The organism is Pseudomonas sp. SB113 (assembly GCF_040754745.1).
GTDB classification, from domain to species: domain Bacteria; phylum Pseudomonadota; class Gammaproteobacteria; order Pseudomonadales; family Pseudomonadaceae; genus Aquipseudomonas; species Aquipseudomonas grimontii.
Map to the genome: position 1 here is coordinate 1 of NZ_JBFMHW010000037.1, position 51,737 is coordinate 51,737.

General features: G+C 60.6%; 47 protein-coding genes and 1 pseudogene. 29 read left to right on the top strand and 19 right to left on the bottom strand.

All coding sequences use genetic code 11. The features are described 5' to 3' along the window. Positions 1-436: 436 nt before the first annotated feature. The gene (locus AB1462_RS29250) at positions 437-1,342 is read left to right on the top strand and encodes a hypothetical protein (protein ID WP_259193877.1); all 906 of its coding nucleotides are present in this window, start codon (positions 437-439) and stop codon (positions 1,340-1,342) included. 224 nt (positions 1,343-1,566) lie between these two features. On the opposite strand, the gene AB1462_RS29255 is transcribed toward AB1462_RS29250, so the two are convergent. Further along, positions 1,567-2,475 carry a MurR/RpiR family transcriptional regulator gene (locus AB1462_RS29255; protein WP_017136418.1) on the bottom strand — a complete coding sequence of 303 codons (909 nt, stop codon included), beginning with the start codon at positions 2,473-2,475 and terminating at the stop codon, positions 1,567-1,569. A gap of 283 nt (positions 2,476-2,758) precedes the next feature. Here AB1462_RS29255 and iolC point away from each other — a divergent pair, with 283 nt between their 5' ends. The 13 genes from iolC (at position 2,759) to AB1462_RS29320 (ending at position 17,968) form a co-directional block, all read left to right on the top strand. Then, positions 2,759-4,696, top strand: a complete 1,938-nt coding sequence (gene iolC / locus AB1462_RS29260) for a 5-dehydro-2-deoxygluconokinase (RefSeq protein WP_367248700.1) — start codon at positions 2,759-2,761, stop codon at positions 4,694-4,696. 102 nt (positions 4,697-4,798) lie between these two features. Beyond that, on the top strand, positions 4,799-5,692 hold the full coding sequence (iolE, locus tag AB1462_RS29265) for a myo-inosose-2 dehydratase (RefSeq protein ID WP_367248702.1): 894 nt from the start codon (positions 4,799-4,801) through the stop codon (positions 5,690-5,692). Further along, positions 5,689-6,477 carry a 5-deoxy-glucuronate isomerase gene (iolB, locus tag AB1462_RS29270; RefSeq protein WP_090405457.1) on the top strand — a complete coding sequence of 263 codons (789 nt, stop codon included), beginning with the start codon at positions 5,689-5,691 and terminating at the stop codon, positions 6,475-6,477. Before iolE ends, iolB begins: the two co-directional genes overlap by 4 nt. A gap of 23 nt (positions 6,478-6,500) precedes the next feature. Continuing rightward, on the top strand, positions 6,501-7,316 hold the full coding sequence (locus AB1462_RS29275; protein WP_367248704.1) for a TIM barrel protein: 816 nt from the start codon (positions 6,501-6,503) through the stop codon (positions 7,314-7,316). A gap of 10 nt (positions 7,317-7,326) precedes the next feature. Beyond that, positions 7,327-9,258 carry a 3D-(3,5/4)-trihydroxycyclohexane-1,2-dione acylhydrolase (decyclizing) gene (iolD, locus tag AB1462_RS29280; RefSeq protein WP_090405451.1) on the top strand — a complete coding sequence of 644 codons (1,932 nt, stop codon included), beginning with the start codon at positions 7,327-7,329 and terminating at the stop codon, positions 9,256-9,258. Between the two features lie 19 nt (positions 9,259-9,277). Beyond that, complete coding sequence (locus tag AB1462_RS29285; protein ID WP_259193871.1) at positions 9,278-10,288, top strand: Gfo/Idh/MocA family protein; 1,011 nt, start codon at positions 9,278-9,280, stop codon at positions 10,286-10,288. A 154-nt stretch (positions 10,289-10,442) separates the two neighbouring features. Then, entirely contained in the window at positions 10,443-11,471 is a 1,029-nt protein-coding gene (locus AB1462_RS29290; protein ID WP_090405445.1) for a Gfo/Idh/MocA family oxidoreductase, read from the top strand. A gap of 127 nt (positions 11,472-11,598) precedes the next feature. Next, positions 11,599-11,775 (top strand): hypothetical protein, encoded by a 177-nt coding sequence (locus tag AB1462_RS29295; RefSeq protein ID WP_167361121.1) that lies wholly within the window; start codon positions 11,599-11,601, stop codon positions 11,773-11,775. A 48-nt stretch (positions 11,776-11,823) separates the two neighbouring features. Beyond that, positions 11,824-12,759, top strand: a complete 936-nt coding sequence (locus AB1462_RS29300; protein ID WP_090405442.1) for a sugar ABC transporter substrate-binding protein — start codon at positions 11,824-11,826, stop codon at positions 12,757-12,759. A gap of 65 nt (positions 12,760-12,824) precedes the next feature. Then, positions 12,825-14,378 (top strand): sugar ABC transporter ATP-binding protein, encoded by a 1,554-nt coding sequence (locus AB1462_RS29305; RefSeq protein ID WP_090405439.1) that lies wholly within the window; start codon positions 12,825-12,827, stop codon positions 14,376-14,378. A gap of 58 nt (positions 14,379-14,436) precedes the next feature. Continuing rightward, positions 14,437-15,459 carry an ABC transporter permease gene (locus AB1462_RS29310; protein WP_024076018.1) on the top strand — a complete coding sequence of 341 codons (1,023 nt, stop codon included), beginning with the start codon at positions 14,437-14,439 and terminating at the stop codon, positions 15,457-15,459. A gap of 325 nt (positions 15,460-15,784) precedes the next feature. Continuing rightward, the gene (locus AB1462_RS29315) at positions 15,785-16,189 is read left to right on the top strand and encodes a TraR/DksA C4-type zinc finger protein (RefSeq protein ID WP_003191666.1); all 405 of its coding nucleotides are present in this window, start codon (positions 15,785-15,787) and stop codon (positions 16,187-16,189) included. Positions 16,190-16,372: 183 nt separating this feature from the next. Next, positions 16,373-17,968 (top strand): methyl-accepting chemotaxis protein, encoded by a 1,596-nt coding sequence (locus tag AB1462_RS29320; RefSeq protein WP_090405436.1) that lies wholly within the window; start codon positions 16,373-16,375, stop codon positions 17,966-17,968. A gap of 109 nt (positions 17,969-18,077) precedes the next feature. Here the strand turns inward: AB1462_RS29320 and AB1462_RS29325 are convergent, their stop codons facing one another. The 3 genes from AB1462_RS29325 to AB1462_RS29335 all read right to left on the bottom strand — a co-directional run bounded on the left by AB1462_RS29325 (position 18,078) and on the right by AB1462_RS29335 (position 19,001). Continuing rightward, the gene (locus AB1462_RS29325; RefSeq protein ID WP_027606523.1) at positions 18,078-18,314 is read right to left on the bottom strand and encodes a DUF2789 domain-containing protein; all 237 of its coding nucleotides are present in this window, start codon (positions 18,312-18,314) and stop codon (positions 18,078-18,080) included. A 72-nt stretch (positions 18,315-18,386) separates the two neighbouring features. Next, positions 18,387-18,617 carry a hypothetical protein gene (locus AB1462_RS29330; RefSeq protein ID WP_090405432.1) on the bottom strand — a complete coding sequence of 77 codons (231 nt, stop codon included), beginning with the start codon at positions 18,615-18,617 and terminating at the stop codon, positions 18,387-18,389. A gap of 114 nt (positions 18,618-18,731) precedes the next feature. Beyond that, positions 18,732-19,001 (bottom strand): hypothetical protein, encoded by a 270-nt coding sequence (locus tag AB1462_RS29335; RefSeq protein WP_090405429.1) that lies wholly within the window; start codon positions 18,999-19,001, stop codon positions 18,732-18,734. Positions 19,002-19,417: 416 nt separating this feature from the next. Between AB1462_RS29335 and AB1462_RS29340 the strand changes: the two genes are divergently transcribed. Both AB1462_RS29340 and AB1462_RS29345 read left to right on the top strand, forming a co-directional pair. Beyond that, positions 19,418-19,867 (top strand): hypothetical protein, encoded by a 450-nt coding sequence (locus AB1462_RS29340; RefSeq protein ID WP_367248725.1) that lies wholly within the window; start codon positions 19,418-19,420, stop codon positions 19,865-19,867. Between the two features lie 132 nt (positions 19,868-19,999). Further along, positions 20,000-21,016 carry an ABC transporter substrate-binding protein gene (locus AB1462_RS29345; protein WP_259193864.1) on the top strand — a complete coding sequence of 339 codons (1,017 nt, stop codon included), beginning with the start codon at positions 20,000-20,002 and terminating at the stop codon, positions 21,014-21,016. Positions 21,017-21,376: 360 nt separating this feature from the next. On the opposite strand, the gene AB1462_RS29350 is transcribed toward AB1462_RS29345, so the two are convergent. Both AB1462_RS29350 and AB1462_RS29355 read right to left on the bottom strand, forming a co-directional pair. Next, entirely contained in the window at positions 21,377-23,503 is a 2,127-nt protein-coding gene (locus AB1462_RS29350) for a TonB-dependent receptor (protein ID WP_315339142.1), read from the bottom strand. Between the two features lie 95 nt (positions 23,504-23,598). Beyond that, a complete protein-coding gene (locus AB1462_RS29355) occupies positions 23,599-23,988 on the bottom strand; it encodes a DUF2946 domain-containing protein (RefSeq protein ID WP_259193862.1) in 390 nt (129 codons plus the stop codon). 92 nt (positions 23,989-24,080) lie between these two features. On the opposite strand from AB1462_RS29355, the gene AB1462_RS29360 reads away from it, so the two are divergent. Further along, a complete protein-coding gene (locus tag AB1462_RS29360; RefSeq protein ID WP_259193861.1) occupies positions 24,081-24,518 on the top strand; it encodes a DUF3995 domain-containing protein in 438 nt (145 codons plus the stop codon). A 163-nt stretch (positions 24,519-24,681) separates the two neighbouring features. Here the strand turns inward: AB1462_RS29360 and AB1462_RS29365 are convergent, their stop codons facing one another. Both AB1462_RS29365 and AB1462_RS29370 read right to left on the bottom strand, forming a co-directional pair. Further along, positions 24,682-24,981 carry a hypothetical protein gene (locus tag AB1462_RS29365; RefSeq protein ID WP_259193860.1) on the bottom strand — a complete coding sequence of 100 codons (300 nt, stop codon included), beginning with the start codon at positions 24,979-24,981 and terminating at the stop codon, positions 24,682-24,684. After that, positions 24,978-29,581 (bottom strand): annotated as a pseudogene (locus AB1462_RS29370) (RHS repeat-associated core domain-containing protein). The gene AB1462_RS29365 and the pseudogene AB1462_RS29370 overlap by 4 nt, the downstream one beginning before the upstream one ends. 252 nt (positions 29,582-29,833) lie before the next feature. Between AB1462_RS29370 and AB1462_RS29375 the strand changes: the two are divergent. Continuing rightward, positions 29,834-32,335, top strand: a complete 2,502-nt coding sequence (locus tag AB1462_RS29375) for a TonB-dependent siderophore receptor (protein ID WP_367248710.1) — start codon at positions 29,834-29,836, stop codon at positions 32,333-32,335. A 91-nt stretch (positions 32,336-32,426) separates the two neighbouring features. After that, positions 32,427-32,756, top strand: coding sequence for a hypothetical protein (locus AB1462_RS29380; protein WP_026136677.1), 330 nt, complete (start codon positions 32,427-32,429; stop codon positions 32,754-32,756). Between the two features lie 13 nt (positions 32,757-32,769). Here AB1462_RS29380 and AB1462_RS29385 read toward each other — a convergent pair whose 3' ends face one another. Beyond that, a complete protein-coding gene (locus AB1462_RS29385) occupies positions 32,770-33,669 on the bottom strand; it encodes a LysR family transcriptional regulator (protein ID WP_090405414.1) in 900 nt (299 codons plus the stop codon). Positions 33,670-33,778: 109 nt separating this feature from the next. Between AB1462_RS29385 and AB1462_RS29390 the strand changes: the two genes are divergently transcribed. Together AB1462_RS29390 and AB1462_RS29395 are read left to right on the top strand one after the other, a co-directional pair. Next, a complete protein-coding gene (locus AB1462_RS29390; RefSeq protein ID WP_367248712.1) occupies positions 33,779-34,837 on the top strand; it encodes an AbrB family transcriptional regulator in 1,059 nt (352 codons plus the stop codon). Positions 34,838-34,930: 93 nt separating this feature from the next. Then, the gene (locus tag AB1462_RS29395) at positions 34,931-35,191 is read left to right on the top strand and encodes a hypothetical protein (RefSeq protein ID WP_259193855.1); all 261 of its coding nucleotides are present in this window, start codon (positions 34,931-34,933) and stop codon (positions 35,189-35,191) included. A 264-nt stretch (positions 35,192-35,455) separates the two neighbouring features. On the opposite strand, the gene AB1462_RS29400 is transcribed toward AB1462_RS29395, so the two are convergent. Continuing rightward, the gene (locus AB1462_RS29400; protein ID WP_367248713.1) at positions 35,456-36,400 is read right to left on the bottom strand and encodes a GGDEF domain-containing protein; all 945 of its coding nucleotides are present in this window, start codon (positions 36,398-36,400) and stop codon (positions 35,456-35,458) included. A 248-nt stretch (positions 36,401-36,648) separates the two neighbouring features. Next, positions 36,649-36,789 carry a hypothetical protein gene (locus tag AB1462_RS29405; RefSeq protein WP_259193853.1) on the bottom strand — a complete coding sequence of 47 codons (141 nt, stop codon included), beginning with the start codon at positions 36,787-36,789 and terminating at the stop codon, positions 36,649-36,651. Between the two features lie 222 nt (positions 36,790-37,011). Between AB1462_RS29405 and AB1462_RS29410 the strand changes: the two genes are divergently transcribed. From AB1462_RS29410 to AB1462_RS29425, 4 genes are read left to right on the top strand one after another with little or no spacing between them, the layout of a single operon-like run. Continuing rightward, complete coding sequence (locus tag AB1462_RS29410) at positions 37,012-37,323, top strand: YXWGXW repeat-containing protein (RefSeq protein WP_090405404.1); 312 nt, start codon at positions 37,012-37,014, stop codon at positions 37,321-37,323. Positions 37,324-37,353: 30 nt separating this feature from the next. After that, positions 37,354-37,932: an RNA polymerase sigma factor gene (locus tag AB1462_RS29415; protein ID WP_367248716.1), complete on the top strand. Its 579-nt coding sequence runs from the start codon at positions 37,354-37,356 to the stop codon at positions 37,930-37,932. Then, positions 37,929-38,360 carry a hypothetical protein gene (locus AB1462_RS29420; RefSeq protein ID WP_315338537.1) on the top strand — a complete coding sequence of 144 codons (432 nt, stop codon included), beginning with the start codon at positions 37,929-37,931 and terminating at the stop codon, positions 38,358-38,360. Before AB1462_RS29415 ends, AB1462_RS29420 begins: the two co-directional genes overlap by 4 nt. Next, positions 38,357-38,830: a periplasmic heavy metal sensor gene (locus tag AB1462_RS29425; protein ID WP_090405396.1), complete on the top strand. Its 474-nt coding sequence runs from the start codon at positions 38,357-38,359 to the stop codon at positions 38,828-38,830. Before AB1462_RS29420 ends, AB1462_RS29425 begins: the two co-directional genes overlap by 4 nt. Before the next feature lie 100 nt (positions 38,831-38,930). Here AB1462_RS29425 and AB1462_RS29430 read toward each other — a convergent pair whose 3' ends face one another. Beyond that, entirely contained in the window at positions 38,931-39,293 is a 363-nt protein-coding gene (locus AB1462_RS29430) for an NUDIX domain-containing protein (RefSeq protein WP_259193848.1), read from the bottom strand. 127 nt (positions 39,294-39,420) lie between these two features. Here AB1462_RS29430 and AB1462_RS29435 point away from each other — a divergent pair, with 127 nt between their 5' ends. Then, a complete protein-coding gene (locus AB1462_RS29435) occupies positions 39,421-40,401 on the top strand; it encodes a Gfo/Idh/MocA family protein (RefSeq protein WP_259193847.1) in 981 nt (326 codons plus the stop codon). A gap of 36 nt (positions 40,402-40,437) precedes the next feature. Next, positions 40,438-41,067, top strand: a complete 630-nt coding sequence (locus AB1462_RS29440) for a ribonuclease (RefSeq protein WP_367248718.1) — start codon at positions 40,438-40,440, stop codon at positions 41,065-41,067. Here the strand turns inward: AB1462_RS29440 and AB1462_RS29445 are convergent. After that, positions 41,064-41,501, bottom strand: coding sequence for an Rrf2 family transcriptional regulator (locus AB1462_RS29445; RefSeq protein WP_367248720.1), 438 nt, complete (start codon positions 41,499-41,501; stop codon positions 41,064-41,066). The two genes, AB1462_RS29440 and AB1462_RS29445, sit on opposite strands and share 4 nt — an antisense overlap. A 144-nt stretch (positions 41,502-41,645) precedes the next feature. On the opposite strand from AB1462_RS29445, the gene AB1462_RS29450 reads away from it, so the two are divergent. Further along, entirely contained in the window at positions 41,646-42,530 is an 885-nt protein-coding gene (locus AB1462_RS29450; protein WP_367248722.1) for an NAD(P)/FAD-dependent oxidoreductase, read from the top strand. A gap of 98 nt (positions 42,531-42,628) precedes the next feature. Continuing rightward, positions 42,629-43,216, top strand: coding sequence for a LysE family translocator (locus tag AB1462_RS29455; RefSeq protein ID WP_315338531.1), 588 nt, complete (start codon positions 42,629-42,631; stop codon positions 43,214-43,216). On the opposite strand, the gene AB1462_RS29460 is transcribed toward AB1462_RS29455, so the two are convergent. From AB1462_RS29460 to AB1462_RS29485, 6 genes are all read right to left on the bottom strand, one after another. Next, complete coding sequence (locus tag AB1462_RS29460) at positions 43,158-44,045, bottom strand: AraC family transcriptional regulator (protein ID WP_090405374.1); 888 nt, start codon at positions 44,043-44,045, stop codon at positions 43,158-43,160. The two genes, AB1462_RS29455 and AB1462_RS29460, sit on opposite strands and share 59 nt — an antisense overlap. A 141-nt stretch (positions 44,046-44,186) precedes the next feature. Further along, positions 44,187-45,800, bottom strand: coding sequence for an ABC transporter ATP-binding protein (locus AB1462_RS29465; protein WP_367248724.1), 1,614 nt, complete (start codon positions 45,798-45,800; stop codon positions 44,187-44,189). Position 45,801: 1 nt separating this feature from the next. Further along, on the bottom strand, positions 45,802-46,821 hold the full coding sequence (locus AB1462_RS29470) for an ABC transporter permease (protein WP_053134921.1): 1,020 nt from the start codon (positions 46,819-46,821) through the stop codon (positions 45,802-45,804). A gap of 1 nt (position 46,822) precedes the next feature. Then, a complete protein-coding gene (locus tag AB1462_RS29475; protein ID WP_027606500.1) occupies positions 46,823-47,899 on the bottom strand; it encodes a microcin C ABC transporter permease YejB in 1,077 nt (358 codons plus the stop codon). Further along, positions 47,900-49,744: an extracellular solute-binding protein gene (locus AB1462_RS29480; RefSeq protein WP_090405368.1), complete on the bottom strand. Its 1,845-nt coding sequence runs from the start codon at positions 49,742-49,744 to the stop codon at positions 47,900-47,902. Beyond that, the gene (locus tag AB1462_RS29485; RefSeq protein WP_090405364.1) at positions 49,741-51,570 is read right to left on the bottom strand and encodes an extracellular solute-binding protein; all 1,830 of its coding nucleotides are present in this window, start codon (positions 51,568-51,570) and stop codon (positions 49,741-49,743) included. Before AB1462_RS29485 ends, AB1462_RS29480 begins: the two co-directional genes overlap by 4 nt. Positions 51,571-51,737 lie beyond the last annotated feature (167 nt).

A 51,737-nucleotide genomic window follows, 5' to 3' on the forward strand; every position in this document is an offset into this window, starting at 1 on the left:
CTTCTTTCAGGCTCATGGCATCTCTCGTGGTCCAGGGCATGATGGCTTTCCGGCGAAATTGGCTCGCTGGAAAGTGTCCACCATGTCCCCGCACACCCGTCAACCATGTGTCCGGTCCGTACACGCTTTTCAAAAGTGAGCCGCCGTAAGGGCGGAACCCATAGCCGCCGTTACCGCAGCAAAGGATATGTACTCGGTCTGATCCAACATCTTGGTCGGCCCAGAGGCCGTCATCGGGAGCAAGCCCCCTCCCACAGGGAATGCATAACGCCCGCCTGCAACAATCATTTCTTGCAAGTTGCATGGTTTAGGCAAGTTCAATTTACTTAACTTGTTGAAATAAAAAGGATTTAATTTTCAGCGCGACTGGCATGCTGCCTGCACTGTCCCTTTTGAGACTTGTAACACTATTTTTCCTGCCGGGAGCACCACAACAATGATTACATCCTCATCCACACTGCAAGAGTCGAGTACGCTCTCCGGGGTTTCCTGGGGGGCGATTTTTGCCGGGGCCGCTGCGGCGGCTGCATTGTCGCTGATTCTGGTATTGCTGGGCTTCGGCCTGGGTTTTTCGGCGGTGTCGCCGTGGGCCGACAGTGGTATCAGCGCCAAGGGGCTTGGCATTTCCACGATTATCTGGCTGGCCTTTACCCAGATCGTCGCGTCCGGGCTGGGCGGTTATATCGCCGGCCGGTTGCGGGTGAAGTGGGCCAATATGCACGGCGATGAGGTGTATTTTCGCGACACCGCCCATGGTTTCCTGGCCTGGGCGGTCGCCACGCTGATCACTGCCGTGCTGGTGGTCGGTTCGGTCAGCAGTGTCGTGAGCGGTGGTGTGAAAGCCGGTGCCAGCGTGGCAGCGGGCGCGGCCAGCGGTATCACTCAAGCCGCGGGCAGTGCCGCGAAAGGCGTTAACGGCGGCGACTTTGACTATTACGTCGACAGCCTGTTTCGTGATGATCGCCCGGTCGCCGTCAGTGATGACGCTGCCCATGGCGTGGTAGCACGCATCTTCACCCGCACCCTGAGCAATGACGGCCAACTCGCCGCTGAAGACCGTGCCTACCTGGCCCAGTTGATCAGCCAGCGCACCAACCTCAGCCAGGCGGATGCCGAAGCGCGTATCGACAAAGTCTACGGCGACGCGCGTAAAGCGGTCGAAGACGCCAAGCTCAAAGCCAGGCAAGCCGCTGATACCGCCGCCAAAGTCGCTGCCTATACCTCGCTGTGGACCTTTGTCGCACTGTTGATTGGCGCCTTCTTTGCCAGCTTCGCTGCGACCTTTGGTGGCCGTCGCCGCGATGCCGTGGTGTACGTCGAAACCGAAACCTACGTTCGTTAATTCAAGGAGAACACCATGCGCTCATTACTTCTGTGGTTCCTCGGCGTGCCGATCCCGGTGATCATCCTGATTGCAATTTTCATGCACTGATCCCGGGCCTATCTTGGTCCATTGTGGGAGGGGGCTTGCTCCCGATAGCGGTGTATCAGTTGATGTTGCTGTCGACTGACACTCCGCTATCGGGGGCAAGCCCCCTCCCACATTTGATTTGCGGGGTTTGATAGTCAGTCGTCGAACCCGACCTGCTCGTGAATCTCGTCCACCTTCAACTCCAACCGATACGCCACCGCAATAAACAACGCCTGGCACAGGCACAAGGTGGCGCTCAACGAGCGGAAGGCAAACGACGAACCTTCATTCACCAACAGCACCGCGTTGGCCCGCTTGGCCAGGGGCGACAGGTTGCTGTCGGTGATGATCAGGGTCTTGGCCTGATGGTGCTGGGCGATCCGCAGGCAGTGCTGGGTCTCTTTGCCGTAGGGCGTGAAGCTGATGGCGATCACCAGGTCATTGGCACGCACGCTGCGCATCTGCTCGCGATAGCTGCCGCCCAGGCCTGAGATCAGGTGAATACGTTTGTTGGTGTGCTGCAGGTTATAGACCAGGTAATCGGCCACTGCGAACGAACGGCGCACGCCGACCACGTAGATATTGTCGGCGTTGACCACCAGGTCGACGGCTTTTTCAAACGCCACATCATCCAGCTCCAGCCCCAGGCGCTCGATACCCGACAGGGTCGCGTTGACACACTCGCGGGCCAGGTCGCCGCCGCTGGCTTTCTGCGACTTATTGGCGATCATGCTGCGAATGCGCTGCTGGTAGTTCTGCACCGGTGTGGTCTTGTGGGTGTAGGCCTCGCGAAACAACGCCTGCATTTCACTGAACCCACTGAAGCCGAAACGCTGGGAAAACCGCACGATCGCCGAGGGGTGGACTTCGCATTCGCGGGCGATGTCGCTGATGCGGTCGACCATGATCCGGTCGCTCTGCTGGCTCATGTAGCTGGCGATGCGCTTGAGTTGGCGTGGCAGGCTTTCGTATTCGTCGGTGATCAGCTGCAACAGGCGCTCGGCATTGATCGGAGGGCTGGCGATAGTGTCTTCCAGGGTGGTCTCGGGATCGGTGCGGGACATGGGCAATCCTTCTGGCGTGTTCGTCTGATGCGCTGATGGGTGGCGCAAGTCTACAGGGTAGGCGTAAAAAAATACCCCGGCATCACGGCCGCCGTGGCCTGCTGAAACGATGCACGGGGCTGGTATGCCATTATGCCGGCTTATTGGAAAAAATATTCCACTAAAAATAATTCTGGAATAAATATTGATTGCGGCCGCCGGACGTTCTAGTCTGCTCCCACCAAGAGCGTTTGCCGTCGCCACGGCGGCACAACGCAGGCTGATAAAAATAACAGGAGCCAGCATGGGCCAGACTCGTTTTGCCAGTGGGCGTCAATTGGATCTGATTTGCCTCGGGCGCCTGGGCGTCGACCTCTATGCACAGCAAGTAGGTGCGCGGCTTGAGGACGTGTCCAGCTTCGCCAAATACCTCGGCGGTTCCTCCGCCAATATCGCTTTCGGCACTGCCAGGCTGGGGCTCAAGTCGGCGATGTTGAGCCGGGTGGGGGACGACCACATGGGGCGTTTCCTGGTGGAATCCCTGGCCCGCGAGGGCTGTGATGTCAGCGGCATCAAGGTCGACCCGGAACGCCTCACCGCCATGGTGCTGCTGGGCCTCAAGGACCGCGAGACCTTCCCGTTGGTGTTCTACCGCGAAAACTGCGCCGACATGGCCCTGCGCGCCGAAGACGTCGACGAAGCCTTTATTGCCTCGAGCAAAGCCTTGCTGATCACCGGCACGCATTTCTCCACGGACGGCGTGTACAAGGCCAGCATCCAGGCCCTGGACTATGCGGCCAAACACAACGTCAAGCGCGTGCTGGATATCGACTATCGCCCGGTGTTGTGGGGCCTGGCGGGTAAGGCTGACGGCGAAACCCGTTTTGTCGCCGACCAGAATGTCAGCCAGCATGTGCAGAACATCCTGCCGCGTTTCGACCTGATCGTCGGCACCGAAGAAGAATTCCTGATCGCCGGCGGCAGCGAGGATCTGCTCACCGCCTTGCGCACCGTGCGTGAACTGACCCCGGCAACCCTGGTGGTCAAGCTCGGCCCGCAAGGCTGCACGGTGATTCACGGCGCGATCCCGGCGCGGCTGGAAGAGGGCGCCATCTACCCGGGCGTACGGGTTGAAGTGCTTAACGTGCTGGGTGCCGGCGATGCCTTTATGTCGGGCTTCCTCAGCGGCTGGATCAATGACGCCAGCGATGAGCGTTGCAGCCAGTTGGCCAATGCCTGCGGTGGTCTCGTCGTGTCGCGCCACGCCTGTGCGCCGGCCATGCCGACGCCTGCCGAGCTGGATTACCTGTTCAGCAGCCCGGTGCCGATCACCCGGCCTGACCAGGACGCGACCCTGCAACGTCTGCACCGCGTCACGGTGCCGCGCAAGGCGTGGAAACAGCTGTTCATCTTTGCCTTCGATCACCGCTGGCAACTGGTGGACCTGGCGCAACGCGGCGGCCAGGACCTGACCCGCATCAGTGCGATCAAGCAGCTGTTTATCCAGGCCATCGAACGCGTGGAGAAAAAGCTCGCCGAGCAGGGCGTCGAGGCCGATGTGGGCCTGTTGGCCGACCAGCGCTTCGGCCAGGACGCGCTCAATGCCGCCAGCGGTCGTGGCTGGTGGATCGCGCGCCCGGTGGAGGTGCAGAACTCGCGGCCGCTGGCGTTCGAACATGGTCGTTCGATCGGCAGCAACCTGATTGCCTGGCCCCAGGAGCAGATCATCAAGTGCCTGGTGCAATACCACCCCGACGATGAGCCCATGTTGCGCCTGGAACAGGAAGCGCAGCTCAAGGCGGTGTACGAGGCTTCGGTGGTCAGTGGCCATGAGTTGCTGCTGGAAGTCATCCCGCCCAAGGATCATCCGTCCACTTACCCGGACGTGCTCTACCGCAGCCTCAAGCGCCTGTACAACCTGGGTATCTACCCGGCGTGGTGGAAGATCGAGGCGCAGTCGGCCGAAGACTGGAAAAAGCTCGACGAACTGATCCAGGAACGCGACCCCTACTGCCGTGGCGTAGTGTTGCTGGGCCTGAATGCCTCGGCCGAATGCCTGGCCGCCGGTTTCCAGCAGGCCGGCCAGAGCAGCACCTGCCGTGGGTTTGCCGTGGGCCGCACGATCTTCCAGGAACCGAGCCGTTTGTGGATGGCGGGGGAGATTGATGATGAGACGTTGATCCGCCAGGTACAGGCGACCTTTGAGCAACTCATCAACGCCTGGCGCAGTGCCCGAACCTGAACACAGTTCTAAATGTGCAGTGCAATTCCAATGTGGGAGGGGGCAAGCCCCTCCCACATAAAACAGATTTCAGTGATACCTGAAAATAATAAAGGTGCAGCCATGCCCGCAATCCGAATTGGCATCAACCCGATCTCCTGGAGCAACGACGACCTTCCGGCCCTTGGCGGTGAAACCCCGCTGAGCACCGCCCTGAGCGAAGGCAAGGAAATCGGCTACGAAGGTTTCGAGCTCAACGGCAAATTCCCCAAGGACGCCAAGGGCGTCGGCGACGTCCTGCGTCCCTATGACCTGGCGCTGGTCTCCGGCTGGTACTCCAGCCGCCTGGCCCGCCGCTCGGTGGCTGAAGAAATCGAGGCCATCGCCGGCCATGTCGAACTGCTGAAACAAAACGGCGCCAAGGTGCTGGTGTACGGCGAGGTGGCCGATTCGATCCAGGGCTCGCGCATTCGCCTGATCGAGCGCCCGCGTTTCCACAGTGAACAAGCCTGGCAGGACTACGCCGACAAACTTACCGAGCTGGCGCGTTTCACCCTGTCCCAGGGCGTGCGCCTGGCCTACCACCATCATATGGGCGCCTACGTCGAATCCCCGCAGGACATCGACGAGTTGATGCGTCGTACCGGGCCGGAAGTCGGTCTGCTGTTCGATTCGGGCCACTGCTACATGGGCGGCGGCGAACCCATCGAGGTGCTGCGCAAGCATATCGACCGCGTCTGCCATGTGCATTTCAAGGACGTGCGCAAAGCCGTGGTGCAACTGGCGCGCAACCAGATGTGGAGCTTCCCCGATTGCATCGTCAACGGCACCTTCACCGTGCCCGGCGACGGCGATATTGATTTTGCCGAGTTGCTCGATGTGCTGCTGGCCGCGAAATACGCGGGCTGGCTGGTGGTGGAAGCCGAGCAGGACCCGGCCGTGGCGCCCAGTTATGTCTATGCAAAAAAGGGTTATGACACGTTGCGTGCGCTTCTCAACGAGAGGACCAAACAATGAGCTTGCTGGTAAAGAGCAGTAAACGTGGGCAAACCATGGTCGCCCTGGAAGAGGGCCGTCTGGAATACGTAGGCTTTGCCGCCTACCGGTTGAGCCTCGGCGAGACATTGCCGGTGACGGCCGGTGATAAAGAGCTGTGCCTGGTGCTGCTGAGCGGGCGGGTGAATATCGAAGGTGAGGGCTTCAACTGGCAGAACCTTGGTGATCGCCAGTCGGTGTTCGAGGACAAATCGCCGTTCGCCGCGTATCTGCCGCCGGGGACCGACGCCCAGGTCACCGCATTGAGCGACGTGCAGATTGCCGTCTGCGCCGCGCCGGGTGCGCCGGGTTTCGAGCCACGCCTGATCCGCCCCGAACACTGCAAGCGCAGCGTACGCGGCAAAGGCGCCAACACCCGTTACGTGTGCGACATCCTGCCGGATACCGACCCGGCTCATTCGCTGCTGGTGGTGGAGGTGCGCACGCCGTCCGGGCATTCGTCGAGCTACCCGCCGCACAAGCACGACACCGATGACCTGCCGCACCAGAGCTTTCTTGAAGAGACCTACTACCACCAGATCAACCCGCCCCAGGGCTTTGTGTTCCAGCGCGTGTACACCGACGACCGCAGCATCGACCAGGCCATGGCCGTGGAAAACAGCGACCTGGTGGTGGTGCCCAAGGGCTATCACCCGGTCAGCGTGCCGTATGGCTACGAGTCTTATTACCTGAACGTGATGGCCGGCCCCAAGCGCGCCTGGCATTTCCACAACGACCCGCAGCACAGTTGGTTGCTGGACCTTTAAACGGTTTTGGACGGAGAAAAACAATGAAGTCGCCTCTACGCTTTGCCCTTAACCGTATGGTTGCGCCCAACCTGTCCCTGCCGGACTTCATCCAGCTGGCCGTGGCCTTGAAGTGCGATGCTATCGAGATTCGCAACGACCTCAAGGATCGTCAGATCGAATACGGCACTCCGGCCAGCCGCGTGCGCGAATTGTGCGTGGCGCAGGGCATCACGGTGCTGTCGATCAACGCGCTGTACCCCTTTGATGTGTGGAATGACGAGCGCCGTGCCCAGGCGATAGAACTCGCCACCTATGCCCGTGAATGCGGTGCGCAAGGTGTGGTGATGTGCCCGTTCAATGAGCCCGGCGACACCCGCAACGAAGCCCAGCGTGCCGCCGGTTTGCGCACTGCGTTGAGCCAACTGGCGCCGATCCTGCGCGAGTACGGGATTCTCGGGTTTATCGAGCCCCTGGGCTTTGAAGAATGTGCCATGCGCCGCAAGCGCGTGGCGGTGTATGCGATCCAGTCCATCGGCGGGCTGGATGTATTCCGCCTGGTGCACGACACCTTCCACCACCACCTGGCCAGCGAGCATGAGTTCTTCCCGGAGCTGACCGGGCTGGTGCATATCTCCGGCGTGGAGGATGCCCAGGCGCCGCTCAATTCGATCCGCGACGGCCACCGCGTGCTGGTGGGCGAGGGCGATATCCTCGGCAATGCCGCGCAGATCGACACCTTGCTCAGCAGCGGTTACAGCGGCTACCTGTCGTTCGAACCGTTTGCGACAAGCGTGCACGAGCTGGCGGATATCCAGCAGGCCTTGGGGGCAAGCATCGCCCACCTGCAGAAACGATAAGGGGCGCGACATGACCACCACCCGATTGACCATGGCCCAGGCCCTGGTGAAGTTTTTGGACAACCAGTACATCGAAGTCGATGGCGTGCAGAGCAAGTTCGTTGCCGGCGTGTTCACCATTTTTGGCCACGGCAACGTGCTGGGCCTGGGCCAGGCGCTGGAGCAGGACAGCGGCGACCTGGTGGTGCATCAGGGCCGTAATGAGCAGGGCATGGCTCACGCTGCCATCGGTTTTGCCAAGCAGCACCTGCGCCGCAAGATCTACGCGTGCACCGCCTCTGTCGGCCCTGGCGCGGCGAATATGCTGACCGCAGCGGCGACCGCCACCGCCAACCGTATCCCGTTGCTGTTGTTGCCCGGCGATGTCTACGCCAGCCGCCAGCCCGACCCGGTGTTGCAGCAGATCGAGCAGTTCCACGACCTGAGCATCAGCACCAACGATGCCTTCCGTTCCGTGAGCAAGTATTGGGACCGTATCAACCGCCCCGAGCAGTTGATGACGGCGGCGATTCACGCCATGCGCGTGCTCACCGATCCTGCCGAAACCGGCGCGGTGACCCTGGCGCTGCCCCAGGACGTGCAGGCCGAAGCCTGGGACTATCCCGATTACTTCCTGCAAAAACGTGTGCACCGTATCGACCGCCGCCCGGCCACCGCCGCGATGATCGGCGATGCGTTGGGCGCTTTCCGGGGCAAGCGCAAACCGCTGATCATCTGCGGTGGCGGCGTGAAGTACTCCGGTGCGAATGCCGCGTTGCAAGCCTTTGCCGAGCGTTTTGACATTCCCTTCGCCGAAACCCAGGCGGGCAAGAGTGCGGTGGTCTCCAGCCATCCGCTGAACGTGGGCGGTATCGGTGAAACCGGCTGCCTGGCCGCCAACCTGCTGGCACCCGAGGCCGACCTGATCATCGGTATCGGCACCCGCTATACCGACTTCACCACCTCGTCGAAATCGCTGTTCAAGCATGCCGAGGTGAAGTTTCTCAACCTCAATATCAGCCCCTGCGACGCCTTGAAGCTCGACGGCGTGCAAGTGTTGGCCGACGCCAAGGTTGCCCTCGAAGCGCTGGCCGATGCCCTTGGTGATTACCGCTCCGGCTGGGGCGAGCAAATCGCCGACGCCAAGGCGCAACTGGACGCCGAAGTGGACCGTGTGCATCAGGTCGAATACCACGGCGATGATTTCGTGCCTGAGGTCGACGACCACCTGGACCGCGCCGTGCTGCGTGAATTCATCGAACTGACCGGCTCGTGCCTGACCCAGAGCCGCGTGCTCGGCGTACTCAACGAACGCCTGGCCGACGACGCGATCATTGTCGCCGCGGCCGGCAGCCTGCCCGGCGACTTGCAGCGCGCCTGGCGCAGCAAGGGCGTCAACACTTACCACGTCGAGTACGGCTATTCGTGCATGGGCTATGAGATCAACGCCGCCCTCGGCGTGAAGCTCGCCGAGCCGACCAAGGAGGTTTACGCCCTGGTCGGCGATGGCTCCTACATGATGCTGCACTCGGAGCTGGCCACCTCGATCCAGGAGCGGCGCAAGATCAACGTGGTGCTGCTCGACAACATGGCCTTTGGCTGCATCAACAATTTGCAGATCGGCAATGGCATGGACAGCTTCGGCACCGAATTCCGCTACCGCAACCCCGAGAGCGGCAAGCTCGACGGTGGCCTGGTGCCGGTGGATTTCGCCATGAGCGCCGCGGCTTACGGCTGCAAGACCTACAAGGTCAGCAGCGTGGAACAGCTGGAAGCGGCCCTGGCCGATGCGCGCACGCAAAGCGTCTCGACCCTGATCGACATCAAGGTCCTGCCCAAGACCATGGTCCACGGCTACCTGTCATGGTGGCGGGTGGGGGTGGCGCAGGTGTCCACCAGCGAACGCACCAACGCCGCCGCGAAGAAACTCAATGAACACCTGGCCAAGGCCCGGCAGTACTAATAACAAGAGGAGCGTTTGTATGTCTTTGAAGCTTGGTGTAATCGGTACCGGCGCCATCGGCCGCGATCATATTCGTCGTTGCAGCCAGACCTTGCTCAACAGCCAGGTGGTGGCCGTAACCGACATCAACCTTGAGCAGGCCGCCAAGGTGGTCGCGGAGTTGAAGCTGGACGCCGAGGTGTACCCGGATGGCCATGCGCTGATCAACTCGCCACAGGTCGAGGCGATCCTGGTCACGTCCTGGGGCCCGAGCCACGAGGAATTCGTGCTCGCCGCTATCGCTGCCGGCAAACCGGTGTTCTGTGAGAAGCCTCTGGCGGTGACGGCCGAAGGCTGCCGCAAGATCGTCGACGCCGAAGTGGCTTACGGCAAGCGCCTGGTGCAAGTCGGCTTTATGCGCCCTTATGACGAAGGTTATCGCGCCCTCAAGGCCGTGATCGACAGCGGCCAGATCGGCGAGCCGTTGATGCTGCACTGCGCGCACCGTAACCCGACGGTGGGCGAGAACTACAAGACCGACATGGCGATTACCGACACCCTGATCCACGAGCTGGATGTATTGCGCTGGCTGCTCAACGACGACTACGTATCGGTGCAGGTGGTGTTCCCGCGCAAGACCAGCAAGGCCCTGGCCCACCTGCGTGACCCGCAGATCGTGCTGCTGGAGACCGCCAAGGGCACTCGTATCGATGTGGAAGTATTTGTGAACTGCCAGTACGGCTACGACATCCAGTGCGAAGTGGTGGGGGAGACCGGCATCGCCAAATTGCCGGAGCCGTCCCAGGTGCAGATGCGCAGTGGGGCCAAGCTGTCGAATGCGATCCTGATGGATTGGAAGGACCGCTTTATCGGCGCCTATGACGTGGAGTTGCAGGCGTTTATCGATAGCGTGCGCGCCGGGCAGGTTGGCGGGCCGTCGGCGTGGGATGGTTTTGCGGCGGCAGTGGCGGCGGATGCGTGTATTGAAGCGCAGGGCAGTGAGCAGATTGTGAAGGTGAGCTTGCCGGATCGTCCGCACTTTTACGGCTGATCGCAAATCCACAGGTGGAATGCAGTCAGTGTGGGAGGGGGCTTGCCCCCGATGACAGTGTGTCAGTTATAGATGCATCCACTGACACTCCCTCATCGGGGGCAAGCCCCCTCCCACAGTTGACTCGGTTTCCACTTCAAAGAAGGAGTGAGTCATGCGAATCGGACTAGTCGGCTATGGCCACGGAGGGCGCTTTTTTCATGCGCCGCTGATTGCAACCTTGCCGGGTGCGACGTTTGTCGGCGTGGTGACGCGCTCACCCGAGCGCCGCCAGCAATTGAGTACCGATCTACCAGGTGTGAAGGCCTTTGACAGCATCGGCCAGATCGTTGAAGCCGGTGTTGATGCCCTGGTCATTTCCACCACCCTCAAGGGCCGCCCGGCGCTGGTGCTGGAAGCCATCGAACACGGTTTGGCGGTGGTCAGCGATAAACCCTTCGCGGCCAACGCCGAACAGGCCCAGGCGCTGATCACTGCCGCCGAGCGCCATGAGGTGTTGCTCAGCGTCTACCAGAACCGGCGCTGGGATTCGGACTACCTGACCCTGCGCAAATTGATCGACGCCGGCGCCTTGGGTGAGATCACCCGGTTTGAATCCCGCGTCGAGCGCTACAGCCCGCAGGCCGTCGGCAATGCCAGCGGTGGCGGCTGGTTGCGCGATCTGGGCAGCCACCTGGTGGACCAGGCGCTGCAACTGTTCGGCCCGGTGGACCGGGTCTTTGCGCAGCTACAGTTCACCCCTGAATACCCGAACCTCGACCACGGCTTCTTCGTCTCCCTGACCCACGCCAACGGGGTGGTTTCCCATTTGTGGGGCAACGCCCTGCAGAACAGCCAGGCCCCGCGTTTTCGCGTCAGTGGCACCTTGGGTTGCTACACCGTGGACGGGCTGGATGGCCAGGAAGAAGCGCTGATGGCGGGCAAGTCGCCGAAAACCGAAGGCGAGCACTGGGGCGCAGAAGAACATCGCCGCTGGGGCTGGTTTGAACAAGGGCCGGAACGTGAGCGTGTGCCGTCGGAGAAGGGCTGCTGGACCCAGTTCTATCGCCAGTTGCAAGCGGCGGTGCAAGGGCAGGGACCGTTGCCCGTGGACGCGTATGACGCGCTGGAAACCACGCGTATATTGGACGCCGCACGCCTCAGCGCTGAGCGCCAGCAGGTGGTTTCAACAAAAATAGAATAAAATTCTAAAACAGGTTGATATGGAAATTATTTTCCAATAAAGTCTTTTCCAGGTTGCATACAGTACGTTCGGACTCGATTCGGGCGACTCAACAAAAACAAGATCAAAAACAACCAGGTACCGTCAGATGAAAATCTTCAACGCTGTACTGCGAGTTTTACGCCCTGCCCACACGCCGCGCGATCTGCCCCGCGCCCGGCCGTTCTACTTCTCCTTCCTTAATGTGCTGTGCGTCGAAAACCAAGGCGCGCTGGTCTGCTGTATTCCAGGCGCACCGGTCGTACGACTGCCCACCGAGCTCTGATAAACGCAACGTCCAAAAAACCAACAAGAAAGTGGAGACAGACCGTTCATGAAGACCCCGATCCGTTTTACCGCGCTGGCTTTATCCATGATGCTGGCCAGCGGTTTTGCCAGCGCCGCCGACATCAAGGTCGGCGTGAGCATGTCCGCGTTCGATGACACCTTCCTCACTTACCTGCGCGAAGACATGGACAAGCAAGCCAAGTCCTATCCCAAGGGGGACGGCGTGCAGCTGCAGTTCGAAGACGCCCGCGCCGATGTGGTCAAGCAACTGAGCCAGGTCGAGAACTTTATCAGCCAGAAAGTCGACGCCATCATCGTCAACCCGGTCGACACTGCTTCCACCAAGAACATCATCAATGCCGCGACCAAGGCGGGCATCCCGCTGGTGTTCGTCAACCGTCGCCCCGACCAGAAGGACTTGCCCAAGGACGTAGTGGCCGTGACCTCCGATGACGTCGAGGCCGGCAAGCTGCAAATGCAGTACATTGCTGAGAAACTCGGCGGCAAGGGCAAGATCGTGATCCTGCTGGGCGACCTGGCGAACAACTCCACGACCAACCGCACCAAGGGCGTGAAGGAAGTCCTGGCCAAGTACCCGGACATCAAGATCGAACAGGAACAGACCGGCATCTGGCTGCGGGACAAGGGCATGACCCTGGTCAACGATTGGCTGACCCAAGGCCGCGAGTTCAATGCGGTGTTGGCCAACAACGATGAGATGGCGATCGGCGCGTCCATGGCGCTGAAATCGGCCGGCAAGGAAAAGGGCAGTGTGCTGATCGCGGGGGTCGACGGTACGCCGGACGGCTTGAATGCGATCACCAAGGGTGACATGGCCGCCTCCGCGTTCCAGGACGCCAAGGGCCAGGCAGTCGGTTCGGTGGAAGCGGCGCGCAAGATGGCCAGGAACGAGCCGGTCGAGCAGAACGTGATCATCCCGTTCCAGCTGATCACTCCGGAAAACGTCGCCAAGTTCAAGTAGCCCTGACATAACAACAATGAACCGGCAGGGCGGTCGTGCCCGCCCTGCTGATGGAGTACCGTCTTATGCTCGCTCAAGCCGCTGTCTCGCAGCCACCTGGTATCCAGCCGTTGCCGCTGGACGAACCCTACCTGTTGGAAATCGTCAACATCAGCAAAGGCTTTCCCGGCGTCGTGGCCCTGGCCGACGTACAACTGCGTGTGCGCCCCGGCACGGTGCTGGCGCTGATGGGCGAGAACGGTGCGGGCAAGTCGACCTTGATGAAAATCATCGCCGGCATCTACCAGCCCGACGCCGGTGAAATCCGCCTGCGCGGCAAGCCCATCGTGTTTGAGACACCGCTGGCGGCGCAGAAGGCCGGGATCGCGATGATCCACCAGGAACTCAACCTGATGCCGCATATGAGCATCGCCGAGAATATCTGGATCGGCCGCGAGCAGCTCAACAGCCTGCACATGGTCAGCCACCGCGAAATGCACCGCTGCACCGCTGAGTTGCTGGCGCGCCTGCGCATCAACCTGGACCCCGAGGAGCACGTGGGTAACCTGAGCATCGCCGAACGGCAGATGGTCGAGATTGCCAAGGCCGTGTCCTACGACTCCGACATCCTGATCATGGATGAGCCGACCTCGGCCATTACCGACAAGGAAGTGGCCCACCTGTTTTCGATCATTGCCGACCTCAAGGCCCAGGGCAAAGGCATCGTCTACATTACGCACAAAATGAACGAAGTGTTCGCCATCGCCGATGAAGTGGCGGTGTTTCGCGACGGTCAGTACATCGGCCTGCAACGCGCCGACAGCATGAACAGTGACAGCCTGATCTCGATGATGGTGGGCCGTGAACTCAGCCAGTTGTTCCCGGTGCGCGAGACGCCCATCGGCGAGCTGCTGCTGTCGGTGCGTGATCTGAGCCTTGACGGCGTGTTCAAGGGCGTGTCGTTCGACCTGCATGCCGGTGAGATCCTCGGCATCGCCGGGCTGATGGGCTCGGGGCGCACCAACGTGGCGGAAACCATTTTCGGCATCACCCCCAGCAGCGGTGGGCAGATCACCCTGGATGGCGAGGCGGTGCGCATCAGCGACCCGCACATGGCCATCGAAAAAGGCTTTGCGCTGTTGACCGAGGACCGCAAGCTCAGCGGCCTGTTCCCCTGCCTGTCGGTGCTGGAAAACATGGAAATGGCCGTGCTGCCGCACTATTCGGGCAACGGTTTTATCCAACAGAAAGCGCTGCGCGCCCTGTGCGAGGACATGTGCAAGAAACTGCGGGTGAAGACGCCGTCCCTGGAGCAGTGCATCGACACCTTGTCCGGCGGCAACCAGCAGAAAGCCTTGCTGGCGCGCTGGTTGATGACCAACCCACGCTTGCTGATTCTCGATGAACCAACCCGGGGCATCGACGTGGGGGCCAAGGCCGAGATCTATCGCTTGATCTCCTTCCTCGCCAGCGAAGGCATGGCGGTGATCATGATTTCCTCCGAGCTGCCTGAAGTGCTGGGCATGAGCGACCGGGTGATGGTGATGCACGAAGGCGAACTGATGGGCACCCTGGACCGTGCGGATGCGACCCAGGAAAAAGTCATGCAGCTGGCCTCCGGTATGACCGCAGTCCACTGACGAACAGCCGCGCGGGCCTGCGGTTGGCCCGTGCCATAGAATAAGAAGGTGATTGGCTATGAACGCAATAACAGACAACAAGCCTGCCACGGCACCGGTCAAGCACCGTCGACGCTTGCCCACCGAGCTGAGCATCTTCCTGGTGCTGATCGGCATCGGCCTGGTGTTTGAATTGTTCGGCTGGATCGTGCGTGACCAGAGCTTCCTGATGAACTCCCAGCGCCTGGTGCTGATGATCCTGCAAGTGTCGATCATCGGCCTGCTGGCGATCGGGGTGACCCAGGTGATCATTACCACGGGGATCGACCTGTCTTCGGGCTCGGTGCTGGCGCTTTCGGCGATGATCGCCGCCAGTTTGGCGCAAACCTCCGATTTTTCCCGGGCGGTGTTCCCGTCGCTGACGGACTTGCCGGTGTGGATTCCGGTGGCGATGGGGTTGGGTGTGGGGCTGCTGGCGGGGGCAATCAACGGCAGCATCATCGCCGTCACCGGTATCCCGCCGTTTATCGCGACCCTGGGCATGATGGTCTCGGCCCGTGGCCTGGCGCGCTACTACACCGAAGGCCAGCCGGTGAGCATGCTCTCGGATTCGTACACGGCCATCGGTCATGGCGCGATGCCGGTGATCATCTTCCTAGTGGTGGCAGTGATCTTCCATATTGCCCTGCGCTACACCAAGTACGGCAAGTACACCTACGCCATCGGCGGCAATATGCAGGCGGCGCGCACGTCGGGGATCAACGTCAAGCGTCACTTGATCATCGTCTACAGTATTGCCGGGTTGCTCGCAGGCTTGGCCGGCGTGGTGGCCTCGGCACGCGCCGCCACCGGCCAGGCGGGCATGGGCATGTCTTATGAGCTGGATGCGATTGCCGCCGCGGTAATCGGCGGCACCAGCCTGGCGGGCGGGGTAGGGCGCATCACCGGCACCGTGATCGGCGCGCTGATCCTTGGGGTGATGGCCAGCGGGTTTACCTTTGTCGGGGTGGACGCGTATATCCAGGACATCATCAAGGGCCTGATCATCGTGGTGGCGGTGGTGATCGACCAATATCGCAACAAGCGCAAGCTCAAGCGCTGAGCTTCAAGCTGCAAGCTGCAAGTCCGATGAGCTCTACAGCTTGTCGCTTGCAGCCTGCGGCTTATAGCTGCTGTACGAACTTTCCTGCTATAAACGCACTCCGATGACCATTCGCCAAGCCCGTCCTGGTGCCTTTGGGGGTTATATCGGAAAAAATGCCTGTCATTTCAGTTGCTGTGCCCTCAAGTCGGCCTTAGACTGCCGCCCCTCGTAAATTGAGTGCCGGGTGGCGCTTGGAATGGATGGCGCCTTTCCGAGACCTGAAGAGGTCGACCGGAATGCTCCCTTATTCGCCTTAATGCACGTATTTTTTATAGAGAAATCAATGACAAAGGAAAAGTTGCTGGCGATGCCGGCGGATGACTACATGAATGCCGAACAGCACGCTTTTTTCGAGAAGTTGCTGCAAGACATGAAAGTGGAACACCACGAGCGCATTGAACAGAACCGTATCGCCATTGAAAGCCTGGATACCCCGGCTGACCCTGCCGACGCCGCTTCCGTGGAAGAAGAGCGCACCTGGCTGGTAAACGCCATCGACCGCGACCAGCGCATGCTGCCGCAGCTTGAGCGTGCACTGGAACGCATCAAGGAAGACTCCTTCGGCTGGTGCGATGACAGCGGCGAGCCTATCGGCCTCAAGCGCCTGCTGATCAGCCCTACCACCAAGTACTGCATCGAAGCGCAAGAGCGCCACGAGCAGATCGACAAGCACCAGCGCCAAGCCTGATGCGCTGAAGCTGGGGGATCGCCTGAGTGGTCCCCCGGAGAAACACCCGTTACACCCCGTCTATTGATCTGCTGCAAGCTACCCCACTAAAGGCCCATGGATAATGGCTCGATAGTGGCGTTTAATGCAGGGACAATAATGACAAGCAGTGGGGTAACGAAGATGGCTGGAGACGGAGCTCTGATGGGCGCAGCAGTGCCACCGCAACCGGTGGTACGCGGGTTGCCCGGCTGGTTGATGCCGCTTCTGCAGAGCGCCGCACTGGTGTTGGTCCTGCTGGGCCTGGCGTTTGCCAGCTTGCCGCTATACCTCTGCCTGCCACTGGCCTTGCTGGTGATCTGGCTGCCCCGCCTGAAAAAAGCCACCGCCGGCACCGCGCCGTCCGAAGCCGTCGATGCGATTGGCGACCTGACCCGCGATCTTTCCTATACCACCAGCCATAACGCCCTTTCGGCGGCAGGCGTGGCCTATTCGGTCAAGCAACTGGCGGCACGTGTGCAGTCGCAGTTGAGTGCGGCCAAGCAGATTGTCAGCAGCGCCGAAGTGATGATCGACACTGAAAAAGTCACCTCCCAACTGAGCCGTCAAGCCCTGGGCGCGGCCAGCCAGGCGCACCAGCGCAGCACCGAGGGCCGCGAAGTGCTGGCCCTGTCGATCACCCGCATGCACCAGCTCAGCCAGCGCGCCAATGCCAGCCGCGAGCTGATCGAAGCCTTGAGCCAGCGCAGCGAAGAAATTCAGCGCGTGACCTTGGTGATCCAGTCCATCGCCAGCCAGACCAACTTGCTGGCGCTTAACGCCGCGATTGAAGCAGCGCGCGCTGGCGAGCACGGGCGCGGGTTTGCCGTGGTGGCCGATGAAGTGCGCGGGCTGGCCGGGCGTACGGCTACCGCCACCGAGGAAGTCGGGGTGATGGTTGCGGATATACAGCAACGCACGGCCCAGGTGGTGGAACAGATTCGCCAGCTATCGGCGGACCTGAACACCGGCGTCGAGCAGGTGGAAAACGCCGGCGAACACCTGCACAGCATCGCCAGCCTGGCAGCGGATGTGGAAGGGCAGGTCAATGAGATCGCCCAGGGCGCCGACACCAATCGCGCCCAGCTCGACAGCCTGTTCCATGCCGTGGAACAGATGCGCAGCGACCTGGACGTGAGCGACCGGCAAACGCGGCAATTGGCTGAGGCCGCCGTGCAAATGGAAGGGCAGGCCGAAACCATCAGCGAGCGCCTCGCCGAAGTGGGCCTGGATGACTATCACCAGCGTGTCTACGACCTGGCCCGCGAAGGCGCCAGCCGCATTGCCGCGCAGTTCGAGGCGGACGTGCAGCAAAACCGCATCAGCCTGGACGATTTGTTCGACCGCAGCTACACCCCGATCCCGAATACCAGCCCGAGCAAGTACCACACGCGATTTGACGGCTACACCGATCAGGTGTTGCCGGCGATTCAAGAAGCACTGCTGCCTCGGCATGAAGGCTTGGTGTTTGCCATTGCCTGCACGCCCCAGGGGTATGTGCCGACGCACAACAAGGCGTTTTCCCAGGCGCTGACCGGTGATCCCCAGGTCGACGCGGTGCAGAACCGCACCAAGCGCAAGTTCGATGACCGCACCGGGATCCGTTGCGGCAGCCACCAGCAAGCGGTGTTATTGCAGACCTACACCCGTGATACCGGCGAGTTGATGCACGACTTGTCGGTGCCGATCATGGTCCGGGGGCGACATTGGGGTGGCTTGCGCCTGGGGTACAAGCCGGAAGGCGCTAAGGCCGCGCGCTAGGGATTGTTGCTGCCTGTGCATTCACCAGCCGGGAAGCGGCTGGGAAATACCAGGCTGCCTGGCAAGCGCTATTGCGCCTGTTACGGTCAGACAGCCGGTATTGAGTGGATTACTGCGGTTGATGCAAACGCTGGTTCAGCTCATCCACCGCCATGGCCCAATCGGCGTCCTCACGCAGCTCTTCCTTGAGAAACTGAGCCTGTTGCGGCGTCCAGAACGGCGCGTCGATCAACTTCACATCGTCACTCAGCGGGTGCGCGACAATGAAGGCGTCGATAGCTTCGGGTGTTGAGTCCAGGCCCAGTTGTTCAAATAACGTTTCGAGTGTAGGTATTGGCGCATCCATGTCAGTCTCCGTGCGGGTTTCAGGATCGTTATGCATGGGAGGCTTGTGGCGCGGTAGAGTTCGATCGGATTGTCAGGAGGTCAGTGCCCCTGAATCCACTGCAGTCTTGAGGGCCTGGGCGGATTCTCTTCCAGCGCTGGCGGCGGTATCGAGCGTCTTGAACCAACGGTCTTTTTCCACCTGGTGCGTGGTGACGGTGGTCAACGGTGGCTTGGCGCGCATCACGATCACTGCTTGAAACTCACCGTCTACTTCCCTTGCGTCGCCATGGATGAAAAATTCGCCAATATCAAATTCCGTCACGTATAGCCTTCCCTTCGAGGTAACTAACTGCACTGATGAAACCTGGCCCCTGCGGGGCAAATTTCGATGGACGGGCCAGTATGGCAGTTGTTGAAGGACGGCGGCGCAGTAAAGTCATCCGGGTGACGAAACTATCCCGCGGTGCAGTGAGGCTTCCAGCCGCTTGGCCAGTTCGCAGGCCTCGATGTGGTCGCTGCGAAAGCCTTTGACCCTGCCACTGGTGACTTCGCGGATATGGAAGAAGTTTCTTCCGGCGGGCACAACTTGGTAAAGAACGGAATTGGGGTACCCGTTGGGACTGCTCAAGCAGTAGTATTGGCGTTCGTCCTGACGTGATGAGCGAGTGCGGGAAGACGTGGTAGCGTCGTATTGGCGTCGTTGCATGGTCGGCTCCTGTCGATCGATCTTGTTGACCCACCAGCAGCGTTACAGGTGGTTTTGACCCGTGTTGCTGTTTTAGTATTGTCGTCGGCAATCGGCGTCTGGTTCCACGCCGAGGTGTTTTTGTTTGTATGAGTTGTCGGAAACTGCGTTTTTAATAGTGTTATTCTCTGAAGCGGGTCGACCGGTATTCTCTGGTTATTAAACCTGTGATCTCCTGCGATACCTGATGTCCCTGCGCAAGGCCCATCGTGCATGCCTGTCCGGGGCTTTTGGGTGCAGCAACGGGGTCTTCTTCAGTTTTTCTATGAATGTGTTGTGTGATCGTGCCGATATGGCCGTTTCTTTGTGCTGCCCGCTCTGGCGGACAGTGCTCTTTTCGATGTGGGGGCGTTTCCTTGGCAGTCAGTAATCTGGATATGCACGCGTTGTTCGTGCTGGGTGATTTGCGCGCAAAGTTGGTCAAGCAGTTTCAATCCCGTTTTGTTTACATCACTGAGCAGACGCCGGAAGGCATCTACATCGCCGAAATCGATACCGAGGCGGCAATGGTTGTGGATGACAAGCCCCGTTTGGAGCTCAAGGTGGGCGACCATTTCCGTGCTGCGGTATTGCCCAGCCGCGAAGGTGGCAAGTTCGAACTCAAGTTCCGCGACATCAAGTTGACCGTGTATGGCTTGGGCGACTACGCCTTTGTGTCTTCGACCGAGGGCCAGGGCATCGTGTTCAAGGAAGGCCACAGCGTGATGCTGGTGTTTGCCGCCAATGAACAACTGCAGGAAGGCCTGACCAAGATCCTCAAGGCCGTGACCGGCAAGGCCGCCAAATGGCGCAAGGGTGAGCTGGTGACGTTCAAGGCCAGTGAGTAATCGGTACATACTGCGAACATCTCCTATCTCCCGGAACCTCTACTACAGTTGAGTTGACTTAACTATTCAGAGGCTTCGCGCATAGACAGCAAAGCCGTTCGTTGTTGCTGCGACATCGCGAGGTGCAAGGGCATGAAAGGATTGAGATCGCTGTTGGCTGCATCGCTGACGACCCTGACGTTGTCAGTGGCTTCGCTGCCAGTTTCAGCCGCGCAAGCGCCGGTGCACTTTGCCGATCTGAACTGGGAAAGCGGCAGCCTGATCACCGAAATACTGCGGGTCATCGTCGAGAAGGGCTACGACTTGCCCACCGACACCTTGCCCGGTACCACCATCACCCTGGAAACCGCCCTGGCCAAGAACGACATCCAGGTTATCGGTGAAGAGTGGGCCGGCCGCAGCCCGGTGTGGGTCAAGGCCGAGGCCGAAGGCAAGGTGGTGGGCCTGGGCGATACGGTCAAAGGCGCCACCGAAGGTTGGTGGGTGCCGGAATATGTGGTCAAGGGCGATCCCGCCAAAGGCATCAAGCCCCTGGCGCCGGACCTCAAGAGCGTGAAGGACCTGGCGCGCTACAAGGACGTGTTCAAAGACCCGGAATCCCCAGGCAAGGGGCGTTTCCTCAACAGCCCCATCGGCTGGACCTCGGAAGTGGTCAACAAGCAGAAGCTCAAGGCCTACGGCCTGGACGACAGCTACGTGAATTTCCGCAGTGGTTCGGGGGCTGCACTGGATGCCGAAATTGCCTCGTCCATCCGTCGCGGCAAACCGGTGTTGTTCTACTACTGGTCGCCCACGCCATTGATGGGGCGCTACAAGTTGATCCAGCTGGAAGAGCCACCGTTTGATGCCGAGGCCTGGAAGACCCTGACGGATGCGGATAACCCCGATCCGAAGCCCACACGCTCGCTGGCATCCAAGCTGAGTATTGGCGTGTCCACGCCTTTCCAGAAGGAACATCCGCGGATTGCCGAGTTTTTCGAGAAGGTTGAGTTGCCGATTGAGCCACTGAATAAAGCCTTGGCGACCATGAGCGAGAATCACACGGCGCCCCGGGATGTGGCCCAGGCGTTCCTCAAGGAACATCCTGAAGTGTGGAAGGCGTGGTTGACCGAGGATGTGGCGCAGAAGGTCGAAGCCAGCTTGAAGTAAGCACGGCGCTTATTGCCGAGTGGAGATCAAAAATAATGTGGGCGGGGGCTTAAAATAACTGACTGATTTTAAAGGGTTAAAATTTAACCCTGAAGTCTTGAGTCATGCATAGACAATTTCACGCCACCGCATTCTTGTGGCGAGCGGGCTTGTCGAATCGTCGCACCGCGCGTTGGGCTGCGCAGCAGCCCCAAAACCAGGCGCAGAGAAGTCCCTGATACACCGCATTCGTCCTCATCAGGGGCGCTTCGCACCCCAACGCGGGACAAGCCCGCTCGCCACAGAGGTCCCAGTTTGCTGCGCGACAGTGCTACGCCGAAGAGGTAGTGGGACCTCCCACATTTTGATTGCATTGCCGCTTTAGAATTTGGTTTGCACCGCCAGCTCAAACGTCCGTGGCGATCCCAGGTAATACGCCGGCGACACATGGGCAAACTCGGCATACACCTCATTCGTCAGGTTGCGCACGCGGCCGGTGACCGAGGTATGCGCGTCCACCTTGTAGCGCAGGAACGCCCCGAACAGCGTGTAGGCCGGCACCGTCTGGGTGTTGGCATTGTCCGCATAGACCTCGGCGACGTAGCGTGCATCCACGCCGCCTTGCCAATCCTCGGCAAAGTCATAGGTCAGCCACAGGTTGCCGACGCGCTTGGGCACGTTGGTCGGCGTGTTGCCCTTGCGCGAGACCACCGCGTCACTGGCGATCTTCTCGTTGAACTCATCGTATTCGGCATCCACCCAGGCAACGTTGCCTTCCGCCAGCAGCCTGGGCGTGATGCGCAATGAACTGGCCAATTCGATGCCCTTCGATGACTGCGCGCCGACCGGGATGCTCGTGGTCGGGTCCTGCGGGTCGGTCACGGCAAAGTCCTTGCGTTCGATTGTGTAGGCCGCAACGGTGGCCGAGCCACGGCCGTCGAGGTAGTCGAACTTGCTGCCCACTTCCCACTGCTTGCCGGTCGAGACATCGAAGACCTGGGTGGTCGTGCTGGGTTGTTCGGCAGCGGTGCTGTATTGCACGTAGACATTGGCCGAGGGGATGAACTGGTAAGTCAGGCCGACGCGACCGGTCACCGGCTCCCAACTGCGCTTGAAGTGCCGTGGGTTAGTGGCCGTGATCGCACGGTGGTTGGTGACATCCAGGTCGATGGCGTCGTAACGCAGGCCGGTCAGCAGCGAGAGTTTATCGGTGAGGCCCAGGCGGTTCTCCACGAACAACGCCTTGGTGGTGACCTCATTGGTCTTGTCCTTGCCGAAGCGCTCCCGGGTACGCGGGATGTCGTAGAAATGCCCGGGGTTGAAGCCGTTCGGATCCACCGTGCTGTTACCCGGCACATTCAGCGGTGTGTTGGTGCTGCTGGTGACCTTGTACTCAAAGCCACCGGACCAGGTGGTCGATAGGCCGAAGAGGCTGTCGTCATGGCGCAGCTCGAACTGGTTGCCGTTCTGTTCGCCCTGATGGCGTACCTGGTACGCGGTCGAGCGGTTTACCGCGCTGTTGTCAGCGTTGTATTGGTAGGTTTCGAGGTTGCGGTAATCACGCTGGCTATCGAGGTGGTAGAGCGTATTTTTCAGCGTTGTGCTGTCGTTGATCCGGTAGTCGATGATCGAGCGCGCCCAGATCGTGCGCTGCTCGTAACGGCCGTCGGCGACGTTGTAGTTATTGAAACGGTTGTGTTTGTCGATCTTCAGCTCGCCGGCCTTGGGATTGAGCACCGGCGTGCCCCAGTAAGGGCTGTCTTCCTGTTCATCCTGGTATTCCAGGGCCAGGGTATGGGACAGGTCGGGAGTGAGGTCGCTGAGCAGGGAAAACGCCAGGCTCCAGGCCTCGCGCTGGTCGCGGTCGATGTAGCTGTGGTTGGAGTTGCGGCTCACATCCAGGCGCGCGTAATGCTGCACCACGGCACCGGGCTCGGTCAGCGCGTGATTGACGCCGAACGCCATGCCGGCGGTGTCGTAGCTGCCATAGGTGAGCTGGCCTTCGGCGGCCTGCTCCTCACGGGTGGCCAGCTTGGTCACATAGTTGAGCGAGCCGCCGACGGAGCCGGCGCCGTTGATCAGCGAGGAGGGGCCGCCCACCAGTTCCACGCGGTCATAGATCCAGGCATCCACGGGGCGGGCCAGGCCGGTGGCGACATTGATACCGTTGAACATCTGGGTGATCTGGCTGCTGGTAAAGCCGCGGTAAGAGACAAACCCGCCAAAACCCGGCGGCGCGCTGGCGTTGACGCCGGGCAGGGTATTGGCGGCATCGCGGAACGTCTTGGCGCCATGGCGCTCGATGTCATTGCGGTTGGCAATGGCAACCGATGCTGGTGTCTCCCGCACGCTCAATCCCAGCCGCGAAGCGACGCCGCTGGATTGATCCAGGGTGAGGCCGGGTTCGGCAGTTGATTCGCCATCAATGGTGGTCGGAGCCAGTTCGATGGCCCAGGTGCAGACAGGCAGGCAGCCGAACAGGCCCGCCAACAGGGGTAGATGTTTCATGGTTGAATCCTGAAAAACTTGGCTTGAAAACAACGCACGGCCGTCCGTAATTCCGTATGGAGCCGGTGGTCAGTGCAGATTGGAAAGCAAAGGGATCAGGCGAAGGCGGGTGGCGCGCGGGGGTTAGCCGTGGGCCAGGTGAAGCGGGCAGGGATATCAGCGGCCAGCACGACGGCCGGCGGTGGTGCATGGGGTTGTGGCAACACCGCCACATTCAGGCTGGAACTGAGCGCCGGGCCCATGCCGCCGGTGGAGCACAGCGGGCAACCAAATGCCTTGGACAGCGTCGGCAGGCTCTCATCGGTGGAGTTGGTTGGCTGGGGCGCCTGGGTACGCGGGTCGACGGTACAGAACTGCCCGCCGATGCCATTGAGCTGCATCCCCACCATCTGCCCATGACCGATACTGCAGGCGAACACATTGAACAGGACGCAGCAATAGAGCATCCAGGCAATGAGCGAGCGGTCGGCACGGGCGATTTTCATGGGGCGGCACTTTACCATCAGCCGCCGACGAAATGCCTGCAAAAAATCTCAGGGCGACTATCCTGTTTCGCACCTTTCAGGGAGAACCCGCCATGAGCTTTGTCATCGCACGATGGATCGTCGGCGTTTTTGCTTGCATCAGCATGGTGCACCTGTACTGGGCTGCGGGCGGCAAACTCGGCAGCCTCGCCGCCATCCCCCAACTGCCCGGCGAATTCGCCCGCGGGCCGCGCCCTGCGTTCAAACCTTCCGCGCTGGGTACCTTTTTGGTGGCGATGGGGTTGGTGGCGATTGCACTGCTGGTGTGCCTGCGCGCGGGGCTGTACTTTTCGGCGGTGTCCCATGCGGCGTTGCAATGGGGGATCAGCGCGATTGCCGTGCTGATGTTTGCCAGGGCGATTGGGGATTCGGAGTTGGTGGGGTTTTTCAAGAAGATCGGCGGGTCACGGTTTGCGCGGTTGGATACGTGGTTTTATTCGCCGTTGTGTTTGGTGTTGGGGGTGGGGTTGTTGGTGGTGGCGTGGGGTTAATGAGGGGAAGGCCTGATCACTTTGTCTCAGGCCTGATAATCAAGGGTGCTTGAAGTAAAAGATACTCGTTGAAGTCATACTCCAGAGACTTTTTGTTGGTGTGTTTTTTGTATCTGCGCGGCAGCTCACATGCGTAAATATACAGCCACCAAGGATCAAAATTTCAGCGCAGTATTAATTGAGATTGTGCATGGAGAAGTAACTTGCCTAGCGTATCAATTGATTGCGTGGTAAGAGTTAGAGTCGGTGAGTCCCAGTCATAGTCTTTGACGACCTTTATTTGGAAGTGGCCTTTTGCATCGAACGAGGGAAACCAACCTACGTCAAGTAAGAAACCGTCCGGATACTCCACCTGAAACATATCCTCCTTCAAGTTGTGTACTTGATCTTCAATCGCAGAATCCTCCAGCAAAGAAAGCTCATCATAGGTGATATTACCTTGTATGAAGTCTAACGAGATCATTTGGTTAATCTCCTGAATTCTTGCTCTGAAATAGGGTGGCCGTGAATTGTTTTTGCGCTTAATTCTATGCGTATCCAGCGGCTCGGAGCCCCCTCGCTTGCGCCGATGCTTTCAGCGTACTCCATCACCTTCCAAGGTTTTCCATTCGTAGTCATCCTGCCGTTTTTATAGGCTTCTCTCTCCAGGTTTTCAATATCTATCCCTGGCCTGTACTTGGCGGGACCAGATTTTGTCGTTGTCAAAATATCTTTCCAAGACATTTTCTTTGAGGGGCTGTGCTTATAGCCATGAGCCGTCCATTCAATATCTTCAGGGGAAGGAAGCGGTGGTTGACCTTCATTGACGTTCGCGTTGCTCGAAGAGCTTTCAGGACTTTTAGCTGGATCACAGTTGCCAGGGCATTTGCTCAATCCCAAAGGATCCACCCAACCCGTAGGATTAGGCACGTACTGGTAGACGTTGATCCCACCCGCCAGCTTCACCGGATCTGGCGTCAGGTAACACCCAATATCCGGATTGTAGTAGCGATGGCGGTTGTAGTGCAGTCCGCTTTCCTGATCAAAGTACTGACCCTGGAAACGCAGCGGGTTGTCGATTGTGCCTTTGTCGAGTCGGCTGATCTGGCCGTAGGCGCGGTAGTGCGCGGACCAGACGATTTCGCCGTCGGGGGCGGTCAGCTCCTGGGGCGTGCCGAGGTGGTCGAGTTGGTAGTGGTAGGGCTTGGTATCTTTTGGACCGAAGCCTTCCAATAAGGCTAACGGACGAAAGCTATCCGGTTCGTAGAGATAGCTGCGATGGCGGTCCGCATGGTGTTCGGCAATCAGCTTGTCGCCTTGCCAGAAAAACTCCGTCGTGATGCCGTCGACGGCTTTGCTGATTCGTCGGCCAAACGGGTCGTAGCGATAGCTCGCGGTTTGCCCGTTGGGTTGGGTAATGTCGATCAGCCGGTGCTGACAGTCATAGCGATATTCGGTGACGAGTTGATGGCCTTTGCCACGGCGTTCACGGATCAGGTTGCCGAAGGCGTCATAGTCGTAGTGACGGTCGCCCTGGATCATCAGGCGGTTGCCGGCGACGATGTCGGGGCCGGGGCGGTCTTGCATCAGCAGGGTGCCGGCAGGGGTGTGGCCGAAGCGTTCCTGCAGGTCTTGGGAGTGGTCGGCGCGGGTGAGACGACCTAACGGGTCGTAGTGGTAGTGGTGTTCGCCTTTGCGGGTGTCGAGCAGGCGGGTGAGGTTGCCGGTTTTGTCGTAGTTGTATTGACGTTGGTAGAGATGGTCTTGTTGCTGGGTGATCGCGTGGGCATGCAGGCGGTGCTGGTCGTCGTAGTGGTAGTGGCTGAGGAGGTGGCCTTGTTGGCGTTGGTGTTCTTGACCGGCTTTGAACAGATGGGAGGTCAGTGGTGCGCCGTTTAACTCGACGCTGGCGAGGTGGCCGCCTTTGGCGTGGTTGAAGATGACGCGGTTGTTGTCGGGTAGGCGCAGGGTTTGAAGCTGGCCGCAGGCGTCGTAGCCGTAGCGCAAGCTGCCCCAGCCCTGGTGCTCGGCGGTGAGGCGGTTTTGTGGGTCGTATTCGTAGGCCAGCGCCCAGTGGCCGTTGTCGACGCTGAGGAGGTTGCCCTGACGGTCGTAGGCATATTCAACAACGCTGGCGTCGGGCAGCGTTTTTCGTACGAGGCGGCCGGCGTGGTCTCGCTCATAACGAGTAACGAGCTGACTGCCATCGTCGCCGTATTCGGTCTTTTCCAGCAGATTGCCGTTGAGGTCGTAGGCATAAGCCGTACGCTGCCCGTCAAACCCAACCTCCTGCTGTATCAGGCCGTTGGTGTGGTAATCAAGTCGGTAGGACTCGCCGACCTCGTTTTCGATCTCGGTCAGCAATAACCGAACGTTGTCGTAGCGGTAGTTGACCTGAGTGCCATCTGCATTAATGCGCCGGCTGATCAGGTGCAAACCGTCGGCATATTCGTAACGGGTGACATGCCCCAGTTCGTCGCGTTCGGCGGTGATTTTTCCGTAGGGGTTGTAGCTGTATTCCCGACACGCCCCACCGGGCAGCACCACGCGAACCAACCGACCCACGCTGTCCCACTGATACTGGGTCAGCGCCCCATGTTCATCCTCACGGGCAATCTGCCGGCCAAGATCGTCATAGCGGTAACGCTTGATCCCGCCATTGGGTAGTTGTTCCTCTATGAGCTGCCCACGATCATTCCACACCAGCCGCTGACAACTGTGATCGGGGTACCAAACCCCAACCAGTTGCCCGTATTTGTTGTAGCTGTAGTCCGTGACATGGCCGTCGGGATCGATCTTACGAATGACATCGCCCTGGTCATTGCGCTCATATTTCCAGACCGCCAGACCCCGCCTTACAACCCGTACGAAGCCATTGTCATGCTCGTAGGTTGTTGGCTCATCATCCCCGGGAAACAACGCCACCAACCGTCCGGCTTCGTCGTACTGATACGCCGTCACAGCACCCAGAGGATCCTGCTCGACCGTCAGCCGACCCTTGTCGTCATAGGATTTGAAATGCGGAGCACCGTCCGGATCAATCCGCTGTACCAGCCGCGCCCGGTCGTCATGGACATACACTTCCTGGCTGCCATCGGCGTTATGCACCGTGACACGGCCGTCGTCCCCCCAGGCATACCGCGTATCCATCTGCGAAAAACTGGCCCAATGCCGCACACACCGCGCGGCCTTGCCAGCCCGTTCCCATTCCCAAAAGAAACTCGCCCCACCGGCCAGCCCACGTTCAAGAATCACGTGCTGCTCGTCGTAGCGATAAACCTCGCTTTCACCTACCGTATTGGTCGCCGAGACCAGTCGGCCAGCGTCGTCGTAGGCGTAGGAAGCGACGTTCTGCTCAGTAATCCAGGCATACGGACCACGGCCTTCGGCCCGCTGCACCTGGTAGTCCACCGCCACGATGCGGCCCGACGCATAGCGCAAGAGCAGCGCACAACCCGAACCGTTATCCAGCCGCTCAATGCGCCCCAGAAAATCCCGAGAAATCCGCAACCGGTTGTCGTACGCATCGCTGATCGAGACCAGCACACCGTCGCGAAAGTGATAAAACCGCGACGCCTGGGCCAGCACTAATTCATCCGGCGACGCGCCCAAATAGATCGCCGCTTCGGCCGAACTATTGGTGATGGCTGGTCGAGCAACAGTCGGCAGTGGAAACCCAATCGAGCGGTTCTCATGGTCCGTCCACACGACGGAATCGCCCGAAACAGAAAGCCGATGCGCCAGCGAGTGACTCCAGCCAAACCCCAACCCGCAATCCAGTTCCACCGCACTGGTGCGATATAGCCGCGTCCACTCAAACGGCAAAATCCCGTCCAACGTGCCATCGGTCAGGTCAGCAGTTCCTCCCCGGTAACCATCGACACGGGGCAGCCGTTGGTGACCGTCTTATCCGAAGAGGCCGCCGCATCGCCCTTCGGATTCGTCGATACAGCAGGCACATCATCCACAGGCTCTTTTTGCTTCAGCACCGCGTTCTGCCGCGCCCGCCAGCGCATCTGCAGCGTGCCTTGCTTCACCCCACCGACCACGCCGCGAACCGCCACCGCCTTGTAGCGATCCACCGCCTGCATGAACTTCGTCAGAATCGCCAGCACGCTCTGAGCAAAACCAACAGCGGCCTTAACAATCCGAGCGCCATACCTGGCCAGGCGCAGGCTCAAATACGCCACAGCCGCCGCCGGCAATGCGATGGTCAGCACCGCGCCAATCACCAGGTCAATCAGCAACGACACCACAAGCCCAGCAGCCACCTGCGCAATCTCACTGGGCGGCAATGCGTCCAACCAGATCATCGCCGTGCGCACCAGCAGGAACAGCGCCGCTTCATCACTGGCGAGCAACATCGCCTGTTCCATGACCTTGGGCGCATCGGTGGCGATTTGTGCCAGCTTGGCCGCTTCAGCCCCCAGCTGTTCGATGTACTTCAACGGGTCTTCAAGAATCGCCTGCACCAGCTTGATGCTGTCCCACACGTCCCGGATCGCCGCCCAACTGCCCGCCAGCACGCCGCTGCCAATTGCACTGGCCGTGGATTGCTGCCAATGCGGCTTGAAGCCTTGCCACTGTTCGCGAAGCCACCGCTCCAGATCCGCCATCAGCCCGTCGTAGGAGGCGAAGAGCGCATCCACCTGCTCCTCGGAAACACCGCCCTGTACCCGCACCTGATAGCGCCCGCCCGCGGCGCAGTGGTGTGAGCCCTTGCCATGCTCATCCAGCATGACCCGCGCGGAACTGCCGTCATCCAGCCCGATCACCTCGACCGCAATATCACCAAGCGGCACGTCATACACCGACTCGAATTGACTCTCGATCTTCAGTTCGCCGCCCGAGGGGCACTGGGCGACGGTCGAAAAATCCGCATCGGAAAGGCTCACCGAACGCTGCGAATCCCCCACGCGCAACACCCGATCCATCCCCAGCAACGACGGCATATCCGCCGCATGGCTCACCGAATCCAGCGCCCGCGAATACCAGGCGCCCATCTGCTGGCGATAGGTCACCAGGCTCTGATGAAAGCCATCCAGCTCATGTTCGATAGAGGCAATGTGGGAAGCGTGGGTCATCCGTGACGTCTCGGCAGAGGGCAAGGCGTCGGAGTCTGCCGCAGTAAAAAGCGGCTGGATGAACGGCGGGGAAAATCAGAAAGGGCTGACCACCGTCAGGAAAAAACCGCGAAAAACCAACCTGAAGGGCTACATAAAAAAGCGCTCCAACCGATTGCAGTACACCGCTCAAATAAAAACTGCTCTCATTCTTGCCCGATTTCCCGACCTGGCCGTCATGGTTAATAGAACCTTTATTACGCAGGATTTCCCATGTCGCGCCTTGCTCGTCCCTTGCACCCACTGGCCTTGTCAGTGGCGCTGGCTTTTGCCGCCGTGCCGTTGCTGAACGTCCAATCCGCCTTTGCCGAAGAAAGCAGCAGCGCTGTACGGCGCTTTCAGATTCCGGCCGGTGACTTGAGCCAGGCGCTCAATAGCCTGGCCGAGCAGGCGGGCCTGGTATTGGCGTTTGATGCGAGCCTGACACGCGGCAAACGCAGCAACGGCTTGAGCGGGCAATACGCCACCGATGTGGCGCTGACCCAGTTGCTCGCCGGCAGCGGCCTGCAGGCGCTGAAGATCTCTGCCGACCGCTACCGTCTGGAAGCCCTCCCGGATAACGGCGGCGCGATGGAGCTGCAGGCCACCACCATCAGCGGTGCCTACCAGGCCGAAAGCCCCACCGGGCCGGTCGCCGGTTATGTGGCTACCCGCAGTTTGTCGGGCACCAAGACCGATACCGCGCTGATCGAAACCCCGCAGTCGATTTCCATCGTCACCAAAGACCAGATGCGCGCGCAGAACGCCGAGAGCCTCAACCAGATCCTGCGCTACAGCGCTGCGGTCATCCCGGAAACCCGTGGCGCCACCGCTTCGCGCCTCGACCAACTGACCATTCGTGGTTTTGCCCCGGCCACTTACCTGGACGGCCTGCGCATGCCGTCGAGCCGTGACGCGTTGCCGCAAAAGGATGCCTTCGACCTGGAGCGCGTCGAAGTGCTGCGCGGCCCGGCTTCGGTGCTGTACGGGCAGGGCACGCCGAGCGGGGTGATCAATATGGTCAGCAAGCGGCCGATGGATACGCCGTTCCATGAAGTGGGCGTCGAATACGGCACCTTCAACAAGAAACGCACCACCTTCGACCTTAGCGGGCCGATTGACGATCAGGGCGTTTATTCCTACCGGGTCGCGGGGCTTTTCGACGATGCCAATGGCCAGGTCGAACACACCGAAACCCGTCGCCAGTCGCTGTCCACGGCCTTCACCTGGCGGCCGGATGACGCTACCTCGCTGACCTTGCTCGGGCATTTTCAGAAGGATCCGAAGGGCGCGTCCTATGGTTCGATGCCGGCCTGGGGCTCGGTATTGCACAGCCCGACCGGGCGCAGCATCGATGTGGACTTTTATGATGGCGAAAAGAACTTCGAGAAAAGCGATCGCGAGTACTACTCCATCGGCTGGGCTTTCGAGCATCACTTCAACGATGTGTGGACCGTGCGCCAGAACGCGCGTTACCTGCGCAGCGAAGGGCGCTATCGCAGCCTCTACAGCAACTACCTGATGACGGACTATCGCACCATTCGCCGCTCCACCATCGCCAGTGACGTCGACATGAATGCCTATACCCTCGACAACCAGGTGCAGGCCAAATTCGACACTGGCCCACTGCAACACACCTTGCTGATGGGGCTCGACTACCAGAACACCAGCACCGAGACCCTGTTGGGCTCAGGGACGTATACCGCCGGGCCGACCCTGGATATTTTCAACCCGGTCTATGGCGCGGCCGTGCCGGTACCGGCGTACACCACCGACGGTACGTCGCGCAGCGAACAAACCGGCGTGTACCTGCAAGAGCAGATGAAGTGGGACAAATGGGTGCTGTTGCTGGGCGGTCGTTATGACTGGGCCAGCACCGACAGCACCACCAAGACCCTGCGCACCGGGGCCAAGAGCCAATCCTCCCTGGACAGCAAGGCCTTTACCGGGCGTATTGGCCTGGTCTATCTCTTCGATAATGGCCTGGCGCCGTATGCCAGCTATGCGGAGTCGTTCAACCCGCAGTCGGGCACCGGTTACGGCGGTTCGGTATTCAAGCCGACCGAAGGCAAGCAGTATGAAATCGGCATCAAGTACCAGCCGCCGGGCAGTAACAGCTTTATCACGGCGGCGATCTTCGACCTGCGCCAGACCAACGTCCTCACCACCGACCCGGACCCCACCCACCTGTGCGGCAGCGGTCGCTGCCAGAGCCAGGACGGCGAAGTGCAATCCCGTGGTTTTGAGCTGGAAGGCAAGGCCAGCCTCAACGACAACCTGGACATCACGGCGGCCTATGCCTACCTGGATAACCGCATCAGCAAGTCGAATAACACCGTGCGTTATGCGCCCATCAGCGATATCGGCGTAGGCCCGGCCATCAACGCCGAGGGCACCACCAACTACGCGGTACCGCGCCACACAGCTTCGGCGTGGGCTGACTACACCTTCCATGATGGTAACCTCAAGGGCTTCGGTGCCGGCGCCGGTGCGCGTTATGTCGGCTCGTCCTGGGGCGATACCGCCAACACCCTGAAGGTGCCGGGCTACACCTTGTTCGATGCGGCGGTGCACTACGACATCCCGAACATCGCCAACCTCAAGGACAACCTGCGCCTGGCCCTGAACGCCACCAACCTGGCGAATAAAGAGTACGTCGCGTCGTGCTATTCCTACTCGTGGTGCTGGTATGGCTCGCAGCGCACGGTGCAGGCGAGTGCGACCTATCAGTGGTGATGGCACGCCGATAAGGCAATTTAATGGCCCCTTTGTAACAAAATCCTCGCCAGAATCGCTTTTATTTTCAGGTGGTTAGGTGAGGAAGCAAATGCGCACTGTTGGAATCATGCTGATTGCCTGCTCCCTGGCTGGCGGCGCGGCTGCCGTGCAGGCACGAGAGCTGCGCGAGGGTGACAAGTACATGTGCAGCTGGGGCGCCGGCACGGCCGCCAGGGCCCAGGAGCTCAAGCTGTCGGGGGTGTCGCTGTACGCCGCGCGGCAGAAGATCCAGACCATCAAGTTCAATAAATCCTGGATGCGCATGATGGCCATGGGCATCACCGAGCAGACGTATGACAGTCGTTCACGGCTCAAGCCCGAAGCGATTCGCCAGAGTTTCTATCAGGATTGCGTGCGCTACAAAGTGGCACGCAAATGATCGACCCGCCTGCTTAGCGCGTCAGCGGCGAGCTGGCATCTTCCTGGAAATACGCCTTTGCCGTTTCAATGAACCGCCGATTGGCCTGGGACAAGTATTCACTGGCTCGCCAGCACAGGTTGAAGTGCATGAATTGCGCGGGTTCGAAGGACACACCGACGAGCCCGGATTCCTGCTCCTGCACCGAACGCAGCAGGGTGGAAAGCCCCATTGCGTTGCGGGTGGCGGCAATCACCAGCGGGACGAAATTGCTTTCCAGGGCGATGTTGAAACGCACGCGGGCCTGGCTGCAAAAGGCATCCAGCAGGTGGCGTTGCAGGAAGGTGTTATCGAAGACCAGCATGGGCTCATGCTGCAAGCGCTCAGCCGGGATCGAGGAGGCCCCGGCCAGCGGATGCTGTTCGTGCATGCACAACACCATCTCATCGCTGCCGAGCAGCACCGACTCCCAGTCCGGGTCAACCCGTCGCGACTCCAGCAATGCCACATCAATCTGCCGTGTGGCCAGGCGTTCGCTGATGTCATCGGCACTGCCTTCCACCACATGCATGGCAATGCCGGGATAGCGCGCGCGAAATTGCATCAGCAGTTCGGGAATATGGCGGATGCCGTACATGGGCGGCACGCCGACGCGGATCTCGCCGCTGTGCAGTTGAGTCAGGTCCTGCAGTTCACGACGGGCACCGGCCAAACCTTCCAGGCAGGCCTCGGCGCGCGTCAGGAACAATTGGCCTTCGGCCGTCACGCTGATTTGCCGCGTAGCGCGGTTGAACAGGGCGACCCCCAGTTCCTCTTCCAGCCGGCCGACCGCCATGCTCAGTGCCGGTTGCGCCACATGCAGCGCCTGCGCGGCCTTGGTGAAGCTGCCTTGGCGGGCGATCTCGACGCAGTATGCCAGCGCTTTTAGATTCATACGGTCTCGCATAACAAAGAGTGATGATTTTATTCACAAATGGATATTTTCTGTGATGATGGCAAGTCTATAACCTGTCGGCATTCTTCTCCATGCCGGGTTCACCACCATGCTCAACCTTCGCCAGTATTGGCTCCTGACCCTCATCATCGGCGCCTTGGGCGGCGGCATTGCCAGTTGGGCGGGGTGGCCGTTGCCCTGGGTGATTGGCTCGCTGGTCGCCGTGATGCTGAGCCGATGCGCCGGCGCGCGGGTGCCGGAAGTGCCGTATGGGCGCAAGATCGGACAACTGATCGTGGCAGTGGCCATCGGCTGTCATTTCACCCTGCCGGTGATGCAGCAAGTGGCGACCCATCTTGGCCTGATCGTATCGGCAGTGATGCTGACGCTGGTGCTGGCCTTGGGTTCGATACTGATCCTGCATCGCTGGGGCGTTTCGTTCGGCACGGCGTTCTTCGCCTTGATGCCGGCCAATTCCACCGAGATGGTGCACCTGGGGCGTCAGCGTCAGGCGGACACGTCGTTTATCGCGGCGGCCCATAGCATTCGGTTGCTGCTGATCCTGCTGGCGGTGCCGGCTGTCGCCACCTTTGGGATGCCGCAGGTGGCTGTTCATGCGCCGTTGCCGGTGATCTGGCCCTGGCTGGTGTTCATCCTGGCGATGAGCTGTTTGGCAGCCCTGGGGTTCCAGCGCTGCAAACTGCCCAACCCGTGGACGTTCGGACCGTTCCTGATCTGCGCGGTGGGGGTAGGCTGCAATAACTTGTCGATGAGCATGCCGGGCTGGCTCAGTGGCAGTGGCCAGTTGTTGATCGGCTGTGCGCTGGGTGTCGCGTTCGACCGCAGTTTTTTCCTGCGGGCGCCGGGGTTTCTGTTGAAGGTGTTGCTGTTGTTGGCGGGTTCGGTAATTGCCACGGCCCTCGCCGCGTGGGGCCTCGGCACCTGGCTGGGCACGCCGTGGCTGTCGCTGGCCCTGGGCATGATGCCCGGCAGCGCGCCGGAGATGAGCCTGACCGCCGAGGCCCTGGGCCTGGCAGTGACGCTGGTGACTGCGATGCAGGTGATCCGCATGCTGTTGATCCAGGCGGCGTGCCTGCCTTTGTATCGCTTGCTGGGGCGGACACCGTCGCAGAAGGAGTTACCAGGGATGAAACCGGCGTCGTTGTAGTTCCTGCCATTTTACAAATCCATGACAAACCCTATGTTTCTATTTGCATACAATCGCGGACTTCGACGCAAATAGAGCAGGGCGCGCAGGATCATGCACCAGCCAGAACACTCATCGCCCACCAGCTTGCGTTTCCTCGCGGTCGGCGTGCTGTGCGTCGCGGTGGTGCTGGGGGGATATTTCGTGCAACTCAACGCCAAGGCGGATCGCCAGCGCGAAGAAGCGGCCGAGCGTTTGGCACTTTGCCGGCAGGTTGAGCGGGTCGCCAGTGTGGCCACATCCGGTGGCCTCGAACTTCGCGATACCTGCAAGCAATTGAGGGCGAACGGGTCGAAAAGTGTTATGCCGCCTTAACTAATAACCCTTTTTTATAAGTGGAAATATCGACGGTAGTTGCACCAAAAAGTGGCACTTATATCCGTCACCACCTTAAAAAACATGTGGTTATTGAAGGACTTACACCGCTTTTAATCCGACGAAAGGATATAAAATTTTCTTGTTACAGCTTTTTACACTCGTTACTATAGCCGGGCGTTCACCTCCCACGGTTTATGCATTTTTAAATCCCAAGTTTCCATCAGCTACTTGGGATTTTTTTTGCCTGCGATTTGACCCGCGTCAAACTTCCCCGTCTGCAAACTCTGCGCGCATTCGCCCGTTGCGTTTGGCCTGGTAGAGCAACTTGTCGACATCTTCGACAAAATCCAGCATCGGGCTGTCAGGTTTGACGATGCGCGTACCCACGCCCAGGCTCAGGGTCAACAGGTTGGATACCGCTGAAAAGCCATGTTCGATCTGTTGCTGGCAGATCAGGTGCAGGCAGCGCTGTGCCACCTGTTGGGCCGACGCCGCGTCGGTTTCCGGCAGCAACCACACAAACTCCTCACCGCCGATCCGTGCGATGAAATCCCGGGGCCGGTTGGCGGCCTGGGACAGGGTGCGCGCGACCTGGCGCAGGCATTCGTCGCCCTTGATATGGCCGTAGTGGTCGTTGTACTGCTTGAAGAAATCTATATCCAGGATGATCAACGACAGGGGTAACTGGCTGCGCAGAGCGCTGGCCCATTCGCGCTCGAGCACGGTGTCGAACATGCGCCGGTTGGCGATGCCGGTGAGGCCGTCTTGATAGGAATATTCCTCGAGCTGTTTTTGCAGGCGCACCAGATGTTCTTCGGTCTTCTTGCGTTCACTGATGTCGAACATAAAGCCAATCAGCGCCTCGACTTCGCCGTCCTTGCGCACCACATGCACCACGTCGCGAATCCACACGTAGTCGCCGTTCACCGTCAGTGCCCGATAATCCGCCTCATGGTCCATCCCGGCACGGGATTGCGACACGCAGAAATTCACTACGTATTCGCGGTCATCCGGGTGCATGCGCGAGACCCAGTCGTCGACGCTGACCCAGCTTTGCGGGGTCCAGCCCAGCAGCGCTTCGATCTGCGGGCCGATATAGCTGAAGGTCATGCTCTGCCAGTCGATACGCCAGGGGATGGCTTTGGTCGACTCCAGCAGTGTCCGGTATACATCGCTGTCGGGCTGGCTCGGAGGGTCGATACTCATGACGGGTGACTCGAATGATGGCTAATTGCCTGAGAGCCTCTTGTGATCGACGGTTGGAGTCAAGCGCTTGCCGATGCAGCAGACGAGAGGTCGTGTGGCGCGACTTGTGGCGTCAACGCCTCGACGTTTTTGCACTGAATTGCGGTCGGGCTACCCGAGGGTTTGGACAGCCTCCGTTCCATCTCAAACCTCATCGGCGAGCTGCGCACCGAGATCAAGTCCGGGCGCCATGGTGTTGCGGCGGTCAGCTAGCCGTTGACAGCATGGCTTGGCGCATCCAGCGCGCCGTAGTAACGCCAGCAGCAATGACGGTGCTCCGGCACGATTACGCAGCCGCTGAGGCTGACGATCAGCAAAGCCGCAACCAGCAGGGTAAGTCGACGGTACATGGTGTTTCCTCTTGGGTTGACCTGGGTTAATCCTTCAACGTGGCCAGCCGCGAAAATCCGTCGCGATCCTTTCAAACATTTCATCAAGCCCCGCCAGCCCTTGAGCAATACTGGTCTCGACCCCCTGCTGAAAAATCTGCGCAGCCTGCGACGGATTTTTGCGCACGCGCCGTTCAACCCATCAGCAACCTGCACTTTCGCGTGTTGCATGAAGGAGTTGCCATGAGACCCCTGGCCAAATTGCGTTTTGTCTTGCTTGCTCCGCTGGCTCTCGCCGCGCTTGTCAGCACCCCGACTTTTGCCCAGACCGAAATCATCATCCAGCAGGCGCCGCCGCCGCAGCGTGTGGAAATGATCCCGGCCGAGCGCCCCGGGTATGCCTGGGACCGGGGCCACTGGCGTTGGGAGGGGCGCGGTTATGGCTGGGTACCGGGCCACTGGCAGCCAGTCATGCGTCATGCGCGCTGGGAGCCTGGCCATTGGGAAGCCCATGGCCCGAACTGGTACTGGCGCGAAGGGCATTGGATCCGCTGAACCCTGACCCTTGGCCCTGAGAACTCCCGATTGAAAGACACTGATCCGGACGTTGAGCTGCTGGCGCGTATCGGCAATAACGAACCTGCCGCCGTCAACGAAATGGTGACGCGTAAACTCCCGCGTTTGCTGGCGTTCGCCAGTCGGATCCTGGGGGACGCCGATGAGGCCAAGGACGTGGCTCAGGAAAGCTTCCTGCGTATCTGGCGCCAGGCCGCCAACTGGCGCAGTGGCGAGGCGCGTTTCGACACCTGGTTGCACCGGGTTGCGCTGAACCTGTGCCACGACCGCCTGCGCCGACGCAAGGAACGTCCGTTGAGCGACGAAGAGGCGGTGGAGGTGGCAGACAGCTCGCCATCGCCTGAGGAGCAACTGGAAACCCAGGACCGCAGTGTACGCATGGCCGCCGCGTTGGCGGCCTTGCCCGAACGCCAGCGCGAAGCCATCGTGTTGCAGTACTACCAGGAGCTGTCGAACATCGACGCCGCAGCCCTGATGAATATCAGCGTCGAGGCACTGGAGAGCCTGCTGTCGCGGGCCCGACGCCAGTTGCGCAGCCAACTTGCCGACACACCCGGGCTCGCCCGCCCAGGAAGGGGAAAACCATGACACCCGAACGTTTTGCTTACCTGGCCGACGCCTATGGGGCGGACCTGCGTCGCTGGCCGGATGCTGAACAGGCCACCGCTCAGGCCTTGCTGCGCAGCGGCAATGTGCATGCGCGCGAAGCCTTGCAGCAGGCACGTTGGCTTGACGGCCAGTTGGACAGCCATCAACTGGCATTCATCGACCCGGTATTGGCCCGGCAGATCCGCCAGTCGGCCGCGCTGCCTGGATCGTTCTGGTCGCGTTACGGCCGCTGGCTGTCGCCCGCAGGCCTGGTAAGCGTGGGCATTGCCGGCATCGTCACCGGGATGCTGGTGGCGTCCATGAGCGTGCCGCTGCCGATGTTGTCGTCCGAAGTGCTGCCCAGCGTCTTCGATCAAGGTGACGCGGAAGTCGTTTTCACCGTCAACGCCGAGGAAACCGAGCAATGACAGCCAGATCCCTCAAGCCGTGGTTGCTCGTGTCGGTGTTGCTCAACGTGTTTTTGATCGGAGGCGTAGGCGGTGGCCTTTATCACTGGATGGTCAGCGCCAGACCGGCCGAAGCGGTCGTCAACCAGCACGGTCTGCGTCAAGCCATGTTCAAACTGCCACCCGAACGGCGCAGGGAGCTGCGCCAACTGTTGCGCCACAATCGTGACGACAGCCAGCCGCTGATCATGGCCGGGCGTGAAGCGCGGTTGGGTGTGATCAAGCAATTGGAAGCGCCGAGCCTGGACCGTGAGGCATTGGTGGCAGAGCTGGCCAAGGCACGGGAGGCCGATATGGCCCTTCGGGCGCTGGTCGACAGCACCCTGGCGCAGTTCGCCGGCAATTTGCCCCAGGATGAGCGGCAGAAGCTGGTGGAGGCCTTGTACATGCGCGGGCAGGCAAAGTCGGCAGGCAACAAACCTCGGTCTTGAGCTGCGAGCCGCCAACTCTTAGTTTGAAAAGACTGCACCGCTACGCAGTCCAAAGGCGCTTGGTAAACCAGGATTAATCGACAGCAGGCCGAGCGCGGATTTACAGGCGACGTAGAAAGGATTTGACGATATGGCGGGTCGCGTCGGTAGTGTCCATATCGTCCAAGGAGCCATAGGCGTGCCACTGACAGTCGACGATCTCGTTCAGTGGCCGTGCATCCGCGATATTCACCACCGAGGCTTCAAACACATGGTGGACGGTGTCGCGGGCCTTCAGCTCCTGCAAGTACAGCAGGCCATCCACGTTCAACCCGGTTTCCTCTTCCAGCTCCCGTTCGGCGGCGCCGACCGGGCGTTCGCCCTGTTCAACCTTGCCGCCCGGCAGCGCCCATTTTGATCTGGCCTTGCGCACGAAGAGGATATGCCCCTCGTGTTCGCAAATGACCGTTGCGCGTATTTTCATCGTCTGTGCCCCCGCAGTGGGATGAATGTCATAAAAGTGTAATGCAATTGTCATGCTAGGTGGTTATGGCACAACGGCGTGGGGATGTGGATACTGCCTGATTGATGAAAACGGACGAGGAAAACAGATGAGCACCGTACGTTGGGGCATGATCGGTTGTGGCAGTGTCACTGAGTTAAAGAGTGGACCCGCTTTTTACAAAGCGCCAGGTTCGGCGCTGGTGGCCGTGATGGGGCGTCGCGAGGACGCCGTGCGCGATTATGCATCACGTCACGGGATTGCCCGTTACTACACCGACGCCCAGGCACTGATCAACGACCCTGAAGTGGACGCCGTGTACATCGCCACGCCGCCCGACAGTCACCTGGAGTACAGCCTGATGGTGGCGGCGGCCGGCAAGCATTGCTGCGTCGAGAAACCGATGTCGCTGAACGCCGAACAGAGCGCGTTGATGCAGCGCACCTTCGAACGTGCCGGGCTGCACCTGTTTGTCTCCTACTACCGGCGCTCGCTGCCGCGCTTCCAGCAAGTGCGCGCGTGGCTGCAGGACGGGCGCATCGGCACGTTACGCCACCTGACCTGGACCCTCTGCAAGCCACCGGCTGCCGAGGATACCAGCGCCGCCAACTGGCGCACCAACCCGACCATCGCCGGTGGCGGCTACTTTGCCGACCTGGCCAGCCACGGATTTGACCTGTTCCAATACCTGGCCGGGGACATCGTCGAGGTCTCGGGCTTTACTGCACGACAGGCCGCAAGCTATGCGGCCGAGGACGCCGTGACGGCCTGCTGGACGTTCAGTTCTGGCGCGCTGGGCATGGGCTGTTGGAACTTTGTAGCCGACCGTCGTGAGGATCTGGTCGAGTTGATCGGCAGCCGTGGGCGCATCCAGTTCTCGGTGTTCGAGGATCAGCCGCTGCGCCTCGACGGTGAGTTCAACGAGGTGCTGGAGGTGCCGTGCCACGCGCATATCCAGTGGCACCACGTATTGGCCATGAACGCGCATATTCGCGGCGAAGCCGAGCATCCTTCGCTGGCGATCGAGGCGTTGAAGACCGATCGGGTCCTGGACAAGGTGTTGCAACGTAACCCCAACCATCCTGAGTAGTTGCGGTATACCTGGTTTTTTTCAAGGAATACACGCATGAAGTACTGGATGATGGTGTGGCTGGTGCTGGCCACCAGCGCAGTGGCGGCCCCGCGTAACCAAGGGACGCCTGGGGAATTTGATTTTTATGTGCTGTCGTTGTCATGGTCGCCGACCTTTTGCCTGACGCACCCAAACAACGAACAATGTTCGGGCAAGGGTTACGGCTTCGTGCTGCACGGCTTGTGGCCGCAATACGCGCGGGGAGGGTGGCCGGCGACCTGCGCGCCGCAATCTACGTTGAGCCGTGAAGAGATGGACAAGGGCGCGGCGCTGTTCCCGACGCGCTCGCTGCTCAAGCACGAATGGGCCAAGCACGGCACCTGCAGCGGGCTGGAACCCTTGGCGTACCTGGAGAAAACCGATACGGCGCTGGGCGTAGTCACCATCCCGGCGCAACTGCAACCGTTCAACACGCCGTCGTCGTTGCAGGCCCGCGAGATCGAGGCGCTGTTTCGCGAAAGCAACCCGCGCATGGGCAGCCATGGCCTGGCGGTGATCTGCAAAGGCAAGGTGCTGTCGGAAGTGCGCGTGTGCCTGACCAAGGACCTGGCGTTTGCCGGCTGCCCGCGCAGTGTCAAAACCCAGTGCCGTGTGGGCGATATTCGTATTCCCACGCAGCGCTAAGGCAGCATTGCCACGCGGTAGCGTTCGTCAAAGTCCTCGGCCAACTGCGCCAGGCTGATCTTGCCCAGGCGTTTCAGCAGCAATGCCTGGGCTTGTTCGAAGGCATCCGTGAGTGCGGCATTCACCGCCTGTTCCACCAGGCACTCGGGGTGATCGGTGGACAGGCCGATGGCGAATATCGAAGGCGTGCCCAGGGCATTGTGAATGTCCAGCAGAGTGATTTCGCTCAAGGGTTTGCCCAGGCTCCAGCCGCCCTGGTGGCCCTTTTCCGAACGCACATAGCCTTTCTCCTTGAGCAACCCCAGGGTGCGTCGCACCACCACTGGGTTGGTGCCGAGCATCTGCGCGATGGTCTCCGATGTGGCGCGTTCTTCATGACGGCCCATATGGATCAGTACGTGGAGCATGCGCGACAGGCGCGTGTCGTTTCTCATCAATCAGCCTCAGGTTGGGTCAGTCGAAAGTATCGTTCGTAACTCGAAAAGTTGCGAGACTCTTGACGGGCTATTTTTATGTAACTTATGGTGTGTCGTGAAAGCCCGCGGATAACCGCGAGCACACAACATGGAGTTACTTTCATGATGTACGACGTGATTATCGTGGGCGGCAGCTATGCCGGCCTGTCTGCGGGCCTGCAATTGGCAAGGGCGCGGCGCCAGGTGTTGGTGATCGATGCGGGGCAGCGACGCAACCGGTTTGCCGCCACGTCCCACGGGTTTCTCGGGCAGGACGGCCAGGCGCCGGAGGTCATTGCGGCCGAAGGGCGCAGCCAGTTGATGGAGTATCCGACGGTCACGTGGGTGCAGGGCAGTGCGGTGCAGGTCAACCAGCCGGTTGAGGGGTTCAGTGTACGCACCGAACATAGCGGTACGTTTCACGCCAGACGCTTGATCCTCGCCACCGGAGTGGTGGATGAACTGCCGGCGGTCGAAGGCTTGAAAGAGCGCTGGGGTACGCGAGTGTTCCATTGTCCCTACTGCCATGGCTATGAACTGGACCAAGGCCGTATTGGCGTCCTGGCCACCTCACCCCTGGCGATGCACCACGCGCTGATGCTGCCGGACTGGGGGCCCACCACCTTGTTCACCAATGGTGTGTTTACCCCGGATGCCGAGCAACAGGCGCAGTTGGACCGACGTGGGGTCATCGTGGAAAGCGCTGGCGTGCGACGTATCAGCGGGGAGCGCGCCGACCTGGAATTGGATGATGGCAGGGTGTTCAAGCTCGACGGGATCTTCACCCTGTCCCGCACGCGCATCAGTCCGTTGGCCGAACAACTGGGCTGTGAATGGGTCGACGGCCCCACCGGGCCTTACCTGCACACCAACGACACTCGCCAGACCTCGGTGCCTGGCGTGTTTGCCTGTGGTGATGCATCCCTCGCCGCCGGGTCCGTTGCGCTGGCCGTGGGCGAGGGCGTGCGCGCCGGGGTAGGCGCACATTTCTCGTTGATCAACGCGTGAGGCCATTGCCGCCGCAGGGGCATTTTGTTCAATACCGCTGCGCGTGGGCCTTATACCGTGGAACCCTGTTTACGCCTCATCATAAAAAGGGAACCGCAATGAGCTTGATCATTTCCATGGCCGCCTTCGCCCTGGCCACATCCATCACGCCGGGACCGGTCAACGTGGTCGCCCTGAGTTCAGGGGCACGCTTCGGTTTTGTCGCCAGCCAGAAGCATGTGTTCGGCGCCGCTGTTGGCTTTACCTTGCTGTTGGTGCTGATCGGCCTGGGGCTGCACGAGGTGCTGCTGCGCTGGCCCATCCTGACCCAGTTGATCCAGTGGGGTGGGGTCGCCTTCCTGCTGTACATGGCCTGGAAACTGGCGGCGGACGACGGCCGGTTGGACGCGGACGGCGCCGCAACTGCGCCGTCGATGCTCTACGGCGCGATCATGCAATGGCTCAACCCCAAGGCCTGGCTGGCTTGTGTGGCGGGCATGGGCTTGTTTGCGGCCGATGGCGACGCGCGGCAAATCTGGTTGTTTGCCAGCCTCTACCTGGTGATCTGCTACGTGTCGGTGGCGTGCTGGGCCTATGCCGGGACCTTTCTGCGCCGCTACCTGGGCAATCCCCACGGCGTGCGCCTGTTCAACCGCTCAATGGCCGCGTTGCTGGTGGCCAGTGTGGGTTATTTGCTGATGGCTTGAGCACCTCGCGGTACTGACCGGGCGTGGCGGCGAAATGCTGCTTGAAGGTGCGCTGGAAGTGCGCCTGGTCGGCAAAGCCCGCAGCGAGAGCCACATCGGCGATCAACTCGCCATTGCGCAGCCGGGTGCGGGCAAACTGGATGCGCTGGTTGACCAGGAACGCATGGGGCGTCAGCCCGTAATACTGCTTGAAGGCGCGGATCAGGTACGACGGCGACAGCTCGGCGGCCAGGCAGATGTCTTCGAGTTTCAACGCCTCGGTGCAGTGCACACGGATGTACTCGGCGGCCCGTTCCAGCTTGTGGTTGACCTCGCGCATTGGTGTGGGTGAAGGGTTCAGGCGCTGCTGGACTTCGCTGAAGTAACTCACCAACGCGCTTTGCTTTTGCAGGAGCTCGGCCTGCTCATTCACCAGCATCCGGTACAACGCCAGCAAGCCGCTGTACAGCAGTGGGTCACGGGTATGCGGCGTATTGAAAGCGCGATAACCCTGGTCGGTGCTGAAGCCCAATTGGTACTGCAATTCGGTCAGCCAGGGCGTGTCGAGGTAGAGCATGTGATAGGACCATGGCTGGTCGTGGATAGGGTTGCAGGCATGCACATCGCCCGGGTTCATCAGTACCACGGTGCCGGCGCTGATCAGGAACGTATCGGCGCCGTAAAGGTAATAGCTGCGCCCGGTGGTGATCGCGCCGATGGAAAAATGCTCATGGGCGTGACGGGTATAAGTGACCTTGCGCCCGTCGGCGATGGTGCGCGCTTCGATGAACGGCAGGCGCTCGTCGCGCCAGAAGCGCGGTGCGGCGGGGCACAGGTCGGTCAGCGTCATGGGCACGACTCCAGGGCAATCAAGATCAGTAACGGATCGTTGCACAGACCCTGGCGTTTGTGTAGCCGTTGGCTTGGCAGGGGGGCACGCAGTGATCCGATTGTGCGGCACACCCACGCAGGACGTGGGCGTGCTGATCGCTCAGAGGGGCTCTGGGCACGGCACCAGAAAGGCCGCTTCCAGCAGTTGACGCGTATACGCATGCTGCGGATCAGCAAAGATCGCCTGCGCATCGCCCTGTTCCACCACCTGTCCATGCTTGACCACCATCAACTGGTGACTCAGCGCCTTCACCACCGCCAGGTCATGGCTGATGAACAGGTAGGTCAGGTTGTACTTGGCCTGCAGGCTGCGCAGCAGTTCCACGACCTGGCGTTGTACCGTGCGGTCCAGCGCCGAGGTCGGTTCGTCCAGCAGGATCAGGCGCGGCTTGAGCACCAGCGCGCGGGCGATGGCGATGCGTTGGCGTTGGCCGCCGGAAAATTCGTGGGGGTAGCGATGGCGGGACTCCGGGTCCAGGCCCACCTCCTTGAGCGCCGCGATAATCGCCGCTTCCTGCTCGGCCGGCGTGCCCATTTTGTGAATGCGCAGGCCTTCGCCGACGATCTCGCTGACGCACATGCGTGGGCTCAGGCTGCCGAACGGGTCCTGGAACACCACCTGCATTTCCCGGCGTAACGGGCGCACCTGTTGTTGGGTCAGCTTGTCCAGTTGCTGGCCTTCAAAGCGGATCCCGCCCTTGCTGGCGATCAAGCGCAAGATCGCCAGGCCCAGGGTGGATTTGCCCGAGCCGCTTTCGCCAACGATGCCCAGCGTCTGGCCCTGGGGCAGGCTGAAGTTGATGCCGTCCACCGCCTTGACGTAATCGACGGTGTTGCGCAAAAAAACCTTCTTGATCGGGAACCAGACTTTCAGGTCATCGACTTCCAGCAACGGCGGCCCGACCTCGTTGGTGGCCGGCCCACCGCTGGGTTCCGCCGCCAGCAGTTCCTGGGTGTAAGGGTGCTGGGGCGACTGGAACAGCGTCTCGCATTCCGCCTGCTCGACGATGCAGCCCTGCTGCATCACGCAGACGCGGTGAGCAATGCGCCGCACCAGGTTCAGGTCATGGCTGATCAACAGCAGGGCCATGCCCAGGCGCGCCTGCAACTCCTTGAGCAGTTCCAGGATCTTCAACTGCACAGTGACATCAAGGGCGGTGGTGGGCTCATCCGCGATCAACAGTTCCGGCTCATTGGCCAGGGCCATGGCGATCATCACCCGCTGGCGCTGGCCGCCCGACAGTTCGTGGGGCAGGGCCTTGAGCCGTTTGTGCGGCTCGGGGATGCCCACCAGTTCCAGCAGTTCAAGCGTGCGCCGGGTCGCGACCTTGCCGGTCAGGCCCTTGTGCAGGCCGAGCACTTCGTTGATCTGCTTTTCGATGCAGTGCAGCGGGTTCAACGAGGTCATCGGCTCCTGGAAGATCATCGCGATGCGGTTGCCGCGAATATGCCGCAGGGTCTTTTCCTTGAGGGTCAGTAGGTCTTGCCCGGAATAGGCGATGGTGCCGGACGGGTGCCGGGCCAGCGGGTAGGGCAGCAGGCGCAGGATCGAGTGCGCGGTCACCGATTTGCCGGAGCCGCTTTCGCCGACCAGGGCCAGGGTTTCGCCGCGCTTGATATCGAAGCTGACGTTGTTGACCACGCGGTGGTGATGCTCGCCCGTGACGAACTCGACGGAGAGGTCGCGGATTTCGATCAGATTGTCCTGATTCATCTCATTTCCTCGGGTCGAAGGCATCGCGAGCGGACTCGCCGATAAACACCAGCAAACTCAACATGATTGCCAGCACGGCAAACGCGCTCATGCCCAGCCACGGCGCTTGCAGGTTGGATTTGCCCTGGGCCACCAGCTCGCCCAGCGAAGGCGAACCGGCCGGCAGGCCAAAGCCGAGGAAATCCAGGGCAGTCAGGGTGCCGATGGCGCCGGTGAGGATGAACGGCATGAACGTCATGGTCGAGACCATGGCATTGGGCAGGATATGGCGGAACATGATCGCGCCGTTCTGCATCCCCAGGGCCCTGGCCGCGCGCACATATTCGAGGTTGCGCCCGCGCAGGAACTCGGCGCGCACCACATCCACCAGGCTCATCCAGGAAAACAGCAGCATGATCCCCAGCAGCCACCAGAAGTTGGGCTGCACGAAGCTGGCAAGGATGATCAGCAGGTACAGCACCGGCAAGCCGGACCAGATTTCCAGGAAGCGCTGCCCGGCCAGGTCGACCCAGCCGCCATAGAAGCCCTGCAAGGCCCCGGCGATCACGCCGATGATCGAGCTGAGCACGGTCAACGTCAGGGCAAACAGCACCGACACACGGAAGCCATAGATCACCCGCGCGAGCACATCGCGGCCTTGGTCGTCGGTGCCCAGCAGGTTGACGCTCGAAGGCGGCGCGGGAGCCGGTACCTTCAGGTCGTAGTTGATGCTCTGGTAGCTGAACGGGATCGGCGCCCACAAGGTCCAGGCGTCCTTGGCCTTGAGCAGTTCCTGGATATACGGGCTCTTATAGTTGGCCTCCAGCGGGAATTCGCCGCCGAAGGTGGTTTCCGGGTAGCGCTTGAGCGCCGGGAAATACCAGTCGCCGTCGTAGTGCACTGCCAGTGGCTTGTCGTTGGCGATCAGCTCGGCGCCCAGGCTCAGCCCGAACAAAATCAGGAACAGCCACAGCGACCACCAGCCACGCTTGTTGGCCTTGAACCGCTCGAACCGGCGGCGATTGAGGGGGGACAGGTTCATCTCAATGCTCCCGGCTGGCGAAGTCGATACGCGGATCGACCAGGGTGTAGGTGAGGTCGCCGATAAGTTTCACCACCAGCCCCAGCAGGGTGAAGATAAACAGCGTGCCGAACACCACCGGGTAGTCGCGGTTGATCGCCGCTTCAAAGCTCATCAGGCCCAGGCCGTCGAGGGAGAAGATCACTTCCACCAGCAACGAGCCGGTGAAGAAAATCCCGATGAACGCCGACGGGAACCCGGCGATCACCAGCAGCATCGCGTTACGGAACACATGGCCGTAGAGCACGCGGTGGTTGGTCAGGCCCTTGGCCTTGGCGGTGATCACGTATTGCTTGTTGATCTCGTCGAGAAAGCTGTTTTTGGTCAGCAGCGTCATGGTCGCGAAGTTGCCGATCACCAGCGCGGTGATGGGCAGCGCCAGGTGCCAGAAGTAGTCGAGCACCTTGCCGCCCCAGCTCAACTCATCGAAGTTGTTGGACGTGAGCCCGCGCAAGGGGAACCAATCGAAATAGCTGCCGCCGGCAAACACCACGATCAGCAGGATCGCAAACAGGAACGCCGGGATCGCATAGCCGACGATGATTGCCGAACTGGTCCATACATCGAAGTGGCTGCCGTGTCGCGTGGCCTTGGCGATCCCCAGCGGGATCGACACCAGGTACATGATCAATGTGCTCCATAACCCCAGGGAGATGGACACCGGCATCTTCTCCTTGATCAGGTCGATGACCTTGGCGTCACGGAAGAAGCTGTCGCCGAAATCCAGCCGGGCGTAGTTCTTGACCATGATCCACAAGCGTTCCGGCGCCGACTTGTCAAAGCCGTACATCTTTTCGATTTCCTTGATCAGCGCCGGGTCCAGGCCCTGGGCGCCACGGTAGCTGCTGGAACCGGCCACCGAGACTTCGGCACCGCCGCCGGCAATGCGGCTGGTGGCACCTTCAAAGCCTTCGAGCTTGGCGATCATCTGTTCCACCGGGCCACCGGGGGCGGCCTGGATGATGATGAAGTTGATCAGCAGGATCCCGAACAGTGTCGGGATGATCAGCAACAGGCGGCGAACAATATAGGCCAGCATTTAATCGCCTCCGCTCGCCGGATCGGCGCTCGTGTTTGTGTTCGCGTCTGAGGTGACGGCAGGTTTTACGTTGGGTTTTGCCCACCAGGTGGCGGTGCCCACGTCATAGCGCGGCGGGGTTTTCGGATGGCCGAGATGGTCCCAGTACGCCACGCGGAAGGTCTTGATGTGCCAGTTGGGGATCACGTAGTAGCCGAACTGCAGCACACGGTCCAGGGCCTTGGCATGGGCGATCAGGCTTTTGCGCGAGTCGGCGTCGATCAGTTCTTCCACCAGTTGGTCGACCGCCGGGTCCTTGAGGCCCATGTAGTTGCGGCTGCCGGGCTTGTCGGCGCTGGAAGACTTCCAGAATTCCCGCTGCTCGTTACCCGGCGAGGTGGATTGCGGGAAGCTGCCCACCACCATGTCGAAGTCCCGCGAGCGGATACGGTTGACGAACTGCGAGACGTCCACCCGGCGGATCACCAGGTCGATACCGAGGTCGGCCAGGTTGCGCTTGAAGGGCAGCAGGATGCGTTCGAACTCGGTCTGTGCCAGCAGGAACTCGATGGTCACCGGTTTGCCCGTGGTGTCGACCATCTTGTCGTCGACGATGCGCCAGCCGGCTTCCTGCAGCAGTTGGTAGGCCTCACGCTGCTGGGTGCGGATCATGCCGCTGCCGTCGGTCTTGGCCGGCTCGAAGGCCTGGGTGAAGACTTCGGCCGGGATCTTGTCGCGCAGCGGCTCGAGGATCTTCAGCTCATCCGGGCCAGGCAGGCCGGTGGCGGCCATTTCAGAGTTTTCGAAGTAACTGCGGGTGCGGGTGTAGGCGCCGTTGAACAGCTGTTTGTTGCTCCACTCGAAATCCAGCAACAGGCTGATGGCCTTGCGCACGCGCACGTCCTGGAACATCGCCTTGCGCGTATTGAACACAAAACCTTGCATGCCCGTCGGGTTGCCGTTGGGGATTTCTTCCTTGATCAAGCGACCCTCGGTCACGGCCGGAATGTTGTAGGCGTTGGCCCAGTTCTTGGCGCTGAATTCCAACCAGTAGTCGAACTGCCCGGCCTTCAACGCTTCCAGGGACACGGTGCTGTCGCGGTAGTAGTCGGTGATGCGGTTATCGAAATTGTAGAAACCCTTGGTGATCGGCAGGTCCTTGGCCCAGTAGTCCTTGACCCGCTCGTAGCGGATCATGCGCCCGGCCTTGACCTCGGCCACCTTGTACGGCCCGCTGCCCAGCGGCACCTCCAGGTTGCCCTTGGCGAAGTCCCGCGTGGCCCACCAATGCTTGGGCAGCACCGGCAGTTGCCCGAGGATCAGCGGCAATTCGCGGTTGTTGGTGCGCTTGAACTTGAACAGCACCCGCAGCGGGTCTTCGGCGACCACTTCATCGACATCGGCGTAGTAGGTGCGGTAGATCGGTGAGCCTTCCTTCATCAGTTCCTGGAAGGTGAACACCACGTCTTCGGCGCGGATCGGGTGGCCGTCGTGGAAACGCGCTTCGGGGCGCAGGTAGAAACGTACCCAGCTGTTGTCCGGGGCTTTTTCGATCTTGCCGGCGACCAGGCCATATTCGGTGATGGGTTCGTCCAGGCTCTGCATGGCCAGGGTGTCGTAGATCAGGCTGACATTGTCGGCCGGCACGCCCTTGCTGATAAACGGGTTGAGGCTGTCGAAGCCGCCCATGCTCGACTCGCGGAAGGTGCCGCCCTTGGGCGCATCCGGGTTGACATAGTCGAAGTGCTTGAAGTCGGCGGGGTATTTCGGCGGCTCGTTGTACAGCGTCAGCGCGTGTTGCGGGGCGGCGTGGGCCGTGGTGCACAGCAGCAGGCTGCCGAGCAGTGCGTTGCGCAAATACATCATTGGGCTTTCTCCGAAGCTTTCAGCCACCACGCACTCAGGCCCAGGCTATAGGGCGGCGTGGTGACAAAGGCGAACCGGTTACGGTACGCCAGGCGATGATAGTTGAGGTACCAGTTGGGAATGCTGTAGTGCTGCCACAGCAGCACCCGGTCCAGGGCGCGGCCGGCGGCCAGTTGTTCTTCGCGGGTCTGCGCCGCCAGCAGTTGTTCGAGCAGGTGATCGACGATGGGATTGGCGATGCCCGCATAGTTCTTGCTGCCCTTGATCGCGGCCTGGCTGGAGTGGAAGTACTGCCACTGTTCGAGGCCGGGGCTCAAGGTCTGGTTGAGGGTGATCAGGATCATGTCGAAGTCGAATTGATCCAGGCGTTGCTTGTACTGCGCGCGGTCGACGGTGCGCAGGCGCGCGTCGATGCCGATGCTGATCAGGTTCTCGACATAGGGCTGCAGGATGCGCTCCAGGTTCGGGTTGACCAGCAGGATCTCGAAGCGCAGCGGTTGCCCGTCCTTGTTGAGCAGGCGTTGGCCCGACAACTTCCAGCCGGCTTCGCCGAGCAGCGTAAGGGCATGGCGCAGGGTTTCGCGGGGGATGCCGCGCCCATCGGTCTGGGGCAGGCTGAAGGCTTGGGTAAACAGGTTGGGCGGTAGCTGCTCGCGGTAGGGGGAGAGCATCAGCCATTCATGGCCGGTTGGAACCCCGGTCGCGGCGAATTCGCTGTTGGGGTAGTAGCTGAGCGTGCGTTTGTAGGCGCTGCTGAACAGGGTGCGGTTGGTCCACTCGAAGTCGAACATCAGCCCCAGGGCTTCCCGCACCTTGGTCTGGCCGAAGGTCGGCCGGCGCGTGTTCATGAACAGGCCCTGGCTCTGGGTCGGGATCTGGTGGGCGATCTGCGCCTTGATCACCTCGCCACGGTTGATCGCCGGGAAGTTGTAGCCATTGGCCCAGTTCTTGGCCTGGTGTTCGATGTAAATATCGAACTCGCCGGCCTTGAACGCTTCGAAGGCCACGTCGCTGTCGCGGTAGAACTCCACTTCGACCTTGTCGTAGTTATAGAAGCCCTGGTTGACCGGCAAGTCCTTGCCCCAGTAATCCTTGACCCGTTCGAACACCAACTGGCGCCCTGGAGTGACTTTGCTGATGCGGTACGGCCCGCTGCCCAGGGGCGGTTCGAAGGTGGTTGCCTTGAAGTCGCGGTTTTTCCAATAGTGCTGGGGCAATACCGGCAACTCGCCCAGGCGCAGGATCAGCAACGGGTTGCCGGCGCGCTTGAACACAAAGCGGATGCGGTGACGGTTGAGGATGTCCACCCGCGCCACTTCCTGCAGGTTGGTGCGGTACTGCGGGTGGCCTTCAGTCAGCAGGGTGCGATAGGAAAACGCCACGTCATACGCGGTGATCGGCTTGCCATCATGGAAGCGCGCTTGCGGACGCAGGTTGAACACCACCCAACTGCGGTCCTCGCTGTATTCCACCGACTGGGCAATCAGCCCATAGCTGGAGGTCGGTTCATCGCCGGACGGTGCGTACTGACCGGTGCCGACCATCAACGGCTCATTCAGCTCATTGACGCCGTATTGCAGGAAATTAGGCGTGGAAACCGGGCTTGAGCCCTTGAACGTGTAGGGGTTGAGGGTATCGAAAGTGCCAAATGCCATGACCCGCAAGGTCCCGCCTTTCGGCGCTGCAGGGTTTACCCAATCGAAGTGGGTGAATTTGGCCGGGTACTTGAGCGTGCCGAACTGCGTATAACCGTGGCTCTCGGTAATCGTCGCGTTCGCACCAAAGCTCAAGGCCAGACTTATTAATAGAAGGAGGGGACGCTTCAAGTAAGGGATCCGATCCAGGCGGCTTGGGCTTTATGATCGGTACAGTAACAGCTTGTTCCGGTTGGAAAAAGCTGGTTGGGATGATGTAGATCCAATGTGGGAGGGGGCTTGCCCCCGATAGCGGTGTATCAGCCAGTGAATGTGGTGGCTGACACACTGCTATCGGG

What these genes read in the sequence shown, in the direction of transcription:
- AB1462_RS29250 (WP_259193877.1), top strand. Translation starts at nt 437, where the DNA reads ATGATTACATCCTCATCCACACTGCAAGAGTCGAGTACGCTCTCCGGG.
- AB1462_RS29255 (WP_017136418.1), bottom strand. Translation starts at nt 2,475, where the DNA reads ATGTCCCGCACCGATCCCGAGACCACCCTGGAAGACACTATCGCCAGC.
- iolC (WP_367248700.1), top strand. Translation starts at nt 2,759, where the DNA reads ATGGGCCAGACTCGTTTTGCCAGTGGGCGTCAATTGGATCTGATTTGC.
- iolE (WP_367248702.1), top strand. Translation starts at nt 4,799, where the DNA reads ATGCCCGCAATCCGAATTGGCATCAACCCGATCTCCTGGAGCAACGAC.
- iolB (WP_090405457.1), top strand. Translation starts at nt 5,689, where the DNA reads ATGAGCTTGCTGGTAAAGAGCAGTAAACGTGGGCAAACCATGGTCGCC.
- AB1462_RS29275 (WP_367248704.1), top strand. Translation starts at nt 6,501, where the DNA reads ATGAAGTCGCCTCTACGCTTTGCCCTTAACCGTATGGTTGCGCCCAAC.
- iolD (WP_090405451.1), top strand. Translation starts at nt 7,327, where the DNA reads ATGACCACCACCCGATTGACCATGGCCCAGGCCCTGGTGAAGTTTTTG.
- AB1462_RS29285 (WP_259193871.1), top strand. Translation starts at nt 9,278, where the DNA reads ATGTCTTTGAAGCTTGGTGTAATCGGTACCGGCGCCATCGGCCGCGAT.
- AB1462_RS29290 (WP_090405445.1), top strand. Translation starts at nt 10,443, where the DNA reads ATGCGAATCGGACTAGTCGGCTATGGCCACGGAGGGCGCTTTTTTCAT.
- AB1462_RS29295 (WP_167361121.1), top strand. Translation starts at nt 11,599, where the DNA reads ATGAAAATCTTCAACGCTGTACTGCGAGTTTTACGCCCTGCCCACACG.
- AB1462_RS29300 (WP_090405442.1), top strand. Translation starts at nt 11,824, where the DNA reads ATGAAGACCCCGATCCGTTTTACCGCGCTGGCTTTATCCATGATGCTG.
- AB1462_RS29305 (WP_090405439.1), top strand. Translation starts at nt 12,825, where the DNA reads ATGCTCGCTCAAGCCGCTGTCTCGCAGCCACCTGGTATCCAGCCGTTG.
- AB1462_RS29310 (WP_024076018.1), top strand. Translation starts at nt 14,437, where the DNA reads ATGAACGCAATAACAGACAACAAGCCTGCCACGGCACCGGTCAAGCAC.
- AB1462_RS29315 (WP_003191666.1), top strand. Translation starts at nt 15,785, where the DNA reads ATGACAAAGGAAAAGTTGCTGGCGATGCCGGCGGATGACTACATGAAT.
- AB1462_RS29320 (WP_090405436.1), top strand. Translation starts at nt 16,373, where the DNA reads ATGGGCGCAGCAGTGCCACCGCAACCGGTGGTACGCGGGTTGCCCGGC.
- AB1462_RS29325 (WP_027606523.1), bottom strand. Translation starts at nt 18,314, where the DNA reads ATGGATGCGCCAATACCTACACTCGAAACGTTATTTGAACAACTGGGC.
- AB1462_RS29335 (WP_090405429.1), bottom strand. Translation starts at nt 19,001, where the DNA reads ATGCAACGACGCCAATACGACGCTACCACGTCTTCCCGCACTCGCTCA.
- AB1462_RS29340 (WP_367248725.1), top strand. Translation starts at nt 19,418, where the DNA reads ATGCACGCGTTGTTCGTGCTGGGTGATTTGCGCGCAAAGTTGGTCAAG.
- AB1462_RS29345 (WP_259193864.1), top strand. Translation starts at nt 20,000, where the DNA reads ATGAAAGGATTGAGATCGCTGTTGGCTGCATCGCTGACGACCCTGACG.
- AB1462_RS29350 (WP_315339142.1), bottom strand. Translation starts at nt 23,503, where the DNA reads ATGAAACATCTACCCCTGTTGGCGGGCCTGTTCGGCTGCCTGCCTGTC.
- AB1462_RS29355 (WP_259193862.1), bottom strand. Translation starts at nt 23,988, where the DNA reads ATGAAAATCGCCCGTGCCGACCGCTCGCTCATTGCCTGGATGCTCTAT.
- AB1462_RS29360 (WP_259193861.1), top strand. Translation starts at nt 24,081, where the DNA reads ATGAGCTTTGTCATCGCACGATGGATCGTCGGCGTTTTTGCTTGCATC.
- AB1462_RS29365 (WP_259193860.1), bottom strand. Translation starts at nt 24,981, where the DNA reads ATGATCTCGTTAGACTTCATACAAGGTAATATCACCTATGATGAGCTT.
- AB1462_RS29375 (WP_367248710.1), top strand. Translation starts at nt 29,834, where the DNA reads ATGTCGCGCCTTGCTCGTCCCTTGCACCCACTGGCCTTGTCAGTGGCG.
- AB1462_RS29380 (WP_026136677.1), top strand. Translation starts at nt 32,427, where the DNA reads ATGCGCACTGTTGGAATCATGCTGATTGCCTGCTCCCTGGCTGGCGGC.
- AB1462_RS29385 (WP_090405414.1), bottom strand. Translation starts at nt 33,669, where the DNA reads ATGAATCTAAAAGCGCTGGCATACTGCGTCGAGATCGCCCGCCAAGGC.
- AB1462_RS29390 (WP_367248712.1), top strand. Translation starts at nt 33,779, where the DNA reads ATGCTCAACCTTCGCCAGTATTGGCTCCTGACCCTCATCATCGGCGCC.
- AB1462_RS29395 (WP_259193855.1), top strand. Translation starts at nt 34,931, where the DNA reads ATGCACCAGCCAGAACACTCATCGCCCACCAGCTTGCGTTTCCTCGCG.
- AB1462_RS29400 (WP_367248713.1), bottom strand. Translation starts at nt 36,400, where the DNA reads ATGAGTATCGACCCTCCGAGCCAGCCCGACAGCGATGTATACCGGACA.
- AB1462_RS29405 (WP_259193853.1), bottom strand. Translation starts at nt 36,789, where the DNA reads ATGTACCGTCGACTTACCCTGCTGGTTGCGGCTTTGCTGATCGTCAGC.
- AB1462_RS29410 (WP_090405404.1), top strand. Translation starts at nt 37,012, where the DNA reads ATGAGACCCCTGGCCAAATTGCGTTTTGTCTTGCTTGCTCCGCTGGCT.
- AB1462_RS29420 (WP_315338537.1), top strand. Translation starts at nt 37,929, where the DNA reads ATGACACCCGAACGTTTTGCTTACCTGGCCGACGCCTATGGGGCGGAC.
- AB1462_RS29425 (WP_090405396.1), top strand. Translation starts at nt 38,357, where the DNA reads ATGACAGCCAGATCCCTCAAGCCGTGGTTGCTCGTGTCGGTGTTGCTC.
- AB1462_RS29430 (WP_259193848.1), bottom strand. Translation starts at nt 39,293, where the DNA reads ATGAAAATACGCGCAACGGTCATTTGCGAACACGAGGGGCATATCCTC.
- AB1462_RS29435 (WP_259193847.1), top strand. Translation starts at nt 39,421, where the DNA reads ATGAGCACCGTACGTTGGGGCATGATCGGTTGTGGCAGTGTCACTGAG.
- AB1462_RS29440 (WP_367248718.1), top strand. Translation starts at nt 40,438, where the DNA reads ATGAAGTACTGGATGATGGTGTGGCTGGTGCTGGCCACCAGCGCAGTG.
- AB1462_RS29445 (WP_367248720.1), bottom strand. Translation starts at nt 41,501, where the DNA reads ATGAGAAACGACACGCGCCTGTCGCGCATGCTCCACGTACTGATCCAT.
- AB1462_RS29450 (WP_367248722.1), top strand. Translation starts at nt 41,646, where the DNA reads ATGATGTACGACGTGATTATCGTGGGCGGCAGCTATGCCGGCCTGTCT.
- AB1462_RS29455 (WP_315338531.1), top strand. Translation starts at nt 42,629, where the DNA reads ATGAGCTTGATCATTTCCATGGCCGCCTTCGCCCTGGCCACATCCATC.
- AB1462_RS29460 (WP_090405374.1), bottom strand. Translation starts at nt 44,045, where the DNA reads ATGACGCTGACCGACCTGTGCCCCGCCGCACCGCGCTTCTGGCGCGAC.
- AB1462_RS29465 (WP_367248724.1), bottom strand. Translation starts at nt 45,800, where the DNA reads ATGAATCAGGACAATCTGATCGAAATCCGCGACCTCTCCGTCGAGTTC.
- AB1462_RS29470 (WP_053134921.1), bottom strand. Translation starts at nt 46,821, where the DNA reads ATGAACCTGTCCCCCCTCAATCGCCGCCGGTTCGAGCGGTTCAAGGCC.
- AB1462_RS29475 (WP_027606500.1), bottom strand. Translation starts at nt 47,899, where the DNA reads ATGCTGGCCTATATTGTTCGCCGCCTGTTGCTGATCATCCCGACACTG.
- AB1462_RS29480 (WP_090405368.1), bottom strand. Translation starts at nt 49,744, where the DNA reads ATGATGTATTTGCGCAACGCACTGCTCGGCAGCCTGCTGCTGTGCACC.